Origin of the sequence: Anoxybacillus sp. B2M1 (genome assembly GCF_001634265.1) — a bacterium.
Taxonomy (GTDB): Bacteria; Bacillota; Bacilli; order Bacillales; family Anoxybacillaceae; genus Anoxybacteroides; species Anoxybacteroides rupiense.
Genome location: NZ_CP015435.1, coordinates 3,713,872 through 3,771,416 on the forward strand (window position 1 = coordinate 3,713,872; position 57,545 = coordinate 3,771,416).

General features: G+C 43.1%; 55 protein-coding genes, 3 pseudogenes and 1 riboswitch (2 of these 59 only partly in view). Of the genes and pseudogenes, 44 read left to right on the plus strand and 14 right to left on the minus strand.

Annotation, left to right across the window (positions count from 1 at the left end; all coding sequences use genetic code 11):
- Nucleotides 1-2,134 carry the 3' portion of an RNA polymerase recycling motor HelD gene (helD, locus tag GFC28_RS18035; RefSeq protein ID WP_044744537.1) on the plus strand. It extends 233 nt beyond the left edge of the window, so only the last 2,134 of its 2,367 coding nucleotides appear in the window; its start codon lies off the left edge, out of view; it ends in the stop codon at nt 2,132-2,134.
- Between the two features lie 203 nt (nt 2,135-2,337).
- Here the strand turns inward: helD and GFC28_RS18040 are convergent, their stop codons facing one another.
- Both GFC28_RS18040 and GFC28_RS18045 read right to left on the minus strand, forming a co-directional pair.
- A complete protein-coding gene (locus GFC28_RS18040; protein ID WP_044744536.1) occupies nt 2,338-3,114 on the minus strand; it encodes a DUF1189 domain-containing protein in 777 nt (258 codons plus the stop codon).
- 262 nt (nt 3,115-3,376) lie between these two features.
- Nucleotides 3,377-5,155 (minus strand): methyl-accepting chemotaxis protein, encoded by a 1,779-nt coding sequence (locus tag GFC28_RS18045; RefSeq protein ID WP_156487555.1) that lies wholly within the window; start codon nt 5,153-5,155, stop codon nt 3,377-3,379.
- Nucleotides 5,156-5,366: 211 nt separating this feature from the next.
- On the opposite strand from GFC28_RS18045, the gene GFC28_RS18050 reads away from it, so the two are divergent.
- The 5 genes from GFC28_RS18050 to phoU all read left to right on the plus strand — a co-directional run bounded on the left by GFC28_RS18050 (nt 5,367) and on the right by phoU (nt 11,642).
- The gene (locus GFC28_RS18050) at nt 5,367-5,975 is read left to right on the plus strand and encodes a superoxide dismutase (protein ID WP_044744535.1); all 609 of its coding nucleotides are present in this window, start codon (nt 5,367-5,369) and stop codon (nt 5,973-5,975) included.
- Nucleotides 5,976-6,221: 246 nt separating this feature from the next.
- Nucleotides 6,222-7,505 (plus strand): MFS transporter, encoded by a 1,284-nt coding sequence (locus GFC28_RS18055; RefSeq protein ID WP_044744534.1) that lies wholly within the window; start codon nt 6,222-6,224, stop codon nt 7,503-7,505.
- 91 nt (nt 7,506-7,596) lie between these two features.
- Nucleotides 7,597-9,726 (plus strand): peptidoglycan D,D-transpeptidase FtsI family protein, encoded by a 2,130-nt coding sequence (locus tag GFC28_RS18060; protein ID WP_044744533.1) that lies wholly within the window; start codon nt 7,597-7,599, stop codon nt 9,724-9,726.
- Between the two features lie 428 nt (nt 9,727-10,154).
- Nucleotides 10,155-10,964 (plus strand): phosphate ABC transporter ATP-binding protein PstB, encoded by an 810-nt coding sequence (pstB, locus tag GFC28_RS18065; RefSeq protein ID WP_231734583.1) that lies wholly within the window; start codon nt 10,155-10,157, stop codon nt 10,962-10,964.
- Between the two features lie 18 nt (nt 10,965-10,982).
- Nucleotides 10,983-11,642, plus strand: coding sequence for a phosphate signaling complex protein PhoU (phoU, locus tag GFC28_RS18070; protein WP_044744532.1), 660 nt, complete (start codon nt 10,983-10,985; stop codon nt 11,640-11,642).
- Between the two features lie 26 nt (nt 11,643-11,668).
- Here the strand turns inward: phoU and GFC28_RS18075 are convergent, their stop codons facing one another.
- A complete protein-coding gene (locus GFC28_RS18075; RefSeq protein WP_044744531.1) occupies nt 11,669-12,115 on the minus strand; it encodes an endolytic transglycosylase MltG in 447 nt (148 codons plus the stop codon).
- Nucleotides 12,112-12,468, minus strand: a complete 357-nt coding sequence (locus GFC28_RS18080) for a hypothetical protein (RefSeq protein WP_369818754.1) — start codon at nt 12,466-12,468, stop codon at nt 12,112-12,114. The genes GFC28_RS18075 and GFC28_RS18080 overlap by 4 nt, the downstream gene beginning before the upstream one ends.
- Before the next feature lie 145 nt (nt 12,469-12,613).
- On the opposite strand from GFC28_RS18080, the gene GFC28_RS18085 reads away from it, so the two are divergent.
- From GFC28_RS18085 to GFC28_RS18110, 7 genes are all read left to right on the plus strand, one after another.
- Nucleotides 12,614-15,007 carry a sugar phosphate nucleotidyltransferase gene (locus GFC28_RS18085; RefSeq protein ID WP_044744529.1) on the plus strand — a complete coding sequence of 798 codons (2,394 nt, stop codon included), beginning with the start codon at nt 12,614-12,616 and terminating at the stop codon, nt 15,005-15,007.
- 82 nt (nt 15,008-15,089) lie between these two features.
- Nucleotides 15,090-15,239, plus strand: coding sequence for a 50S ribosomal protein L33 (rpmG, locus tag GFC28_RS18090; protein ID WP_044744528.1), 150 nt, complete (start codon nt 15,090-15,092; stop codon nt 15,237-15,239).
- A gap of 162 nt (nt 15,240-15,401) precedes the next feature.
- Nucleotides 15,402-15,971: a 5-formyltetrahydrofolate cyclo-ligase gene (locus GFC28_RS18095; protein WP_044744527.1), complete on the plus strand. Its 570-nt coding sequence runs from the start codon at nt 15,402-15,404 to the stop codon at nt 15,969-15,971.
- Nucleotides 15,964-16,740 (plus strand): DUF92 domain-containing protein, encoded by a 777-nt coding sequence (locus tag GFC28_RS18100; protein WP_044744526.1) that lies wholly within the window; start codon nt 15,964-15,966, stop codon nt 16,738-16,740. Before GFC28_RS18095 ends, GFC28_RS18100 begins: the two co-directional genes overlap by 8 nt.
- A gap of 85 nt (nt 16,741-16,825) precedes the next feature.
- A complete protein-coding gene (locus GFC28_RS18105) occupies nt 16,826-17,791 on the plus strand; it encodes an L-lactate dehydrogenase (protein ID WP_044744525.1) in 966 nt (321 codons plus the stop codon).
- A gap of 372 nt (nt 17,792-18,163) precedes the next feature.
- A complete protein-coding gene (locus tag GFC28_RS19570; RefSeq protein ID WP_172798667.1) occupies nt 18,164-18,340 on the plus strand; it encodes a hypothetical protein in 177 nt (58 codons plus the stop codon).
- 76 nt (nt 18,341-18,416) lie between these two features.
- Nucleotides 18,417-19,565 (plus strand): rhomboid family intramembrane serine protease, encoded by a 1,149-nt coding sequence (locus tag GFC28_RS18110; protein WP_044744524.1) that lies wholly within the window; start codon nt 18,417-18,419, stop codon nt 19,563-19,565.
- A gap of 3 nt (nt 19,566-19,568) precedes the next feature.
- On the opposite strand, the gene GFC28_RS18115 is transcribed toward GFC28_RS18110, so the two are convergent.
- Entirely contained in the window at nt 19,569-20,444 is an 876-nt protein-coding gene (locus GFC28_RS18115) for a hypothetical protein (RefSeq protein ID WP_044744523.1), read from the minus strand.
- Between the two features lie 128 nt (nt 20,445-20,572).
- Here GFC28_RS18115 and GFC28_RS18120 point away from each other — a divergent pair, with 128 nt between their 5' ends.
- The 7 genes from GFC28_RS18120 to GFC28_RS18150 all read left to right on the plus strand — a co-directional run bounded on the left by GFC28_RS18120 (nt 20,573) and on the right by GFC28_RS18150 (nt 30,009).
- Complete coding sequence (locus GFC28_RS18120) at nt 20,573-22,030, plus strand: spore germination protein (protein ID WP_044744692.1); 1,458 nt, start codon at nt 20,573-20,575, stop codon at nt 22,028-22,030.
- 338 nt (nt 22,031-22,368) lie between these two features.
- Nucleotides 22,369-22,581: a YqgQ family protein gene (locus GFC28_RS18125; protein ID WP_044744522.1), complete on the plus strand. Its 213-nt coding sequence runs from the start codon at nt 22,369-22,371 to the stop codon at nt 22,579-22,581.
- Between the two features lie 7 nt (nt 22,582-22,588).
- Complete coding sequence (locus tag GFC28_RS18130; RefSeq protein ID WP_044744521.1) at nt 22,589-23,545, plus strand: ROK family glucokinase; 957 nt, start codon at nt 22,589-22,591, stop codon at nt 23,543-23,545.
- A 233-nt stretch (nt 23,546-23,778) separates the two neighbouring features.
- Nucleotides 23,779-25,230: a 4-hydroxyphenylacetate 3-monooxygenase, oxygenase component gene (hpaB, locus tag GFC28_RS18135; RefSeq protein ID WP_044744520.1), complete on the plus strand. Its 1,452-nt coding sequence runs from the start codon at nt 23,779-23,781 to the stop codon at nt 25,228-25,230.
- Between the two features lie 1,004 nt (nt 25,231-26,234).
- The gene (locus tag GFC28_RS18140) at nt 26,235-28,097 is read left to right on the plus strand and encodes an LTA synthase family protein (RefSeq protein WP_044744519.1); all 1,863 of its coding nucleotides are present in this window, start codon (nt 26,235-26,237) and stop codon (nt 28,095-28,097) included.
- A 322-nt stretch (nt 28,098-28,419) separates the two neighbouring features.
- Complete coding sequence (locus GFC28_RS18145; RefSeq protein WP_044744518.1) at nt 28,420-29,586, plus strand: M14 family metallopeptidase; 1,167 nt, start codon at nt 28,420-28,422, stop codon at nt 29,584-29,586.
- 66 nt (nt 29,587-29,652) lie between these two features.
- Complete coding sequence (locus GFC28_RS18150; protein WP_044744517.1) at nt 29,653-30,009, plus strand: MTH1187 family thiamine-binding protein; 357 nt, start codon at nt 29,653-29,655, stop codon at nt 30,007-30,009.
- Nucleotides 30,010-30,072: 63 nt separating this feature from the next.
- Here the strand turns inward: GFC28_RS18150 and GFC28_RS19070 are convergent, their stop codons facing one another.
- Both GFC28_RS19070 and GFC28_RS18155 read right to left on the minus strand, forming a co-directional pair.
- The gene (locus GFC28_RS19070) at nt 30,073-30,249 is read right to left on the minus strand and encodes a DUF2759 domain-containing protein (protein WP_044744516.1); all 177 of its coding nucleotides are present in this window, start codon (nt 30,247-30,249) and stop codon (nt 30,073-30,075) included.
- A 62-nt stretch (nt 30,250-30,311) separates the two neighbouring features.
- A complete protein-coding gene (locus tag GFC28_RS18155; RefSeq protein WP_044744515.1) occupies nt 30,312-30,734 on the minus strand; it encodes a hypothetical protein in 423 nt (140 codons plus the stop codon).
- A gap of 86 nt (nt 30,735-30,820) precedes the next feature.
- Between GFC28_RS18155 and GFC28_RS18160 the strand changes: the two genes are divergently transcribed.
- A complete protein-coding gene (locus tag GFC28_RS18160; protein ID WP_044744691.1) occupies nt 30,821-31,453 on the plus strand; it encodes an MBL fold metallo-hydrolase in 633 nt (210 codons plus the stop codon).
- 159 nt (nt 31,454-31,612) lie between these two features.
- The gene (locus tag GFC28_RS18165; protein WP_044744514.1) at nt 31,613-32,740 is read left to right on the plus strand and encodes a class I SAM-dependent methyltransferase; all 1,128 of its coding nucleotides are present in this window, start codon (nt 31,613-31,615) and stop codon (nt 32,738-32,740) included.
- A gap of 233 nt (nt 32,741-32,973) precedes the next feature.
- Here GFC28_RS18165 and GFC28_RS18170 read toward each other — a convergent pair whose 3' ends face one another.
- Nucleotides 32,974-33,216 (minus strand): DUF2626 domain-containing protein, encoded by a 243-nt coding sequence (locus GFC28_RS18170; protein ID WP_044744513.1) that lies wholly within the window; start codon nt 33,214-33,216, stop codon nt 32,974-32,976.
- A 144-nt stretch (nt 33,217-33,360) separates the two neighbouring features.
- Nucleotides 33,361-34,065 (minus strand): helix-turn-helix transcriptional regulator, encoded by a 705-nt coding sequence (locus GFC28_RS18175; protein ID WP_044744512.1) that lies wholly within the window; start codon nt 34,063-34,065, stop codon nt 33,361-33,363.
- 241 nt (nt 34,066-34,306) lie between these two features.
- Here GFC28_RS18175 and comGA point away from each other — a divergent pair, with 241 nt between their 5' ends.
- From comGA to GFC28_RS18220, 9 genes are all read left to right on the plus strand, one after another.
- Nucleotides 34,307-35,371, plus strand: coding sequence for a competence type IV pilus ATPase ComGA (comGA, locus tag GFC28_RS18180; protein WP_044744511.1), 1,065 nt, complete (start codon nt 34,307-34,309; stop codon nt 35,369-35,371).
- Nucleotides 35,364-36,392: a competence type IV pilus assembly protein ComGB gene (gene comGB / locus GFC28_RS18185; protein WP_044744510.1), complete on the plus strand. Its 1,029-nt coding sequence runs from the start codon at nt 35,364-35,366 to the stop codon at nt 36,390-36,392. The genes comGA and comGB overlap by 8 nt, the downstream gene beginning before the upstream one ends.
- 17 nt (nt 36,393-36,409) lie before the next feature.
- A complete protein-coding gene (comGC, locus tag GFC28_RS18190) occupies nt 36,410-36,706 on the plus strand; it encodes a competence type IV pilus major pilin ComGC (protein ID WP_080862312.1) in 297 nt (98 codons plus the stop codon).
- Nucleotides 36,690-37,136, plus strand: coding sequence for a competence type IV pilus minor pilin ComGD (comGD, locus tag GFC28_RS18195; protein WP_044744508.1), 447 nt, complete (start codon nt 36,690-36,692; stop codon nt 37,134-37,136). The genes comGC and comGD overlap by 17 nt, the downstream gene beginning before the upstream one ends.
- A complete protein-coding gene (gene comGE, locus GFC28_RS18200; RefSeq protein ID WP_044744507.1) occupies nt 37,120-37,473 on the plus strand; it encodes a competence type IV pilus minor pilin ComGE in 354 nt (117 codons plus the stop codon). The genes comGD and comGE overlap by 17 nt, the downstream gene beginning before the upstream one ends.
- Nucleotides 37,424-37,882 (plus strand): competence type IV pilus minor pilin ComGF, encoded by a 459-nt coding sequence (comGF, locus tag GFC28_RS18205; RefSeq protein WP_052660993.1) that lies wholly within the window; start codon nt 37,424-37,426, stop codon nt 37,880-37,882. Before comGE ends, comGF begins: the two co-directional genes overlap by 50 nt.
- Nucleotides 37,879-38,265 (plus strand): competence type IV pilus minor pilin ComGG, encoded by a 387-nt coding sequence (gene comGG / locus GFC28_RS18210; protein ID WP_044744505.1) that lies wholly within the window; start codon nt 37,879-37,881, stop codon nt 38,263-38,265. The genes comGF and comGG overlap by 4 nt, the downstream gene beginning before the upstream one ends.
- A 352-nt stretch (nt 38,266-38,617) precedes the next feature.
- The gene (locus GFC28_RS18215) at nt 38,618-39,133 is read left to right on the plus strand and encodes a shikimate kinase (protein WP_044744504.1); all 516 of its coding nucleotides are present in this window, start codon (nt 38,618-38,620) and stop codon (nt 39,131-39,133) included.
- A gap of 24 nt (nt 39,134-39,157) precedes the next feature.
- Nucleotides 39,158-39,337, plus strand: a complete 180-nt coding sequence (locus GFC28_RS18220; protein ID WP_044744503.1) for a YqzE family protein — start codon at nt 39,158-39,160, stop codon at nt 39,335-39,337.
- 293 nt (nt 39,338-39,630) lie between these two features.
- Here GFC28_RS18220 and GFC28_RS18225 read toward each other — a convergent pair whose 3' ends face one another.
- Together GFC28_RS18225 and GFC28_RS18230 are read right to left on the minus strand one after the other, a co-directional pair.
- Nucleotides 39,631-40,425, minus strand: a complete 795-nt coding sequence (locus GFC28_RS18225; protein ID WP_044744502.1) for a YqhG family protein — start codon at nt 40,423-40,425, stop codon at nt 39,631-39,633.
- Nucleotides 40,412-42,073, minus strand: a complete 1,662-nt coding sequence (locus tag GFC28_RS18230) for a DEAD/DEAH box helicase (protein WP_369818753.1) — start codon at nt 42,071-42,073, stop codon at nt 40,412-40,414. The genes GFC28_RS18225 and GFC28_RS18230 overlap by 14 nt, the downstream gene beginning before the upstream one ends.
- A 243-nt stretch (nt 42,074-42,316) precedes the next feature.
- Nucleotides 42,317-42,405: riboswitch (glycine riboswitch) on the plus strand.
- Between the two features lie 155 nt (nt 42,406-42,560).
- On the opposite strand from GFC28_RS18230, the gene gcvT reads away from it, so the two are divergent.
- Genes gcvT through gcvPB form a run of 3 tightly spaced genes read left to right on the plus strand, consistent with a single transcriptional unit; the run spans nt 42,561 to nt 46,472 of the window.
- Nucleotides 42,561-43,655, plus strand: coding sequence for a glycine cleavage system aminomethyltransferase GcvT (gcvT, locus tag GFC28_RS18235; RefSeq protein WP_044744500.1), 1,095 nt, complete (start codon nt 42,561-42,563; stop codon nt 43,653-43,655).
- A gap of 23 nt (nt 43,656-43,678) precedes the next feature.
- Nucleotides 43,679-45,025 (plus strand): aminomethyl-transferring glycine dehydrogenase subunit GcvPA, encoded by a 1,347-nt coding sequence (gene gcvPA / locus GFC28_RS18240; RefSeq protein ID WP_044744499.1) that lies wholly within the window; start codon nt 43,679-43,681, stop codon nt 45,023-45,025.
- Nucleotides 45,018-46,472, plus strand: a complete 1,455-nt coding sequence (gcvPB, locus tag GFC28_RS18245) for an aminomethyl-transferring glycine dehydrogenase subunit GcvPB (protein WP_044744498.1) — start codon at nt 45,018-45,020, stop codon at nt 46,470-46,472. The genes gcvPA and gcvPB overlap by 8 nt, the downstream gene beginning before the upstream one ends.
- A gap of 610 nt (nt 46,473-47,082) precedes the next feature.
- On the opposite strand, the gene GFC28_RS18250 is transcribed toward gcvPB, so the two are convergent.
- Entirely contained in the window at nt 47,083-47,406 is a 324-nt protein-coding gene (locus tag GFC28_RS18250) for a rhodanese-like domain-containing protein (protein WP_275900426.1), read from the minus strand.
- Nucleotides 47,407-47,601: 195 nt separating this feature from the next.
- Here GFC28_RS18250 and GFC28_RS18255 point away from each other — a divergent pair, with 195 nt between their 5' ends.
- The 10 genes and pseudogenes from GFC28_RS18255 (at nt 47,602) to GFC28_RS18295 (ending at nt 56,935) form a co-directional block, all read left to right on the plus strand.
- Nucleotides 47,602-48,438 (plus strand): lipoate--protein ligase family protein, encoded by an 837-nt coding sequence (locus GFC28_RS18255; protein ID WP_044744496.1) that lies wholly within the window; start codon nt 47,602-47,604, stop codon nt 48,436-48,438.
- Between the two features lie 294 nt (nt 48,439-48,732).
- Nucleotides 48,733-49,518, plus strand: a pseudogene (locus GFC28_RS18260) (ribonucleotide reductase N-terminal alpha domain-containing protein); the annotation flags it as partial.
- A gap of 357 nt (nt 49,519-49,875) precedes the next feature.
- A pseudogene (locus GFC28_RS18265) lies at nt 49,876-51,042 on the plus strand (vitamin B12-dependent ribonucleotide reductase); the annotation flags it as partial.
- A gap of 263 nt (nt 51,043-51,305) precedes the next feature.
- A complete protein-coding gene (locus GFC28_RS20345; protein WP_442854560.1) occupies nt 51,306-51,443 on the plus strand; it encodes a hypothetical protein in 138 nt (45 codons plus the stop codon).
- Nucleotides 51,444-51,675: 232 nt separating this feature from the next.
- Nucleotides 51,676-51,966, plus strand: coding sequence for an HNH endonuclease (locus tag GFC28_RS19905; protein ID WP_044744495.1), 291 nt, complete (start codon nt 51,676-51,678; stop codon nt 51,964-51,966).
- 85 nt (nt 51,967-52,051) lie between these two features.
- Nucleotides 52,052-52,666: pseudogene (locus tag GFC28_RS18275) on the plus strand (hypothetical protein); the annotation flags it as partial.
- Between the two features lie 110 nt (nt 52,667-52,776).
- Nucleotides 52,777-54,186 (plus strand): glycoside hydrolase family 18 protein, encoded by a 1,410-nt coding sequence (locus GFC28_RS18280; RefSeq protein WP_044744493.1) that lies wholly within the window; start codon nt 52,777-52,779, stop codon nt 54,184-54,186.
- 219 nt (nt 54,187-54,405) lie between these two features.
- Nucleotides 54,406-55,431 (plus strand): spore photoproduct lyase, encoded by a 1,026-nt coding sequence (splB, locus tag GFC28_RS18285; RefSeq protein WP_044744492.1) that lies wholly within the window; start codon nt 54,406-54,408, stop codon nt 55,429-55,431.
- Nucleotides 55,432-55,525: 94 nt separating this feature from the next.
- Complete coding sequence (gene mntR / locus GFC28_RS18290) at nt 55,526-55,954, plus strand: transcriptional regulator MntR (RefSeq protein WP_044744491.1); 429 nt, start codon at nt 55,526-55,528, stop codon at nt 55,952-55,954.
- A gap of 96 nt (nt 55,955-56,050) precedes the next feature.
- Complete coding sequence (locus tag GFC28_RS18295; protein WP_044744490.1) at nt 56,051-56,935, plus strand: patatin-like phospholipase family protein; 885 nt, start codon at nt 56,051-56,053, stop codon at nt 56,933-56,935.
- Nucleotides 56,936-56,951: 16 nt separating this feature from the next.
- Here GFC28_RS18295 and GFC28_RS18300 read toward each other — a convergent pair whose 3' ends face one another.
- On the minus strand, nt 56,952-57,326 hold the full coding sequence (locus GFC28_RS18300) for an SA1362 family protein (protein WP_044744489.1): 375 nt from the start codon (nt 57,324-57,326) through the stop codon (nt 56,952-56,954).
- A 22-nt stretch (nt 57,327-57,348) separates the two neighbouring features.
- Nucleotides 57,349-57,545: the end of a DUF1385 domain-containing protein gene (locus GFC28_RS18305; RefSeq protein ID WP_063504924.1), read on the minus strand. It continues 745 nt past the right edge of the window; the window shows 197 of its 942 coding nt (coding positions 746-942); its start codon lies beyond the right edge, outside the window; its stop codon occupies nt 57,349-57,351.

Sequence of the window (57,545 nt, forward strand, 5' to 3'; positions counted from 1 at the left end):
TCACAGACAGGCGTTCAAGAGATTGATCGCGCTGCGCCGCATGCAGGAGGTGCCTTATTTCGGTCGAATCGATTTCGCTGAAGAAGGAACTTCTGCTGCTGAACGAATTTATATTGGCATCTCTACGCTCATAGATACAAGTGGAGAGAATATTCTCATCTACGACTGGAGGGCGCCGATCTCGAGTATCTACTACGATTATCCGCCCGGTCCAGCTGAATACACGACACCTGAAGGTAAAGTCCGTGGCATGCTGGAGAAAAAGTGGCAATATCTCATTCGTGGCGGTGTGATCCAATCGATGTTTGATACGAGCCTCACGATTGGGGATGAGATTTTACAGCAGGTGCTTGGCAAAGTGACAGATAAACATATGCATAACATCGTGGCCACTATTCAAAAGGAACAAAACCGAATCATTCGGCATGACCGCGGGAGATTGCTCATTGTGCAAGGTCCCGCTGGCAGCGGCAAGACATCAGCTGCCCTTCAGCGAATCGCTTACTTGCTCTACAAATATCGGGATAAGTTAAAAGCCGACCAAATCATTTTATTTTCCCCTAATTTAATGTTTAGTAGCTATGTAGCCAATGTGTTGCCTGAACTTGGCGAAGAGAATATGCATCAGGTTACATTTCAGGAATACTTAGATCATCGGCTGAGTCATGAATTTCAAGTCGAGGACCCATACGGACAGTTGGAGTATGTGTTAACGGCAACGGATGATCCTTCATACCGGACTAGGGCTGCAAGCATCCGCTTCAAGGCCTCGGCCCGTTTTTTTGAAACGATCAAGGCCTACCGGCAGTCGCTTGAATTATCCGGCATGCTCTTTAAAGATATTCGGTTTAGAGGAAAAGCCATTGTCACCGCCCAACAAATTGCCGAAAGATTTTATAGCAGCGACACTTCGCTCCGTTTTCACAATAGAATCGAAAAGTTGGTCGCTTGGCTAAACAAGCAAATCGATAAAGCTGAGAAGCTTGAACGGACTAAGCCATGGGTGCAGGAAGAAATCGAATTGCTTAGCAACGAGGATTACCATAAAGCTCATACTCTCTTACGAAAAAAGCACGGCTTTAAAGGAGAAGAGTTGGCCAATTATGAAATGGAAGTCAAAGCGCTAGGTCAATTGATCGTTCACAAGAAGCTTAAGCCGTTACGCAAGCGAATCCGGGCGCTTCGCTTTATCGACATAAAAGGGTTATATAAGCAACTTTTCATCGATCCAGCGAGAATCAAGCAGTGGATGGAGGGGGAAACGCCAGAGGAGTGGGAGAATATGTGCCGATTGACGGTGAGCATGCTTGACGAAGGCAAATTGTTTTACGAAGATGCGACGCCGTTTTTATTTTTGAAAGAGCTGATTCAAGGATTTCAAACGAATATCTCGATTAAACACCTACTTATTGACGAAGCGCAGGATTACTCTCCTTTTCAATTTGAGTTTTTGAAATGCTTGTTTCCAGCAGCCAGGATGACCGTGCTCGGCGACTTTAACCAGGCAATTTTCGCCCATGCCAGCGAAACTGTCGACTTTTCCACGCTTACCAGCTTATACGGGCCAGATGAAACAGATGGGATCACTTTGGCGCGCAGTTACAGAGCCACAAGACCGCTCGTCGAATTTACGCGCGGACTCGTGTCTGATGGCGGACGAATTGTTGCTTTTGAACGTGACGGAGATAAGCCGGTATTGACGCAATTGTCCAATCATGCCGAATTGCATCGCTCGATTGCTTCTAAAGTCGCGGACTTGCGGAAACGGGGATACAATACGATCGCGATCATATGCAAATCCGCCGCGGAAAGCAATGCCGCATATAACGCATTGAAAAGCGTGGAAGAAATAAAACTTGTAAAGCGCAGCTCGACTGAATATGAACAAGGTGTTGTGGTCATACCAGCGTATTTGGCCAAGGGAATCGAATTTGATGCCGTCATCATTTATAACGCATCGGCCGAAGTATATGGAGATGAGAGCCTGCGCCGATTGTTCTACACTGCCTGTACCCGGGCTATGCATGACTTGCAGCTTTATAGTGTGGGTGAACCGAGCCCTTTTTTGCGCCACATTAAGCAGGGGAGCTTGCTGCTAACCCCGAGTTCGCACGGGATAAATATACGGCTTTAACATCATCGACCGAGGAGTCTCCCGCCTCTTAACGGAGGGGAGATGGGGGAGGTTCATTCAGGTGTTTTATACTCAATCGAATCATCGAAATCGAAAATGAAACAGCTTGAGTCCTTATGAATACAGGGACTCAGGCTGCTTCATATGCGCTTTTTCCCTGCCTGCTTGATAGGGAGCGCTTCGTATATTGAGGTAAACCTAGTTTAGTCATGAGCTTTAGGAGAAGGAATTTCCCTAATGGCTAAAAATAATACGGTAATGGATACGAACCAATGGAGAAATGGTGCATATGGAACCGCTGTGTGCATCATTTCCATAATGGCAAAAAAGATGGTGGATAAAGTTATGGAATACGCAGACATCACCCATGTGTGACGATACGAGATCTTTTTATCAAGCGTGCCTTTTAAAATAAGTCCGATAAAGGCAAGAACACATACACCGATGAACTTGCTCGCACTTGTAAAAATATAAAGGAACAAAAACGCCAGCGGAATCAGTACAGGAAGCAATGATTGAACCGTTTGAATAAATGAGTGTACATCCTGATCTGTCAGCTTGGTATCTTGAGGAAACATGGAATAGTTATAAGATTGTAATTGACTATTTGTCACAAGCACGGCTTCATGCTTTAACAGTCCAATCGCTGTTCCTAGGCGCTCCACTTCTTCTTTTGTCATTTTTCCCGTGCTGTCAAACACAATGGTTAAACCTTGTTCATTCATGACGATCGGCTCGCTGGCTGACGAATGTAGGGAACCATTTTCGATGGTAAAAGACGGAATGTCGTTTTGTAGCAAACCGCCAGTGTAACGCGTGCCTTCAATAAAGCTTGTTGTAAAATAATAAGTAGTAGGTAGTGATGTAATCAATGACAAAAGGAAGATATATAAAATGGATCTTCCAATTTTTTGAAAACGAAATCGAGCGATATCTTTTGGCGAATACAAACTTTTCCATAGCTGCATGAATAGATTCATCCGTTACACATCCTTCCCTTGCTTCCATGCTCATTGTATATTGTTCAGCCAGAGAATTCAACTAGTGCTGTAAAATGAAAAGAATCCCTTATGTGCTAAAAAGGGATTCTTTTACTTGATGAGTCAATAAGTGCGATATAAAGACCATCTATTTCATCGGTTGTTTAGCGCAACTGGACATGTGGGTGGCCTAGCAAACATGTACACAATTTGCTTTTCACCACTATCATGTGACGACACACTTGCAAATGAAAAAAGCTTATTAATTTTTATCCCTAGCAGATACTTTAAACGTTTGAACGACTTGTTGCAGCTGTTTGACGAGATCATTTAACGAGCTAGACGCATGCGAAACCTCGTCAACGGAAGCGCTTTGCTCCTGAACAATCGCAGCTGCATGCTCCATATTGGCCGCAATTTGTTGCGAAATAGAAGATACCTCTTCCATAGTCATGGACATTTGTTTTGTTTGCGAGCAGACATGATGGATCATCGCCGCTACTTCCTTTGATTCTCTCGACACATTTTCTACAGCATGAGCGATGTCTTTAAATGATGTATCGGTTTGATAAACGATTTCGATTCCTTCCTTGATCACTTCCGATCCTCGCGCCATGGAGTGAACGGTTTGGTTGACGCCATGCTGAATTTCTTCAATAATTTCCCGTATCTGCCTTGCCGCTTCACCACTTTGGGCAGCAAGGTTTCGAATCTCATGAGCGACAACGGAAAATCCTTTTCCATGCTCTCCTGCTCGTGCTGCTTCAATGGCTGCGTTTAAAGAAAGGAGATTCGTTTGATTGGCAATTTGGCTAATTAGATGGACGATCTGATCAATTCGTTTCGACTTTTCACCCAGTATGTATACGGCATCAGCGGTTTCGCCAACGGTTTTTTGGATTAAACGCATTTGTTGAACAGCATGATCCACTAAGCGGTTTCCTGCATGGGCTTTATGTGTCGCTTCATTTGTCGACGCTTCAACGTCTTCCATGGAATGAAACGCTTGCTCCATTCCTTCGGCTATTTCATGAAAAAACTGTGTCGTTTCGATGGTGGAATGGGCTTGTTTTTCTGCGCCGCTAGCGATTTCTCCAAGCGCGCTTGAAATTTGTCCAAATGCGAGCCGCGATTCGTATGCAGCATGCTTTAATGTTTCAGACGAGTGAGAGACATGCTTAGAGCTTGTATCTAGATGCGCAATCAATGCGGTTAAGCTGTCGGCCATTTGATTAAAACCGGCTGCAAGTGCATGGATATCCTTACTCGCATGCCTTAATTGCAGACGTGTTTGCAGATTTCCTTTTCCCACTTGCTCCATAGCATGCTTTAATAAGGTGATCGGTTTAACCATCTTGCGTACGATCAGCCAGCCGATTAAGCTTGCAAGCAGGGCAATCAGCAATGAAATCACGATGCTTGTTTTTTGATAAGCAAAAACAGGCTGCAAATAATCCTGATCATTCAACGCTAATACATAGATATCACCGTTTAAGTCAACAGAAGAGGCGTAAGAGAGTGTCAGCCCTTGAATATGGAGAATTCCTTGTTTTTTTTCATATATGCTCCGAATCGATGACGGAGAAAGCGCGGGCAAGGAGCTATGAAACCCCGCCAATTTTTCTAACTTTCCCTCTTTTGTGATCACAAATTGCATGGGATTTGCTTGAAGAGATTGGAACTTATGTTTAGTTAATGTAAGTATGTATGATAGCTTTTTTTGAAAGTCTTCATTTGTGACAGTAGCTTTTAGCATCGAAATTTTTTCGATCGTCACTTCTGTTGCCAGCTGCATTTGTTGTTCGACGGCTTGAGTAGTGATTTGTTTGTTTTTTTGATAGCTTGTATAAGCGATCAACATGGACGCAAGGCAGCTGGTTAGAATAATCAGCATCGTTAACATCGTTTGCAAACTCCATTTGCGAGAAAAGGAAAGACGAAAAAAAGGGAGAGAACGCATAGACTTCCCTTTTTGCTTTGTTGCATCTAGCAAAGAAGATAAGCGTGATAAAATTGCCCGTGCTTGCTTTGATTTGCTCATCATTTGCACTCCTCATTTCTGATACCATTTATGCCAAAATCCTACTTTCAATGTATTGAATGAAGTTTAAGCTTTTATTAAGAAAATGTATAAAAATTGTTAAGCTTATCAAACAAGCAAATAAATTGAAACATTGTGGCAATTTTGGTAAGCTAATTTTGAATGGACGAGGCTCTCGTTCAGTACATATGACAACAAAGGAGGAATTAAAATGGCTTTTGAATTACCTCAATTACCTTATGCTTATGACGCGCTTGAACCGCATATTGACAAGGAGACAATGAACATTCACCACACTAAACACCATAACACATATGTTACAAACCTAAATGCAGCGTTAGAAGGTCATGCAGATCTGCAAGGAAAAACGCTTGAGGAATTGCTTAGCAATTTAGAAGCGCTTCCAGAGAGCATTCGTACAGCTGTTCGCAATAATGGTGGTGGACATGCCAACCATAGCCTTTTCTGGACGATTCTTTCGCCAAATGGCGGCGGTGAGCCAACTGGTGAATTAGCGGATGCGATCAACAAAAAATTCGGCAGCTTTGCTGCGTTTAAAGAAGAATTTACAAAAGCCGCAACAACTCGCTTCGGTTCTGGATGGGCTTGGCTCGTTGTGAATAATGGCGAGCTTGAAGTGACAAGCACGCCAAACCAAGACAATCCGATTATGGAAGGAAAAACGCCAATTCTTGGCTTGGATGTTTGGGAGCATGCATACTACTTAAAATATCAAAACCGTCGTCCAGAATACATTTCTGCATTTTGGAATGTCGTAAATTGGGACGAGGTTACTAAACGTTATCAAGCTGCAAAATAAGAAATGAATGGAAAGGGACGGCCCCAATCAATCGCCGTCTCAAACAGGAGCCAAAGTCAATTTTGACTTTGGCTCCATTATTTTTAGCCGCCATTTGTTTCGGTTTTTTCTGTCTCAGACCGCTTTTTTAATATGGATGGACAGTCTAGGATGGCTTTGGATTCAGGGGCGTCTTTTTTATGTGCGGTGCATAGAACAGGCAGGAGATTGCCAAACTATCCTTTAAGATGAAAAGGGGAGTTAACCATGACTATGCTAAAAAAAATATTCGGCCATGAGCATATCAATCGCGATCTCATCTTGTTGCTATGCATCGGTGGCTTTTATTCATTAAGCATTGCACTTTCCAACACCTTTGTGAATGTATATTTATGGAAACAATCGGGAGAATTTCGGGATTTGGCGCTGTATAATTTGGCGATTGTAGTATTGCAGCCTTTGACGTTTGTTTTTGCCGGAAGACTTGCGAAAAAAGTCGATCGCATTATTGTTTTGCGTTTAGGCGTGTCATTTTTAGCGGCTTTTTTTATGAGTGTATTGCTTGTTGGACAGCGCGCCGATGATTATTTATTATTGCTTGGTTCGTTGCTTGGGATCGGCTATGGTTTTTATTGGCTGGCGTTTAATGTATTGACATTTGAAATCACAGAACCGAATACACGGGATTTTTTTAATGGCTTTCTAGGCATTTTAACGTCGGCCGCCGGGATGATCGGCCCTATCGCTGCAGGATATATCATTTCCATGCTTGTTAAGAAAGGATATACGCTCATTTTTTCCATCTCATTAGGGATGTTTTTAATTGCTGTAGTCCTCAGCTTTTTCCTTAAGAGGAGGCAGGCAGAAGGAAAATACGCTTTGCTGCGCATTATCAAAGAGAGGCAGAATAATAAAGAGTGGCGGTTGATTACAAACGCTCATTTTTTTCAAGGATTAAGAGAAGGGATTTTTGTTTTTATTATTTCTGTCTTTGTGTATGTTGCCACCGATAGCGAATGGGCGCTTGGAAAATTTGGTTTTGTGAATTCGCTGACATCCTTTGTGGCGTACTATGTTGCCTCTAGACTGATTAAGCCATCTTATCGAAAACTGGCGATTTTATGCGGCGGTTTATTGCTGTACGCGGCGATTTTCTTAATTGTTTTCGATCCCTCCTATATGCGTTTGATGCTGTATGCTGTTGCGATTGCGATCGCTTATCCGATCCTGCTCGTGCCGTATTCATCGTTGACATTTGATGTGATTGGCAAGAGCTGGGGATCAGCGGATCGAAGAATTGAATATATCGTCGTTCGCGAGCTGTTTTTAAATGCTGGACGCATTGTCTCCATTCTCGCCTTTTTATTCACCATTACCTTTTTCAACGAAAAAAGCGGCATTTCTGTACTGATGATGGTGCTAGGAGCGGGGCACACGATGATTTATTGGTTTATCCGCCCGATCGAGGTTTCAAGAAAACAGCAGCGGGAAGGGGATGAAGCTGTTCTCCGCCGCACTTTTACGAACAAAGAAGGAGGCTCTCCTGCATAGGGCCTCTTTCTTTATGACGATTTTCTAGAAAAATGCCGCCGTTTCTTTTACAATAAGAAATGGAATCGTTAAAAAGCAGGAGGGTGTCATTTTGAAAAAAAAGAAAAGGGCGCAAGTACCATTTCGGTTAAATATATTATTTTTTCTCGTGTTTATGCTGTTTTCAGCCCTGATTTTACGGCTTGGGGTTGTACAAATCGTGTATGGCGAGCAATATCGAAAAGAAGTCGAACGGACGGAAAATGTGACAGTGAGCACACCGGTGCCGCGCGGCAAAATTTATGATCGCTATCATCGTGTGATTGTTGATAACATCCCGCTGAATGCAATTACGTATACTCGTACGAAAACGACGACTCCAGAAGATACACTAAAAATTGCCCAGCGATTGGCTCAATACATTGATAAGCCTGTAGATAAAGTAACCGAACGCGATATGAAGGATTATTGGATTTTAACAAGAGAAGAAAAGGCGGCTAAAAAGGTCAGCGAAGCAGAAAAAAAAGCGCTGCAAAAAAAGGGGCTATCTGATAAAGAGCTGGACAAGAAGGTGTACGAATTAACACTTGAACGAATTACAGCTGATGATCTAAAAGAAATCAAGCCTGAAGAAATGAAAGTGCTCGCTATTAAGCGATCGCTTGATAGCGGCTATGCGCTAACGCCGCAAATTGTGAAAAATAAAAATGTAACAAATGAAGAATACGCGGTGGTCAGCGAACATTTAGAAGAGCTGCCAGGAGTGAATACGACAACAGATTGGGAGCGCCATTATGTATATGGCAACACGTTCCGCTCTGTACTGGGCAGCGTCACAAGCGATGAGGACGGTGTTCCGCTGGAGAAGCTCGACTACTTTTTGGCGCGCGATTACAGCCGCAACGACCGCGTGGGTAAAAGCTATTTAGAGGCGCAATATGAAGATGTGCTTCACGGCAAAAAAGCGAAAATAAAAAATATAACCGATAAATCAGGAAATGTCATTGAGACGCAACAAGTGTATGAAGGAGAACGGGGCAAGGATCTCGTGCTCACCATTGATATGGAACTGCAGCAGCGCGTCGAGCAGATTATTCAAGAAGAGCTGCTTGCTACGAAACGGAAAGGGCATGCGCCGTTATTGGACAGGGCTTTTGTCGTGATGATGAACCCGAAAACAGGGGAAGTGCTGTCAATGGCGGGAAAAAGATTAGTCAAAACGGACAGCGGCAAAACGGAAATACAGGATTATGCCCTTGGAACGATTACGTCTGCTTATGCAATGGGGTCGGCTGTTAAGGGAGCCACTGTATTAACCGGCTTTCAAACAGGTGTGCTTCATAATAATACGTACTTGGTCGACGAACCGTTATACATTAAAGGAACAAAGCCGAAAAAATCGTGGAAGACGATGGGAAGCATCAATGAATTAACGGCGCTTAAACAATCGTCGAACGTGTATATGTTTAAAACCGCGATCGCAATCGGTCGCGGCACTTATCGTCCGCATGGTCCGCTCAGCATCGATCCGGATGCTTTTACGACGATCCGGCGTTATTTTAGCCAATTTGGCCTCGGCGTCAAAACCGGCATCGATCTGCCGAATGAAATTACCGGGTTTCAAGGATCAAGCAAAATGCCGGGGCTGCTTCTTGACTTAGCGATCGGCCAGTACGATATGTATACGCCGATGCAAATGGCGCAATATGTTTCAACGATTGCCAATGGCGGCTATCGTATGAAGCCGCAAATTGTCAAAGAAATCCGCGAGCCGAATAACGATGACAAAGAGCTAGGGCCGGTGATCCGCGATTTTCAGCCGACGGTGCTGAACCGGGTCGATATGAAGACAGCCTATATCGACCGGGTGAAGGAAGGCTTTCGCCGCGTTATGCAAGAGCCGGGGGGAACAGCATATGCGTATTTCGCCGACGCTCCATACAAGCCGGCCGGAAAGACAGGAACAGCGGAAGCATTTTATGACGGTCCGATTCAAAGCAAAAAAAATGATCCAACCTATAATTTAACATTAGTCGGTTATGCTCCTTACAATGCCCCTGAAGTGTCGTTTGCCGTTGTCGTGCCATGGGCGACACAAGGAGACAGTGACGGCATTAATAACCGAATCGGCCGCCGAATTTTAGATGCGTACTTTGAATTGAAAAAGGAACGGCCGCAGCAAGGGACACAGCAAACGCAACAAGACGAAACGCAGACAGATTCGCAAGCAACCAATCAATAAGAGTCACTGCGTTCATTGATGAGAAAATGATGTCATTCGACATGTTACATTTACGTAGGGATGAGGCTAAACAACGTTATTTCGCCGACCATTCAATGAATGTAAAATGACGGTGCTGGGCGTTTTCCGTCAAAAGCACAGATGTAAAGGCAAACACCAGCTGAAAAGCTAGAACCATTTTGAAGAGGCACTCATTATTGAGTGCCTTTTTGCTTTACAAAAGCTTAACAATCTCTTAAAACCAAGTTAAAAGTCTTATAGTACTCTTTAGGTGTTACAAAAAGCGAAATCACGTGTTTTGACGAAGAAAAATCGCTGTTCTATGCTTATGATCAATAGGATGATAATAAATGAAAGACAATATCGATGAATATCGTCGGCTTCTGATGCTTATATGGATGGAGGAAGAGAACCCAATGGAATTGACAATGATCAAGACAAAAGCGGAAAACGGGGCAATTTCGAAACCGGCAGAGAAAGATAAAGAGATTGTTTATCGTACAAGTGAATTAAATTTGTGGTATGGTGAGCATCATGCTTTAAAGAATATTCATCTGGATATTTATGAAAATGAAGTGACGGCGATCATTGGTCCTTCCGGATGCGGAAAATCGACCTATATTAAAACATTAAATCGAATGATCGAACTAGTTCCGAATGTGCGCACATCTGGAGAGATTGTTTATCGCAACCGCAATATTTTCGATCAATCATATCGGGTGGAAGAACTGCGTACACAAGTCGGAATGGTTTTCCAAAAGCCTAATCCATTTCCTAAATCCGTCTATGATAATGTCGCTTATGGTCCACGCATTCATGGGATTCGCGACAAACGAACACTTGATGAGATTGTGGAAAAAAGCTTGCGCGGTGCGGCCCTTTGGGACGAAGTGAAGGATCGCCTTTATGATAATGCCGGCGGATTATCGGGAGGACAGCAACAGCGTTTATGCATTGCCCGCTGTCTCGCCATTGAACCGGATGTGATTTTAATGGACGAACCGACATCCGCTTTAGATCCGATTTCTACATTAAGAATAGAAGAGCTGATTCAAAGGCTTAAAGAGAACTATAGCATTATTATCGTTACACATAATATGCAGCAGGCCGCGCGTATTTCTGATAAAACAGCCTTTTTCTTAAATGGTGAAGTGGTCGAATATGATGACACAGACCGTTTATTTTCCAATCCTTCGGACAAGCGTACCGAGGACTATATTACCGGAAGATTCGGCTAAACGAAAGGTGGAACCAATATGCCGGCCAGAGAAAAATTCGACTATGATTTAAAAACATTACAGCAAAAGCTGCTGGAACTTGGCAGCTTAACCGAAACAGCGTTAAATTATTCCATTCAGGCATTTCAACACAAAAATATTGAACTAGCATTGCAAATTATTGACAACGACAGTCAAATTGACACTTTGGAAGAAGAAATCAACGATTTTGCTATTTTGCTCATTGCGAAACAACAACCGGTAGCCATTGATTTGCGGAGAATTGTCATTGCGATTAAAATTGCAACAGATATTGAACGCATTGCTGATTTTGCTGTTGATATTGCGAAAGCGGCGATTCGAATGGGCGACCGTCCATTTGCGCTGGAAATGGAAAAAATCATGCAAATGCACCGTGTTGCGCTAGAAATGGTGTCCATTGGTTTAAAAGCATATTACGAAGAAGATGTGGTATTGGCTCGGAAAATTGCAGAAATGGACGATGAAGTAGATGAGTTATATGGACAAATCATGAGGGAACTGCTGCGATTGAACGCCACCAATCAAGAAAATGCTTTGCAAATTAACCAATTTTCCTTGATTGCCCGCTATATTGAACGTATCGCCGATCATGCGACTAATTTAGGAGAGCATGTCGTCTATCTCGTAAAAGGAAAGCATTACGATTTAAATGGATAAATGTAAAAAGGTGGCCCTTTAAGGGGTCACCTTTTTGAATGGGTAATCATGCGAGCGATTTCCTCATATTTCATATCACTGCGTATTTCATATGTGCCGGGACGAATTTGTCCAGTGAGCTGATGGGCGTTTAAATAGTTGGTCAAAGCCTGATCGTCAGAGATAATTTTCGCTTCTTCTAGTTCTTTAGCAAATTTTGTGGGAACATCTCCTTTGTTAATAACAAGCCGATAAATACGAATGGTTGCTGGCGGTGCCGTTGTCTTTGGAGAAGCAGCCTGCGCCTTCGTTTCCGCTGCTTTTTTTAGCGCTTGATATTCTGTTTTTGCCAAAACGACCAACTCGTTTTTTTGCAAATAGGCATCAAGCTGCGCTTTCGTTGATTTAACTGGCTGCTGATAATAAATGATGCCAATGATGGAGGTTGACAATAACATTCCGAGCGCAAATCCGCGAATCGCTTCTCTGTTCATCGAGCAATCCCCCGCAAAATCATGCGCACCTCTTCAGCCGTTAGCGATGTTTCCCGGGCAATTTGCTCCGCTGAAAGACCTTTTTTATAAAGAGCCCATACACGGGCATATGATGATGCGAGAGGTGAATCGTCTTTTATTTTTTCTGTTAATGAAAAAGGCTTTTCTTCATTGATTAATAATTCTTCCTCCAATATCTTCAGCCGTTTTTTGAGTTGATACGTTTCTTGAGCCAATGAAAGCGTTAAATGATCTATTTGCTCTTCTAAGCTTTTCATTTGATCTTTTCCGAAAAAAGACGCAGCCAAAAGAAGAAGGGAAATGATTACAAATCCAATTAACGTATATTCCATCATTTTCTATCACCCCACTTCACTATACCATAAATAAATGCATAAAATCGATAAGATTATTGTAAGTAAGGAGAGAAGGAGTTAAAATAAAAATAAAAAATATTGAAAGAATATTCCGTAAAAAAGGTAGGGAGGTGAAAAAATCATGAAAGGTGTGATTATGGCTGGGGGAAAAGGGACGCGTTTGCGACCGCTGACGTGCAACATTCCAAAGCCAATGGTCCCACTTGTTGGAAAACCAGTGCTTGAATACACCATTGAGTGGCTCAAGCGGTTTGAGATTACTGATATTGCGATGACCATTCAATATTTAGGGGGAGTGATTAAACAGCATTTTCAAGACGGCGGCCGATTTGGAGTGAATATTGACTATTTTGAAGAACATGAGCCGCTTGGCACAGCAGGAAGCATAAAAAACGCCGCTTCTTTTATTGATGACACGTTTATTGTTGTCAGTGGAGATGCGCTAACCGATATCGACTTGTTTGAAGCGGTGGAATTTCATCGCCAGCGAGGCGCTTTAGCCACGATCGTTATGTCGCAGGAGCGGCAGCCGCTTAATTACGGAGGAATTATCGTCTCACGTGAAGGGCGGGTCAAGCAGCTGATTGAAAAGCCAAAATGGAACCAAGTATATACCGATTTTGTCAACACGGGTATTTATATTTTTGAACCGGAAATTTTAGAGTATATTATTGAAAATGAAAAGTGCGATTTCAGCAATGATGTTTTCCCTTTTTTATTAAAAAAGGATGTGCCTTTATATGCTTTTTTGGCTAAAGGCTATTGGCTCGATATCGGCACCATTCAGCAATATCAAAAAGCGCACATAGACATTTTAAATAAACATGTGCAAGTGTCGATCAATGGCAAGGAGCTGTTTCCCCATGTTTGGGTCGGATCCGATGTGAAAATCGAGGATGGTGCGGTTATTGTCGGTCCATCATTTATAGGCAATGGAGCGTTTATTCGCCAAAACGTCAAAATCGATGCCCATTCTGTCATTGGACCCAATGTGCAAATCGGCGAGCATGCTTCCGTGAAACGAAGTATCATTTGGGAGAGAAGCTATATCGGAAAGCATTGCGAATTGCGTGGCAGTATTTTAGCAGATGGCACCTATTTAGGCAACAACGTGGAACTGCTTGAACAATCCGTAATCGGTAGCCGCTGCACTCTTCAACCGCGGGTGCAGGTAAAGCCCAATATGAAAATTTGGCCGGAAAAAACGATTGCGGAAGGAACAGTGATTCATTCTTCCGTGTTTTGGGGAAAGCAACAACAAAAATCCTTGTTTGGAACACGCGGGATTGCCGGTATTGCTAATGTAGAAATGACGCCCGAATATGCTTCGAGGCTAGCTGCTGCTTATGGAAGTACGCTTCAGGTTCATCATCATGTAATGGTTGCAGGGGATGGACACCCATTTACGAACCTCATTAAACAAGCGTTTATTCATGGACTGCACGCATCAGGAGTGGTTACAGCGGAATGTCTAGAAAGTGTTACTGCGCCGATTGTGCGTCACCAGCTTCGTCGATCTTCTTATGATGGCGGCGTCTATATTTTCCTTGATGAAAAAGATCGAAGCATCTACATTGATTTGTATGACAAGCACGGCTATCCGATTAATTATTTACAAGAAAAAGAAATTGAACGTACGTTCGTTCAAGAGCAAATCCGCCGTGTGTCGATGGAACAAATAGGTTTTTCTAATACTCATCTACAGCCAAGCGCCTCTTACATTCAAGAAATGCAGCAACAAATCCATTTGCCTCTTCGTGGCTGCAAAGCAATTCTTGCCTCAGAATCACATGTCCATCATCTTGCAAACAAACTGCTTCATGGCCAGCCATGCGAAATTGAAATGCTGAAAAGCGCTGATTTTCGCGATATTGCCGATTATATAAAAACAGGAGACGCGTTATTTGCTTTAATCACAGGAAGGGATGGCGAGCAATTTTGGATTATGGACGAAAGCGGAACGATAGTGACTGAAGAACAACTGCTATCGTTATATACGATCACCTCGTTATGGTTTCAGCCAGAATGTCCTGTTTTGGTTCCAAGCTATGCGCCATCTGCGCTAGAGACCGTGGCTAGACAAATGAATGGGCAAATCAAAAAAATCAAAGGGGCACGAAAAGAGATGCTCAAAGAATGGCAGCAACCGTTTCATTTTTGTTATGATGCCATTTATGCGTTTGTCCAGCTCCTTCAGCTGCTAGCTGCCGAGGGACGTCCATTATCTGAAATTACCGCTTCCACCCCACGCATGCATTGGCTTAGAGAATATGTGTTCTGTCCTTGGAACGCCCGGGCGATTGTATTGCGTCGACTGATGGAGGATGAGAACGAAACGATTGTCGATGTCAATGACGGAATTAAATTATATCATCCTGATGGCGGCTGGACGTTTATTTTACCGGAGCTGGATCAGCCGATGTTTACCATTTATTCTGAAGCCCTGGATGTTCAAAGAGCACGTGAAACGATGATTTATTATATAAAAAAAATTCGCCAGTATCAAAATGCATAAATTAAATATGGAAATTGCCGCAAAAAAGTGCTATCATAGAAAAGTCTGATTATAAGTTTATAAAGTTTGGAGGGAAATGATCATGCGCGTAAATATTACATTGGCTTGCACAGAATGCGGCGAACGTAACTATATTTCAACAAAAAATAAACGCAACAATCCAGATCGTGTAGAGTTAAAAAAATATTGTCCAAGAGACAAAAAAGCGACCCTTCATCGCGAAACAAAGTAAGCAGTAGGAAACGTTTTCCTGCTGCTTTTTTATCATCTCAAATGAGAAATCTCCTGCTTCCATAAGTGGGGAATGAATCGGTCTTTACCGAAGAGAAGGACAGGAATGCTCCACTTCAACTTAGGTAAGTGAGGAGGAGGGCAAAGCAGAGGAGGGAATGAATTGCAGGAAAAAAGCGCGCTTCGCAAGCAAATGAAAGAAAAAATAAGAAGCTTATCAGCAAAGCAAAAGAACGAGTATGACGCGCAAATTGCGGAGAATCTGTACGCTTTGCCGGTTTGGCAGCAGGCGGAAACCATTGGGATCACCATTTCCAGAGAGAACGAAATTAACACAAAACCCATTATTGAAAAGGCTTGGCAGGAAGGAAAAACGGTATGCGTCCCAAAATGTGATCCACAAGAAAAAACGATGACATTTCGCGCCATCCGTTCATTTGATCAATTAGAGTCTGTTTATTTCGGTTTACAGGAGCCGATTGTAGCCATGACGGAAGAAGTCGCTTCTCGGCAAATCGATGTGATGATCGTTCCGGGAGTATGCTTTTCCAAAGCAGGATATCGAATCGGCTATGGGGGCGGATACTATGACCGTTACCTGCAGCATTTTTGGCGGCCGACGATTTCGCTTGCTTATTCCTTTCAAGTGGTAAACCATGTTCCATTTGAAGCGCATGACATTCCGGTTGACATGATTGTTACTAATGAAAAGGTTATGATGTGTGATGAATGAATGGCTATATATAGCTGCTATTTGGATCGTGGCTATTGGCGGCTTCGTTGTCCGCTCTTTATCGATATCGGGAGCATTAGCGACCGTTTTGGTTGGAACAGCAGTTGCTGCTGGATTTGCTTGGAAGGGATTATGCCTATTAGGCGTATTTTTTGTTACATCAAGCTTTTGGAGCCATTTTTGTCATCGGAAAAAGGAAAGAGTAGCGGAAAAAGTCGCAAAAGGATCGCAACGGGATTATATTCAAGTTTTCGCGAATGGAAGCATTCCGGCGACCATTAGCCTACTCTCCCTTTTTTTTCCTTCCTTTGTTTGGCAAGGATTGTTTATCGTTTCCATTGCTGCGGCGAATGCGGATACATGGGCTTCAGAGATTGGCAGTCTCAGCCGCCAGTCTCCTCGCCTTGTGACAACATGGGAAAAAACGGAGCCGGGGACATCAGGGGCGGTTACCTGGCTTGGCCTTGCTGCTTCTTGTTTAGGAGCTGGACTAATCGCTGTGGTCGGTTCGCTGCTATGGGATGGTGTTCCCGTTGTTGCTGTGAGCATCGCCGGTTTTTTAGGCTGCATGATTGATACATATTTAGGAGCGGTGTGGCAAGCGATGTACCGCTGCGAGGTTTGCGGCATTGAAACAGAAAAAACGGAGCACTGTCAGCAAAAAACTGTACATATTAAAGGAATTCGTTTACTTAATAACGATTTAGTAAATTGGTTAGCCATTGCTTGTTCACTGATTGTTTATTTGTTTGTCACGAATTTGCAATAGAAAGAAGGGGAGGAACCCGATAGATAATGGTAAAGTATAGAAGAAAGCTCTCTTGTTATGAATGGTGAAAGGTGGAGAAGCGAAGATGGCACATTTAGGAAAAAGGGTTGTTCTAATTGGAACAGGTTTTGTTGGCTCAAGTTACGCATTTGCTTTGCTCAATCAAGGCGTTACGGAAGAGCTTGTGTTAATTGATGTTAATCAAGAAAAAGCGGAAGGGGATGCAATGGACTTAAACCACGGTCTTCCGTTTTCTCCTTCACCAACGAAAATATGGTTTGGTGATTATCGTGATTGCGAAAACGCCGACCTTGTTGTCATCACGGCTGGAGCCAACCAAAAGCCGGGAGAAACTCGTTTAGATTTAGTTCATAAAAATATGAAAATTTTTGAATCCATCGTTTCAGAAGTCATGAAAAGTGGATTTAACGGAATATTTCTTGTTGCCACAAATCCTGTCGACGTTCTTACCTATGCGACATGGAAGTTTTCAGGGCTTCCGCATGAACGGGTGATTGGCTCAGGAACGATTTTAGATACAGCCCGTTTCCGTTATTTGCTCGGACAGTATTTTCAAGTGGATGCCAGAAATGTTCATGCTTATATTATTGGTGAGCATGGCGATACCGAACTTCCGGTGTGGAGTCATGCAGATATCGGCGGAAAAGCTGTAACAGAGTTTATTCGTGAGCGCAAGCAGTATAAGCAAGAGGACTTAGAAACAATCTTTGCGAACGTTCGTGATGCCGCCTACCATATTATCGAGCGCAAAGGGGCAACCTATTATGGAATTGCCATGGGTCTTGCCCGTTTAACAAAGGCGATTTTACAAAATGAAAATTCTGTGCTGACGGTATCTGCTTATTTAAACGGTGAGTATGGCCATGCGGATATTTATATCGGCGTTCCAGCCATCGTCAATCGCGGCGGCATCCGTGAAATTGTAGAGTTAAAGCTGTCAGAAACGGAAAAAGCGAAATTCTCCCATTCAGCCACGGTATTAAAAAATGTTCTTAACCCTTTTTTCGGAAATAAAGCGCATCCTTCATAAAAAAGCTGTGTTAGTTGTAGACAATGTCCATTTGGACTTTGTCTACAACTATTTTAACATCGTCCACCGAGAAGTCTCCTATCTCTTAACGGAGAGTAGGTGAGGGAGGTTTATGCAACATCCGTTCATGGTGACATTTCTACTTGCAGACTGGCTGGACAACGCTTGGCAGAAAATGAGCGTAGTCGAATGAAGACGCAAATCGAACAAAAGACGCTTATGAGTGTGAGTGGACGAACGGGGCCAGTGTCACAGAATGAAAGCGTTTATCCATAGTCTGACGCATCCTTCATAAAGCATAAAGGATGCGTTTTATAATTTATCGGTTTTGGGGAAAAAGAATAGAGAAATCATGAATGGGAGGCGAAAAAAGTGAATAAAACGATATATGCCATTACGGCTGTAATCGCTGCGATTTTCCTGTATCGCTATCGTTATCGGTTGCTGAATGGAGTATTGAGCATTCGTCCCTTGCAGACACTGCTTGTGCGTGCAGGAATGAGCATTCCATTTGTTCGCAAAGCAGTTGTTTCGCAAGTTTTTCATTAATTATGGTACAATGGCTAAAAAATAAGCTTTTCGTCATAGCACGTGGTTTTTAACGATATGAAAGGGAGAGGGAAACGTGGATCTGTTTTATTGGCAGCTCGTATACTTTTTGGTGAAAAACCGCTATCGAATTATCAAATTATCGAATGCGCCTCATGAAATATGGTTAGAGTCTTTCGAGCATAAAGGCGCTCCGCTTATTCGGCTTGTGCGGTATGATATCGATTGGAGCAGCTGGCTCCAACGTGATCTTGAATATACGCGCCAGATAGCTGAACAGCTGCAAAAACGGCATTTACGCCGTTCGCTTCCAATCTTGAATATCTATATTTCCGCTTATCCGCCGGTTGATGATTGGGAATGGATCGTGAAGGAACCCACTGAGCATTCGAGCTTACATACGATATTGGTTCATTCAGCCAACCAGATGCAAGCGTTGCAGGACATAAGCCAAATCATCCATGTTCCCGTTTCGCTGCCCGCGATCGAACACGATATGGATCCCCAGTTTGCGATCCAGTCTATCCAAAGGCATGTCTTCCGCCTAGAAAAAGAAAGGCAAGAAAAAGAGAAGCGCCTGATGGAGCACGGCAAGCCACGGATTGTCTATGCATTAATCGCGATCCAAGTATTGATGTTTCTTTTTCTTGAATGGAAAGGAGGCAGCACGAATTCTGCTGTGCTGATTCAATATGGAGCAAAGTTTAACCCGCTGATTCAATCGGGGGAATGGTGGCGGCTGATTACACCGGTTTTTTTACATATTGGTTTTCTTCATTTATTAATGAATACAATGGCGCTATATTATTTAGGAATCGTGGTCGAACGTTTATATGGCTCTTGGCGCTTTTTGTTTATTTACTTGTTGGCAGGCTTCTTCGGAACAGTCGGCAGTTTTTTATTCACCTCTTCCATCTCCGCAGGAGCGTCTGGAGCGATTTTCGGCTTATTTGGCGCCCTTCTTTATTTTGGTACGGTATACCGCCATCTTTTCTTTCAAACAATGGGGGCTAATATTATAGGATTAATCGTGCTTAATCTAGGGTTGGGACTGTTGATTCCCGGGATTGATAACGCCGGACATATCGGTGGTTTGATTGGTGGTTTTCTGGCAGCCAATATCGTTCACTTGCCGCGCCATCGTTCATGGAGCAAGCAATTGCTTTCGTTTCTCGTGACATTGTCATTGCTTTCTTTTAGCTTATATATGGGATTTAAAGGATAAAGATTATGGGGAAATATGCTGGCGCAATTGCACAGTTTCCCCATTTTTCGTTTTCGTCAAAACAATTAAATGGGAGTAGTCTTTACTTATTAAAAGAAGCGGAACGGTGCTTCCAATTGGCGAAATAATCGATCCATCCTTTTGTTTGATTCCTAAAAAATAGTTTTTGTACAATCCTTCCCATAGATTGCCGATAATGGCTTGGGTTTTTGCTTGCGAAAGATCAGGAAACGGCTGCTCGTTATAGGAAAGCAGCTCTGGCAAATACAAGTGATAGTAGCGTCGTTCATTAACCCCTATTTCTTCAATCATTGCTTTAGCTGTATATTCAAGAAGCTGTGAGGAGGCTTTGTTTAATACTCGTTGCCATTCTTTTTCATTTGCTGTTTTGGCGTGACGGAAAGAAGTAAATGGAGAGTATGGAGAAGCAATGACATATAATTGATCGCCACTCATTTTTTGACTGCTCGTAATGGTGTCTCCGCGATGAATCTCTCCATAGTGAAAAGAAATCGCTTGGAAAAAATGACTATCGGTCGACTGAAAGGACCGTTCTTGCCGCAGTGATTGGTCAGCCTCTCTCCATTTAGACAAAGTCCCCATTAAACGTCCATCTGCAAACAGTAAAGAAATATCTTGCCGCAAATACACTTTTTCGTTTAAAGAAGAAGAGACCGTCCAAGAAAGGGAATATGAATGGTGCGATTTTGGCGACCGAGCATGTAAAACGGTTGCGGTTTGCTGAAAGCTAGCCTCTTGGTCAATAGGAAAAAAAGTGATGGCCTCTTGTGATGGCTTCTCAAAAGAAAACGGAAAAAGATAAAGGCTTATCAATAGTGTGACAAATAGAGGGATCATCCAAAAAAGTGCTCGCTTCATATTTTTCCTCCAATAATATGGACAAGTTTTCACCAATGTATATGCAGAGAATTTGGAAAATATGTATGAATTCTCGCGCGGCTGTCAATGCTGGAGGATAAATGAGAGATCGTGCAGGTGAAAAAACGATGGAACGAACAAAGCGGGCTATTTCCACATCATTGTCTGAAAATGTTGCTTATTTGCGTGAGCGTCTAGGTGTTGGCAAAAGTTTTGATGTTATTCATTTAGATGTAGAATATGCAGGACGCAGCATGGCTTTTTTTATGATTGATGGATTTGTCAAAGATGATATCTTGCACTATATCATGAAGTTTTTAGCAACCCTTGATCAACAAGCGCTTCAGGAAAGTCCGATCGAGAAATTGTTAAAAACGTATTTGCCTTATGTGGAATTAGAAAAGACGGATGATTTAAATCGAATTGTCGATGGAGTGCTTTCAGGTCCTACGGCATTAATGATCGATGGGATCGCTTATGCTATTTTGATTGATGCTCGCACGTATCCGGTTCGCGGACCGCAAGAGCCGGATATGGAACGGGTGGTCCGCGGCGCACGTGACGGCTTTGTCGAAACCATTGTTTTTAATACGGCGTTGACGAGAAGGAGAGTGCGCGACCGAACACTGCGTATGGAATATATGCAAGTAGGGAGGCGATCCAAAACCGACATTTGTGTCTGTTATATTGAGGATATCGCAAATCCGGAAATTGTTCGCAGTGTGAAGGAATCGATTTCCAAAATTGATACAGATGGGCTGCCAATGGGAGAAAAAACACTTGAAGAATTTATTTCTGGACGACATTGGAATCCTTATCCGGTTGTCCGGTACACGGAACGGCCAGATACGGCGGCCGTTCATTTATATGAAGGTCATGTCTTGGTCATGGTTGACGGCTCACCCAGTGTCTTGATTATGCCAGCGACATTTTGGCACCATTTACAGCATGCGGAGGAGTATCGCAATAAACCCATTGTTGGCGCCTATTTGCGCTTGGTCCGCTTTTTAGCTGTTTGGGCCTCGCTTTTTCTGCTGCCGCTATGGTATTGGGCGATGACTAATTCTGATCAGCTGCCTAGTGCCCTTTCCTTTATTGGGAAAGCAAGTACAGGAGCTCTTCCGTTATTTGCCCAGCTCATTGTGATTGAACTCGGTATTGATATGCTAAGAATGGCGGCGATTCATACGCCTTCCTCCTTAGCGACGGCACTGGGACTTGTGGCGGCTCTGATGATTGGGGGAATTGCTGTAGAGGTCGGCATTTTTTCCAATGAAGTCGTTCTTTATTTTTCTATTGCAGCGATTGGTACATTTGCGACACCAAGCTATGAGCTGGGATTGGCGAACCGCCTTGTGCGCATTGGCTTACTCATTGCTACCTCTTTATTTGGCGTTTACGGTTATATCGTTGGAATTACGTTGTGGGTTATGATGCTAGCGCGCATGAAATCCTTTACGATTCCTTATTTATGGCCCTTTATTCCGTTTTCCTACCGGGCGATGCGCGACGTGTTGATCCGCTCTCCTATTCCGTTAAAAAATCGAAGACCGACCGTGCTGCATCCGCGTGATCCCGATCGATAAAAAGGCTTATCTTTTCGTAAGATAAGCCTTTAACTGTTGATAAACGCTTTCATTCTGCATTACTGGTCTCGCTCGTCTCCCATATTTTGTTCGATTTGCATCTTCCTTCGTCTATGTTTCTTGTTAACCAAGCATTTTCAAGCGAGTCTGATATGGAAAAATCATAATTAATTTAAATAATGACCGGCAAAGCCAAAAGTGACTTTTTCTACAATCTGAAGCCTTCTTTTATGTTTTTTATAGCAGGGATCGTTTCCTTTCTTGACGGCTTGCTCCGTTTGTTTATAAATTTATAATATGTACAAAAACGATATATAACATATAGCGCGGGTGAAAAGATGAAAACGGTTTATGATGTTCAGCAGCTTTTAAAAAAGTTTGGAACGATTATTTATGTCGGCGATCGGGTAGCTGATTTAGAGTTAATGGAGGAGGAGCTAAAGGAGCTATATCAATCGCAGCTGATTGATGTGCAGGAATACCAAATGGCGCTGTTGATCGTGAGGCATGAGGCACAAATGGAACGAGAAAAACGAATGAAAAAGGGATGAATAGAACATGAAAAAATGGTTAGCAGGTGTTGATTTAGGTGGCACAACAATTAAAATGGCGTTTATCAATATATATGGGGAAATGATTGATAAATGGGAAATCGATACAAATCATACTGATCACGGAAAACATATTGTTACTGATATTGCTAAAGCAATTGATCAAAGGCTGGAAAAGCACGGTCAAGGAAGAGAGAAGATACTAGGGATCGGCATGGGGGCGCCTGGTCCTATCAAAGGAGACACAGGAGTCGTTTATGAGACAGTCAATATTGGCTGGAAAAACTACCCTTTGAAAAACCTGCTTGAGGCGGAAACATCGCTTCCTGTTGTTGTGGATAACGATGCTAATATGGCAGCCATTGGCGAGATGTGGAAAGGAGCAGGGAATGGCGCAAAAAATTTAGTTTGTGTCACGCTTGGGACAGGAGTTGGCGGCGGTGTGATTGCCAATGGTCAAATCGTGCGCGGAACGAATGGTGCAGGTGGTGAAATTGGCCATATTACCTCCATCCCGGACGGAGGAGCTGCTTGTAATTGCGGAAAAACGGGCTGCTTAGAAACGATCGCTTCGGCAACAGGAATTGTGCGTATCGCAAAAGAAAAGCTGACCAATAGCGAAGCTGATAGTATATTGCGGCAAGCAGAGCATGTAACGGCCAAAGATGTATTTGATGCAGCTAAAGCCAATGACAGATTGGCGCTTGAAATCGTTGACTTTGTCACCTTTCATCTGGGACTGGCTCTCGCTCATGTTGCCAATGCCCTGAATCCGGAAAAAATTGTCATTGGCGGCGGTGTATCCAAAGCTGGTGACATATTAGTTCAGCATACCGGCCATTATTTTAGACGCTTTGCTTTTCCTCGTGTAGCAGAGGGAGCTTCTATTGTTACGGCAACGCTCGGCAATGATGCTGGAGTGATTGGCGGTGCTTGGTTGGCCAAACAAGTGTTTTTATCATAGCAGCATAAAAGGCTGATGGTTTCGTGCAATCAGCCTTTTTCTTATATGAACCGCATGGCCAAGTTTATTCGTCATTTTAAAGAGACGAAGGGAAAGAACGGCTGACATGTAGTAAAATGAGCGATCTCTCCATAAAAATAGAATGATGGTTCATGGTGAAATCACTCGTACATCCTTCTGAGCATACAATACTCGTAAATATTTTGGGGCAGTGGCCAGAAGGAGGAAGAACCATGGGGATTATTAGAGGAAGCGAGTATATTGAAAGGATTGACAATCAGCAGGCGGATGTTTGGATCGATGGTACCCCCGTCACGGGGAAACGATCTGAGCATCCAGCTTTCTCGGGAATTATGCGCAGCCAAGCGAATTTGTATGATGCTCAGCATCATCCAGATAAGCAACACATTCTTACGTTCCGGGCTCCAAACGGCGAATTAGTAGGTGCTTCTTTTTTGCGTCCGACGACAAAAGAGGATTTGGAAAAAAGACGCCTCATGTTTCAGGAGTGGGCGAAAATCAGTGCCGGCATGATGGGAAGATCACCTGACTACATGAATACAGCTGTCATGGCCTTAGCTGCTGCTGCCGATATGTTTGCGGAGCAACGACCTGAGTATGGCGAGCATGTACGTCATTTATATGAGCAAGCAATGAAACATGATTGGTCTTTTACACATACGTTTATTAATCCTCAGAAAAACCGTTCTCTTGGTTATATAGAAGATAATGAGGAGATTGTGGCGGCTAAGGTCGTCGATGAAACAGCCGATGGCATTGTCTTAAAAGGAGCGCGTCTTTTGGCTACTCAGGGAGGAATCACCGATGAGCTCCTCGTTTTGCCTGCTGGCGGCAATTATATTGGTGATGAGTATATTTACGCATTTTCTCTTCCGACAAACACGCCAGGATTAAAGTTTATTTGTCGCCCATCGTTTGCAGGCGGCTCGTCGGCGTTTAATTATCCGCTAAGTTCGCGATTTGATGAAGTGGATGCGCTTGTTGTTTTCGATCATGTGCTTGTACCGTGGGACCGTGTATTTTTATATAAAAATGCATGGCTGGCTAAAGAACTGTATACAGAGAGCCATTTATCGGCGATGCTTTTGCATCAGGTACTTTCCAGGAGAGTAGTCAAGACGGAATATTTTCTTGGGGTCGTGCATTTGCTGATTGAATCAATTCAAATTGGGGAATATCAGCATGTCAAAGAAAAAGCAAGTGAAATTGCTGCTGCATTAGAAGCGTTAAAGGCATTGCTGCTGGCATCAGAAAGGGAGGCGAAACCAGATCGCCGCGGTACGATGATTCCTGCCCTAGAACCGTTATCTGCGTCAGCCTTTTTATATCCGCGAATGTATCCGCGTTTTGCAGAAATTGTTCAATTGCTTGGCGCCAGCGGCCTCGTTTGTTTGCCGACAGAAAAGGATTTTGCTTCTCCTATTCGTTCAGATTTAGATCGCTATTTACAGGCAGCGACGCTGGAGGCTGAAGATCGGGTACAATTGTTTCGCTTGGCATGGGATATGACCATGAGCGCGTTTGGAACAAGACAAACGCTTTATGAGCGCTTTTTTTTCGGTGATCCTGCGAAGTTTTCCGTCAGTTTTTACAACGGGTATGATAAAACGAAATGTGTTCAAATGGTGCAGCAGTTTTTAGAAAGTACGAATGCTAACGGATAAAGCGAATGGAACTCTCCAACCTGCCATCTTACAAAACGAAACATAAGGTTAGACCTTATTGATAAAACGGACGATTGGTTCATAAAGGCAGAGGGAGCTTCTATTGTTCCTAATCCCCACTTAGGAAAGAAGTCTCCCTTTTTAAGCGTGTAAAAATGGTAAGGAGAGATAAATTTCGGTGGGCGATCACCCCGATTTTTGCTATATTCGATCGCTCATGTTCTTTGTTCGCCGGATATATGGGGTGTCTGGAGAAAAAGCGTGCGAAAACCAAGCGTATTTTTTCATGCACAAAATATCCTAAGTACGAAAGCACTCGAATTGTCGGATACCAAGCGATCAAATCACCCGAAGGAACGTTGAGGACCATTTTCGTTGTGGAGCAGAGAAGCTTCTATGTTCAAGCGTTAGGGTAATCCCCAGAAGAAGAATCCCTATTTTCTCGACGATCGGCTCCCTGTTAAAATCAGATCATCCCCTGCTCACTTTGGAACAAAGATGGACGCATCTCCCTATTATGATGATTGAACAAATCCAAGTGAAACTTTTTCTTGGTGACAAACGTATATCCATGATGCATGCAGTACCTTCAGAAAGGCCCTTTTTACATAGAAATGTGGCTTGCGAGTCAAATGGCTAATAGACTGCTAGCATGAAAAGTTTTGTCGCGACTCTGGAAGGGTTGAATGACTAGCTCTCTATATCAAACCGAAAAAAATATGTCCGGAAGGTTCTGAGCCCTATCGCTTTCAGGCCCATGGATGGTTCTGTGAAGCAGCATTGCTTGATCGTTCGACTGTCAACAAACAGTTTTTACCCCCTATTTATACAAAAGTGAACGTGTCGAGTTACATCTATAGGAAGTTGTTGCGAAAAGTTTATGTATCGGCCATATAACAAAAATAAGTTGCCTTTTTGTCAAAAGAATATTAAGATATATGGTGGAAAATAGGAATAATATCCATTTTATGGTTTGTTTCTGGTAGAAGAAAGGATGGAACAAAATGATCAGAAAGCATCGCTTTTTGCTGATCGCCATAGTTTGGTTATGGCTGAAGACATATATTGTCTATAAAACTAGCTTTGATATTGAAATTGAGTCATCGCTTCAAGAGTTTATCTTATTTATTAATCCATTAAGCTTTTTATTGCTTGTTTTCGGATTTGCTTTATTTATGAAAGAAAAATGGCGCAACCGCTACATTGTTGCCATTAGCTTTTTAGTCACCGTTTTGTTGTATATTAATGTAATGTTCTATCGATTTTTTAACGATTTTATTACGCTTCCCGTACTGTTTCAAACGAGTAATTTAGGGGATTTAGGGAATAGCGTGTTTGAGTTGTTCCACTTTGCTGATTTATTGATGTTTGTCGATGTTGCTCTATTTGCATGGTTGGTTTGGAAAAAATCGTCGTTTGTGGCATTTGAGCGCGTGACAAAAACAGAACGCTCTGCTTACTTTTTAATATTGACCGCGCTTGTTTTAGTGAATCTCGATCTTGCAGAAGGACAAAGACCGGAGCTGTTAACGAGAACGTTTGACAGAAAAATGCTGGTGAAAAATATCGGCATGTACAACTATTTAATTTATGATGCCGTTTTGCAATCGAAGACAAAAGCGCAAAGAGTGTTAGCGAATGGCAACGAGCTCGCTGAAATTGAAAACTATATTCGCGCGAATGAAAAGGAACCAGATCAGCAATTGTTTGGCATCGCTAAAGGCCGCAACGTGATTATTGTGTCAATGGAATCGTTGCAGAGCTTTGTGATCAATAACCAGATCAATGGACAAGAGATTACTCCGTTTTTAAATGATTTTATCAAGGAAAGCTACTATTTTGATCATTTCTATCATCAAACAGGACAAGGGAAGACATCTGATGCGGAGTTTTTAATTGAAAACTCCTTGTATCCGCTTGGACGCGGCGCGGTTTTCTTTACTCATGCGACCAATGAATACCATGCCACTCCAGAAATTCTAAAAAACAAGGGCTATTATACCGCCGTATTTCATGCTAATAATAAAAGTTTTTGGAATCGCGATGTCATGTACCATTCGCTTGGTTATGACCGATATTTTTCCTTGGATGATTTTCATGTGACAGAAGAAAATTCGGTAGGTTGGGGATTAAAGGATCAGCATTTCTTTGAGCAATCCGTCGCGCATTTAAAAACATTGCCGCAGCCGTTTTACGTTAAGCTGATTACGCTGACTAACCATTTTCCATTTGAATTAGAGGAAGAGGATCGAATGGTGCCGGAGTATACGTCGAATGATCGGACTGTCAATCGCTATTTCCCGACGGTTCGTTATATGGATGAGTCGCTGAAAATGTTTGTTGAATGGCTGAAGAAGGAAGGGCTCTACGAAAACTCTGTCATTATTTTATACGGCGATCACTATGGCATTTCGGAAAATCATAATGAAGCGATGGCGCAGTATTTAGGAAAAGAGGAGATTACTCCTGTCGACCATGTTCAATTACAGCGGGTTCCTTTAATCATCCATATTCCAGGGGTGACGGATCAGCATCCAAAAGTCATTTCGAAAGTAGCGGGACAAATCGATGTGAAGCCAACTTTGCTTCATTTATTAGGAATTGACACGAAAAATGATATTCATTTTGGTCAGGATTTGTTCGCTCAAGACAAGCTAGATTTGGCGATATTGCGAGATGGAAGCTTTGTTACAAAAGATTATGTTTATAAAGATAATACTTGTTATGATAAAAAGACAGGGTTGAAAACAGATAACTCACATTGCGAGCCGTATGCGGAAAAAGTGAAGCAGGAACTTGATTATTCCGATAAAATTATATATGGAGATTTACTCCGTTTTTATAATGAAAAAGCGGAAAACGAGTAGTCGCTTGCCGACTACGGCAGAAAAGTCAGGAATCTAGCGTATCAATCGGGTTTGATTGGATGATCCACATCACTGGTTATGTTATATCTAAATGTAGTTTGTCGGTTGAGAAAATTCGTGGCTCCCAATCTAATTGCTTCACTTATTGTCCTCGGGTGGTAATCAATGGTGAAGGAACGGTAACTGTCAAAACTCATTAGACAGAAAGCGCTACAGGCCCCATTCATGATGGAATGGGGCCTGCGCTTGTTTATCGGTCATTTTCTTTTCACTCCATCATATGTTGAAAAGAAGGAAAAAAATGAAGGAGGCGATACAACGGATGATTCGTGCCCGACAAGGCGATACGTTGCATATGTATAGCCAATGGCTGGCTATTCCGCACGAGTTAATAGCGGAAGCAAATCCGCATGTAAGTAATGAATTGCATGATGGTGAAATCATTCAAATTCCAGGATATGATGTCGTCACGTATCATAGTCAAACATCAGAAACACTGGAGCAAATCGCCTGCTCGGCTTCGCTGCCTACAGAAGTGTTGCAGCGAATGAACGATGACCGTCTTCCATTACGAATTCCCCGGCGGATTGAGGCGACATTGGTTAATGGACAAAAACCGTATGATTTTGCTAGTATGAAACAAGATATTGACGACCTATGCACACATTACCCCTTTATTAAACAAAAAGTAATTGGAACAAGTGTATTAGGGCAGCCGATCATAGAGTTGACGATTGGATGCGGCCCGAAAAAAATTCATTTGAATGGCTCCTTTCATGCGAATGAATGGATCACGACGGCGGCCATTATGTCATTTATTAATGAGTATGTACTGGCATTGACAAATGGAAATGTCTTGTTTGGACATACGCTAATGGACTATTACAAAAAAGTAACATTGTCAATTGTGCCGATGGTCAATCCAGATGGAGTAGATTTAGTGTTGAACGGACCGCCAAATCAAGAACCATATCGAAGCGAAGTATTGCGGATCAATCAAGGAGAACGAGATTTTTCGCAATGGAAAGCGAATATTCGCGGAGTCGATTTAAATAATCAGTTTCCAGCTAAATGGGAAATAGAACAAGCCAGAAAAATCCCGAAATCACCTGCCCCTCGCGACTTTCCGGGATTTTCCCCTCTGACAGAGCCTGAGGCGAAAGCCATGGCAGATTTAGCCTACAATCGTGATTTTGAAATAATAGTGGCGTTTCATACCCAAGGAAAAGAAATTTATTGGGGATATGAAGGCTGGGAACCGGAAGACGCGGAACCGATTGTAAACGCATTAGCAAAAGCGAGCGGGTATCAAGCAATCCGTTATATTGATAGCCATGCCGGTTATCGTGATTGGTTTATTCAAGAATGGAAACGTCCAGGCTATACGGTTGAGTTGGGTGAAGGAGTCAATCCGTTGCCGCTCGAACAGTTTGGACAAATTAAAGAGCATGCTTTAAAAATGCTGCTTTCCTTATTGGCCATCAGTTGAAGAAACGAAGCTCCTCCGATTATAATTGAGGTAGAAAAAGAAACTGAGATAAAGGGAGCTAGACAAATGGCCATTGTTGATGTAACAGTAATTCCAATCGGAACGCAAGGACCAAGCGTAAGTGAGTATGTAGCTGAAATTCAAAAAGTGTTGGAAGTGTATAAACGAGAGGGAAAGATTGATTTTATGCTGACGCCAATGAATACGATCATTGAAGGGGAGCTTTCCGTATTGTTTGAAGTCATTCAAGCGATCCATGAGGTTCCATTTTCCAATGGAATTCAGCGGGTAGCGACCAATATACGAATTGATGACCGACGCGATAAAAAACGAAGCATGGCTGAAAAAGTGACAAGTGTCCGCGAAAAATTAAACGAAAATAAAAACTCAAGCCCGTCTCGTGTGGACATATCACCTGAATAGAGACCGCGTAAAAATGGTTGTAGACAAAGCCGATTTTGACTTTGTCTACAACCTGTTCTTGTTTTAATGTGTGCCCGTTGGAAATCCGTGATGAATGACGGTCATAATGGTAAACCAGCCGAATACAGCCGCTGTTCCTAAACCAAATAATAAAGCAAGTATATTCTTTTGACGCAATGAACGTACAATTCCGTAAAGCGCTAACAATGTCACAAGTGCAAAAATGATGACCAATCCCATTATACTTACCCCCTTTTCGCAAGTAAAACTGTATGTAAAGAAATGAAGAATCACTTTACATTTTAATCGTTTTTTCCCATTTTGTCGAGGTCGAAAATGTGAATAACAACATGGTAGACCGCTGCGTTTTTCACCAGCAATTCCTCATATTGCCTATCGATCCAATAGATGATGGTGCCTGTTGACTCCTGGGCAATCATGTATTCTTCAAGCTGAAGCAGAAACATGTCGATTTCCAAAGGATCGCCATCTACAATGGAAAAGGCAGTGACCAAAGATGCAAACAGGTAGAAGCGCCCATTTGCTGAGAGAAAGCCATAATCGCTAAACAACGATGTGGTGGTAGTCGGCTGTTCCAGCTCAAAAAGCGTTTCATAGCTGGAGATCAAGTTAGGGAGCTGTGAAACAATGACCCATTCCTCATCTTGATCAAGGATCGTGCTGTTTATTTGTTCGAACGGCGAAAGCGCATATCGCTTTATCATATGATTCCCTCTTCTTTTTCTTTTTATTGTAACAAATAAAGAGGTAGAGTAAAATGATGGATATAAAGAATGAAGGGAGTATGTTTATGAAATGGAACCGCATTCCGCTTGGACCACTGGAAACTAATGCCTATATTTTATCTCACTCTGATGGAACGTGCCTCATTTTTGATCCCGGAAGCGAAGGGGAGAAGCTGATCCGTTCGATTGAACAGCAAGGATGGGAGCCGTTGGCGATTTTGCTGACACATGCTCATTTTGACCATATTGGAGCGATCAATGACTTGCTAATCAGATGGGAGCTTCCGATTTATTTGCATGAGAAAGAAAAAACTTGGCTCTCTAACCCATCATTAAATGGATCTGCCTATTTTATCGGTGAGAAGGTGCAGGTTGCACATGAGCCACATTGTTTGCAAAACGAAACAACGTTGACGATCGGCTCATTTGTCTTGGAGGTTTTGGAAACGCCAGGGCATTCACCAGGCAGTGTTTCCTACTATTGTCCTGAGATAGAAGCGGTGTTTTCGGGAGATACATTATTTGCTGGAAGCATCGGGCGCACGGATTTACTAGGAGGAAACTATGAAGAGCTTATGCGGAGCATTCATGAGCGCTTGCTTGTTTTACCGGAAGAAACAGCGGTATTACCGGGACACGGACCGGAAACAACCATTGGAACGGAAATGGACACCAATCCATTTTTGCATGGTTTTTAAAAGGGCTTCATAAAAAAAAGCCCTTCTCAATAATTGAGAAGGGACTTTGGGGGATGTTCTATCCATATAATGGGAGGGGATATAGTTAAGCTACTATCATAACAATATAATAATATTTTCACTATGTCAATAGTGAAAAACTCCAAAGGAGAAAATAAAATGTGTAATTTTTTGTTGGAGAAGCTTAAGGCATCGCCAAATCAACGAATGTCATATGCCGATTACATGAATGCAGCTTTATATGACGAACAGCATGGCTATTATATGAACGAGCGTATAAAAATTGGCCGTCATGGTGATTTTTATACGAGCAGCCATGTATCGAGTGTGTTTGGCACATTATTTGCGTCTTTATTCATTAAACTAGTGGAAACGGGGCGCATTCCTCCATGCATTTGCGAACTCGGCGGGGGAGATGGGGTTTTTGCTCGTGCTGTTTTGCAGGAATGGAAAAATCAATCACCGCATACTTACCAATCATTAACCTATATCCTCATTGAAATTAGTCCATACCAGCGAACAAGGCAAGCAGAAATACTAGGAGAATTCGCTGAAAAAGTGATACAGTACCGGCATTTTGACGATTTTTGTAAAAAGCATGCGCCGTTTTCAGGAATTATGTTTAGCAATGAATTTTTTGATGCGCTTCCTGTGCATGTGATAAAGAAAGAAAAGGGACAGATATATGAGCTGTTTGTCGCTTTGCGTGAGAATGAACTGGTAGAAGAGCCGCATATGTTGCAAAATGAACAGATTATCGTTTATTTGCAGGAACGAAATATTGTTCTAAAAGAAGGGCAACGATTGGAAGTTCCGCTTGCTATGAAATCTTTTCTATTAGAAAATGCTCATGTATTTGCGGAATGTGTGATGATTACTGTCGATTATGGCTACACCGATGAAGAATGGGCAAACCCCGCCCGTCATCAAGGAAGCTTGAGGGGATATTATCAACATCGGCTTATCCAAGATCCTCTCGCTTATCCCGGACAAATGGATCTAACCGCCCATATCCAATGGGATGCCCTGCGAATGTATGGAAATATCGCTGGATGGGAATGGGTGCAAACCATTAGGCAGGATCGTTTTTTATTGGCGGCAGGAATATTAACACAATTAAAGGAGCATGATGGCAGCGACCCGTTTTCAGAACAAAGCAAGCGCAACCGAGCGATTCGTTCGCTGATGATGGATGAAGGGATGAGCGCATTTTTCCAAGTGATGATTCAGCAGAAAAATCTCCAAATGGATTGGGAGAAAATTTGGGTGGAGCCCAGCTTTTTATAAGTGCCGACACGCAAAAAAGCGATGGAATTCCATCGCTTCAGACTATTGACAAACGCTTGCATCCTTTGTCAAGGGCCTCGTTCGTTTTGGTTTGATTCGTGTCTTCATTCGGCAGCGTTTTTTGTCTACCAAGCATGTTCAAACCAGTCTGATGTGAAACCATCACTGTCCATGAAGAGGGTGAAAATGATGATAGACAAAGCCAATGCTGGCTTTGTCTATCATTTTGTAGGTTATTCCCCTACTCCGGGCACAAGCATAAATGTGGTCCAATACGTAAAGGCCGCGAAGAAAATCGTTAAGTATGCGCCAAAAATATAGATGTACATCCGCTCTGTCAGCTTTAAGTAGCCTAACAATAAGAAGAACAGCGTTTGGCCGAAGAAAATCAAGGAAGTGGTATGCATATGGCCAAGGTAAAACATTACTGCAAAAATACCAGTCCAGAACGATAAAACACGGAACATGCGGTCCATCTTATGTATCCCTCCTTTTTGCCCTAATAGCTGCCTCTACATATTATAATGTACAGATTATAGCTGTGTAAACAGCGCTTTCAATTTTCGGAAAGAAGGCCGACTGCAGCGGATGAAACGAGATGGCCTTCCAAGCGCATTTATTCACAAGCGGATGCGAATAAATGCGCGATAAGAGCAGGAATCGCATCCGTTTGCCATATTATCAAGTTCGATTAGCTCCACGTTATCAAAAAGCGCTTCAAACATGCCGCGCAAAAAAGCATGATGCATGCCACAGACCGTTTGTGGATGATGCAAAGCGATCTCTTTAAATGGACAGTTAAAAATTTGAAAATAAATTTTCTGCGTTGTTTCGTTATAATCAAACGAAGGATAAAATCCAGCGGCTTCAGCCGCTTCTTTTAAAAGCTGAACTTTTTCGGCAAATGATAAATGGGCGATTGGCCGATCATGAGGAAAGCGTTGCTGAACCATCTCTTTTCCAAAGTTTTTTCCTGTTTCATATAGCGCCTGTTTTCCCTGTTCCCCTAATGACATCATTGTCTGAATCGCGATTTTGGCAAGCAGCTGATAATCGCGAAACGGGAAATGCAGATGAATCACATCCTCCGACAAACGGTATAGCCGGCTTGGACGTCCTCCTTTTCCAGTCTTTTGCGTCTCCGAAACAAGCATGTTCACATCTTCCAGCTTTGTTAAATGAAGCCGTGCCACATTTGGATGGATGCTGAACACCTCTGCAATTTCCTGAACGGACACTTCTTTGTGTTTTTTCGTAATGTATTCATAGATATGATACCGGGTTGGATCAGCTAATACATTTGTAATTTTTAAAACTTGATCCATGGTTATTCACTCCTACACAATCGGATGCTATTTCTATTATATTACATTTAATTTTCCATTGGAATGATATTTATAGTAATTAATGGTCTTATTGATGCAAAATTCATAAATTATTCACGATTTTGCTTCCGCATCAATCAAAGGATGCAAAAATTTTTTAGGTGAAGATGCAGGAATTTGTAGAAAAATGGAGAATTTATGATTTGGTGCTGATTCTATCTAAGAGAAAAGGGGTGAATGGATGAACGAAATTGAACAATTAGCGGATCGTCTCGTAAAAGAGGCGAGCGAAATCGGTGCCTCAGATATTCATATCGTTCCAAGACGAGATGATGCCCTCATCCAGTTCCGCATGGATGGAGCGCTCGTTGTGAAGGGCATGCTGGAAAAGGGGTTATACGAGCGGCTGCTTGTTTATTTTAAGTTTTTGGCGGATATGGATATTGGAGAGCGGCGTCGCCCGCAAAGCGGAGCCATGGAAATCACTCAAAACGGAGTTCATGTCAGCTTGCGCTTATCTACGCTTCCGACGCTTTATGATGAAAGCCTCGTGATTCGTCTCCTTCCTCACAACTCACTTCTTCCTCTTTCACATCTTGCTTTATTTCCAAGCACAACGCGAATATTGCTGTCGCTTTTGCATCATTCCCACGGTTTGCTTATTTTTACGGGACCGACCGGTTCAGGAAAGACGACCACTTTATATACGCTGTTAGCAGCATGTCAGAAAAAGTGGCCACGCAATGTCATTACCTTGGAAGATCCTGTGGAAAAACGGATCGAAAATATGTTGCAAGTTCAGGTCAATGAAAAGGCGGGGATCACGTATGCAACAGGGCTAAAGGCGATTTTGCGCCATGATCCCGATGTCGTGATCGTCGGCGAAATCCGCGATGAAGAAACGGCGAAAATCGCGGTACGCGCCGCTTTGACAGGACATTTAATCTTATCGACGATGCATACAAAAAATGCTATCGGTGCGATTTATCGCTTATTGGAGTTTGGCGTTTCTTGGCGGGAAATCGAACAAACGATGCTGGCTGTGACAGCCCAACGCCTTGTTGAACTGATGTGCCCATTTTGCAAAGAAGCGTGTTCGGCTTTTTGCCGCCGGCAAAGGAAGATCAGACGAGCGGCCGTTTACGAATGTTTGCATGGAGAGGCGCTGGCAAGAGCGATTCAAGCGGCAAGAGGAGAAGAGGTGGAGTATCGGTATCGCACGCTGCAGCACATGATGAAAAAAGGAGTGGCGCTCGGCTTTTTATCACCTTCCGTTTTCAAAAGAGAGATGATAGAAGATGCGTAAAAAAACATGGCCGCTTCAAGAGCAGGGACAATTTTTATGGCGGTTAGGTCAGCTTCTTGAAAAAGGCTATTCCTTATCTCAGGCGATAGAATTTTTAGAAATCCAGCAGCCCGTTTTGCGCCGTCGCGATTTGCAGCACGCTCTTTCCCTTCTTCGCTCCGGTTTCGCTTTTTATAAAGTGCTAGAAGCTCTTTCTTTTCATTCGGAAGCGGTAGGATCGATCTTTTTCGCTGAACAACACGGAGATTTAGCTCAAGGACTGGCGGAAGCAGGGAAATTACTGCTCAGCAGGGCGCGCTATTGGCAACGAATTCGCAAAGCAGCTCGCTATCCTCTTTTTCTTCTTTGTGCGGTTGCGATCATGCTTGCCTTTATTCAGCAATTGCTTCTTCCGCAATTTGTGCAGTTGTCATCCTCTTTGGATTCCCATCGCTTTTCGTTTTCCCAAATCATTCTTCAGCTTTTTTCGATTTTCCCCTCTGTTTTCACTGCTCTTTCATTTCTTATTGGCGCAGTGATAGCCGGTTACTATTTTTGGCTGAAAAAGCTGCCTCCGATCGAACAAATCAAAATATATCTTCGCATCCCTTTTGTTCGTCATCTTTCCATGTTATATCACACCCATCTATTTGCTTTGCAGTTCAGTCATTTATTAAACAGCGGCTTATCTGTCTATGAAGCGCTTCAAGTATTTGAAAAGCAAGAAAATGTTCCATTTTTGAGAGCCGAAGGCGCAGCGTTGAAAGAACAGCTAGTTAAAGGACAACGATTAGAGGAGATGATTGGCAGCCGATCTTATTACGAGAAGGAATTAGGGCTTGTCATTCGTCACGGTCAATCCAATGGCGAGCTGGCGATGGAGCTGTTCCATTATAGCCGGCTAGTGCTCGAAAAGCTGGAAGAGAAACTTGAAAAATGGACACGTACGATTCAGCCGATCCTCTTTTCGTTTATTGGGCTACTCATCGTTTTGATGTATTTATCGATTTTGCTGCCGATGTTTGAAGCGATGAATAAGTGAAAAAGGAGGAACCGATGATGCAAGAAAAAGGATTCACATTGATCGAGATGCTTATCGTTTTGATGGTGATTTCAGTTTTATTGCTTATTGCCATTCCCAATATCGTCAAGCATAACCAAATGATTAACGATAAAGGATGCGAAGCATTTGTTAAAACCGTGCAAGCACAGGTTAAGGCCTATCAGATGGAGCATGATACCCTTCCAACTATCCGACAGCTTGTTGATGGAAATTATATTAAATCGAATAAATGCCCTAACGGCCGCACCATTTATATCGATAGCAGCGGGGAAGTGCATGAGGGTGAGAAATAAACGCGGGTTTACCCTAATCGAGCTGCTCGTTGTTTTAACGGTTATCGGCGTTCTTACAGCGGTCTGTATCCCGCATATGGATCAATTTTTGCAGGCTAGTGAGGAGAAGTACGTGATTGAGCAGCTGACAGATGATTTGTTGTATGCACAGCAATATGCACTTACTCATAAAACAGCTGTAATGCTCATCTTTTATAATGGTCAAAGGAAATATCGGATTACAGAAAGCTATACACTCGGAAGGACGTTGATTGAACGCCAACTTCCTTCGTCATGGATGATTGAGCTGGCAACCTTGCAAAGCCCCCTTTCTTTTTTGCCGAACGGAAATGTAAACAAATCAGGCACCGTCTTTTTTAAAAAGGGGTCATCCGTTTATAAAGTTGTATTTTTACTTGGAAAAGGGAGATTTTATGCACAAAAGCTGTAAAGGATTTACCTTAGTAGAAACCGTTATAGCGCTGTCTCTTTTATTGTTTGTTACGACTATCTTGCTACCAGCTATTACTCAAGTGATGATGGAGCGGCAAAATCAAGCATTAAAGAGCCATGCCCAGCAGCTGCTGAACAAAGAAATGGGAAATCAGGAGCCAGTAATAGAAAAAGCCGTTGTGGTTGAAGGAGTAGAATACAAGGTTTTGCGAAGTCACAACGAAAATGGAGTGATGAAAATCTGCATTCAATGGCATGATTATATGGGAAGGAAGGCGGAAAGATGTGGATATTACAAAAACAGTGAGACAAAGCCGCGGCTTTACGATTATTGAGATGCTCATTGTGCTATCTGCTGTTTTGTTGATTGTTAGCTTTTTTCCAATATTGTTGGATATTCGTTGGCTGCGGACAGAGAAGCAGCCACAGTTTAATCGTTTGGAATGGCAAGTACTTCTTCAGCAATTAAAGCAAGAGGTGCGCGAGTCTCGACAGATTGCGAGCGATGGAGAAAAGCTGTATCTGTATAAGCGGGGAGGAGAAGAGGTTTGTTTGGAACAATATGGCTTGTTTATCCGTCGGCGAGTAAATGGTCAAGGGAATGAAATTGTCCTCCAATCTATTTCTAGCATTCAGTACAAATTGGAGGAAAATGGTGTAGAAGTAGTGGTAATAGCGAACGACGGAAAACGTTATTCAGCGTTTATTTCTACATTTTTCCCAATAAAGGTGAAGCGGCTGTGAGAAATGAAAAAGGAATGATTTTTCCGATGACCGTCATGTTTTCATGTGTCTTTCTCTTTTGTCTGCTTCATGTGCTGCGTTTATATGAAATGGAGCTGGAATTTGCTAAAGCTGAGCAACAATCGTATGAGGCGGATTCATTAATGCAAATGGCTGTTGTCGACATCAAAGCGAGCATTGCATCCCATGTGCCGACTCAACAGACAAACAACGGAATGTTTGTTTACCCTAATGGCAGAGCGGAATATAGCTGGCAGCAATTAAGCAACGATCAAGTCAAAGCAAAAGTTTCTGTTTTTTCCAATGAAGGGGTTCGCTATACGGCTGAATTTACAGTCTCCTTCCCCAATTTGGAGCTTCTTGAGTGGAAAGAAAGCTTATGATCGATCTTTTAGAGTATCAAGCTACCATCATTAAAAAATAGGATGTCCCAACAAATGGCCGCGATGAACAGCATTTAGCTTTTTATCGTTGGAGCGTCATATCGAGTGACCATTGGTTTTGCAGAGGCAGGCAATCCAACTGTGAACCGCTTCAAAGACTGATTCGTCGATCGAAAGCGAGCGCAGTTTGGATCTTGGCCATATGAATCCGTCATTGTCGTCTATTGATTTTTCAAAGACCATTCGTTCTAGTTCAAGCGGCATTTAGCGTAGCAAACGAATAAGAGGGGAGTTCACCATTCAGCGATGATGTGGTATGTTTGAGAAAAAGCGAAAGAAAAGGAGACGAACGATGCAACGAATTTATTTGACCGGTTTTATGGGAGCTGGAAAAACCACGATCGGCCAATGCTTAGCTAAGCGATTAGGCCTTTCGATGATCGATACAGACGAATACATTGAAGAGCAGATCGGAAAAACGATTAAGCGCATTTTTGCGGAAGAAGGGGAGGCGGCATTTCGGCAATATGAAAGGGAGTTTTTGCGCGCCTTGCCTCTTGATAAGATCATTGTGACAACAGGGGGCGGCATTGTCATTCAAAAGGAAAATCGCGATTGGATGAAGCGGACAGGAACGGTAATTTATTTGCATTGTGAGTTTGCCGAGCTCTTGAAAAGGTTGGAGCATGATGATACGCGCCCGCTTCTTTCCCAGCACCACCGTCAAGGTTTAGAAGAGCTGTGGCAGCAGCGTTTGCCGTATTATCAAGAAGCGGATTGGATCATTGATACGACGGGACAAAGCATTGAACAAATTGTGGATGAAATCACGAAAATGATTAAAAACGATCCGCCATGGAAATACTAATAGCCAAAAAAAGGCGGTGTGAGAATGTCTGCCAATGACTATGTTCGATTTGTTACTCAACAACTGGTGCGCTACATGGATCAGCCAAAGGAAGAACGGAAAAAAAGACGGGAAGAGCGAAAGCAAGGAAAGGAGCCGATTTTATATCGCTTATTTGGAATGATTCCTCTTTCCCTTAAACTTCTTTGGCGAAGAAAATCATAGCGAGAAAAATGCTCGATTGCGAAGTGACTCATATGGTAGACGAAAGAAGTATCATATAGATGTAACTTACCATCTTAATATTTGCCATGATATGAAACCGTTTGTTCACAGCCTAAGAGCTCAGATATCAAATCTGAGCTCTATTTTCTTAAAAAAGCCATCTTTTTTGGAGGTATATTCCGCATTCGCACGACAAAGAAAAAAGCGGTGATTTTTTCAAATGCTGAAACGGTTTCCTCCTTTTTTTTCTGATTCTGCTTGCTCTATCTTTAAGTTGAATGAAGAGCGTCAAGTTAAGCCGTGCGCGGTTGTAAATAAAACAGCCCTCCGTTAATAATAGAAACGGTAATTTTTGGCTTATATTGCTCCTCAAGCGCTTCTTCCTCAATATAGTAGCACTCCGGTTTTTCCGCTATATCTTCATAAAAATGGTCCAAAAGCGCCTTATCCTCTTGCCAACGTGCGATCGCTTCTTCTGCCCATGTATGATCGTCTTGGTCAATGATGCGTTTGACGTATTGCTCTAATCTTCCAATGCCGCTGCTTGGTTTAATAATGGGCGAAATGGTGAAGCAATAGTCAGGAATTTTAGGAGTCAGCGCAAGACGCTGCAGCTTCTCGTGAAATTGTTCGACAATCGCCCCGCTGATTAAATGTAAGCCAAGAGATAAAAATTGGTCTTTTTTTCGATCGCATTGATAGGAGATCCTCATATTTAAACCAAGCCAAGGATGGAGCGGAATAGAAGATGGCCCGATTGCTTGTGCCTGTTCATAAAGACGAATATAGCTGCCGCGGCGCTGCGCCGACTGAAAAATTTGATGAAGTCTAGGTGATCCGAAATGAAGCCGCTCTCCTGTGAGCGAGCGGGTTTGCTCATTTTGCTTCGTAATAAGCGTTAGCTTCATCGGTGCTGGCGTGCCGCCTGTCCGCTCAATATAATGCCAATAAAAGGGGCGGTTCATCAGTTCTTTATCTAATTCGACGGATAGTTGGACTGTGAGATGGCCGTCCGTTTCTTCCACAATGCTGCAATCGTTGGTTTGAAAATAGCGTTTCAGAAACTGTTGAATGTCATTTTGCTGCATAGTGCTCCCCCTTTGTTAGTTGATCAGCCAAATCAATCATAGAAGTTAGATTTTCCATTTTGATTTGCATTTCCCGTTCATTGTGTGAATGAAAGAATATATCATGCAAATAATTTTCTAGGTTATTCATATTCATTCTAGTTAAAATATCGTCTAATTCACCAACCACTCGTTCAAATAAGCGGATTTTGTCATAAAGAAGCTTTAAAATATGCTCTTCTACTGTATTTCTAACAGCGAAATTGTAAATGTGAACATCCTTTGTTTGCCCTAGACGATGCACACGTCCAATTCGCTGCTCGAGGCGCATTGGATTCCAAGGCAAATCGTAGTTAATGACATGATGACAAAACTGCAAATTGATTCCTTCGCCTCCAGCTTCAGTTGCAATAAGAACTTGGACACGATTTTTAAACAGTTCTTTCATCCAGTCTTTTTTGCCGCGTTTAAATCCTCCGCGAAAGGGAACAGAAGAAATGCCGTTTTGCTGTAAAAACCATTGTAAGTACAATTGGGTCGCTCGATATTCGGTGAAAATAATGACTTTGTCATCAATGCGGCGAATGAGTTCCAAAGCTTTTTCGGCCTTGGAATTGGCAGTGACAGCATTGATTTTTTCCATTAGTGCTTGAAAATATGAAGGGATATTTCCTTCGTATTTGTTGATCATGTTTTTAAGGGTGAAAAACAGGGCTTCGCGGCTGCTACAAGCTTCACGAAGCATCGTGATGAGCGAAAACTGACTGTTAAGCATAGCGCCATTAGATTTCAGCATTTGTACAGCTTCGTATAGTTCGCGCTCTTCTTTTGAAAAGTCAATCATGACGGTTTCGACATGGCGCTTCGACCATTCAATGCCGGTATTGGCACGCCGGTTTCGGATCATTACTTTATTTACAAGCGCTTTTAAATGCTCATCTGTCTGTAATGACCGCTCTTTTCCATATGTTTCAGCAAAGTAAGTGGCATTTCCTAAATGTCCAGGCTTCAACAATGAAACAAGATGGAAAATTTCCTCTATCCGATTTTGGATAGGAGTAGCCGTTAATAATAAACAAAACTTCTTTTTTAAATTTTGGACAAACTCGTAATTTTTTGTTTTATTATTTTTTAGCTTGTGCGCTTCATCGATAATGACCATATCATATTGCTGCTCGTAAATGATGTCGCGGTGAGGACTTCTTTTGGCTGTATCGATCGATGACACAACGACATCACATTGTTCCCAAACGTAACTCTTTTTTTGCGGGACGGCAGGGATGAAGAACTTTTCGTTTAATTCCATCGCCCATTGGGAAACGAGGGATGCCGGAACGAGGATGAGCACTTTTTTTACTAATCCGCGAATCATATACTCTTTTAAAATCAAACCCGCTTCGATCGTTTTTCCAAGTCCTACTTCATCCGCCAAAATTGCTTTGCCGTTCATTTGTTCAACCACCTGCTTTGCAACCTCCAACTGATGCGGCAAAGGAGTGAGATGAGGCAGATGTTTAGGAGCTTGCAAGCCATCAAACTCTGGAATGAGCAGATGCTCAGCAGCTTCTAATGCCAGCTGGTACATCTCCCAGCTAGCCCAAGGCCCATCCTTTTCGATTCGTTCCACAAATGATTCTTGCCAAGATGAATCAAATTCGATTTCGATCATCATTATCTTCTCCTTTAATAACGAACATTTTTATTTATGAAACATTGAATATGCGGTTAATTGTTAATTATTTACTTGGTTACGAAATAAAAAGTTCGGTTATTTTTCTTGTTTTTCAGCGAATTTTTATTGCTCTTATGCGCATGTTAATGGTAGTATAATAATAAATTAGAAAGTTAAAAAAATTATTTTCCTGCTTTTCCTATAGTTTGACCATTTTTATCGAATTTTATATACCGGCGAATGAGAGCAAGGGGAGAGACTACAAATTGTAGCGCCGAAGGAGCAAGTGGCAACACGAATCTCTCAGGCAAAAGAACTCTTGCTTGACGCAGCTCTGGAGAGTGTTCACTCATGTGAACCACCCAAGGGGAAACCTGTGTTTAAACGCGGGGAAACTTTCAGGTGAAAGGACAGAGACTTCTTTGCATTTTTTATGTGGGAGTCGTCTGTCCTTTTTTATGTATTTTAAGACAGGAGGTTCTATATGCTAAGACGCACACCTTTATTTTTTGTGTATGCCGAATACGGGGCAAAAACGATTGATTTTGGCGGTTGGGAGCTGCCTGTTCAATTCTCAAGCATTAAAGAAGAACATGAAGCCGTTCGTATGCGTGCGGGATTATTTGATGTATCGCACATGGGCGAGTTTGAGGTGAAGGGAAAAGATAGCCTTGCCTTTTTACAAAAAATGATGACAAACGACGTTTCGAAATTAGCAGACGGCCGGGCACAATATACGCTTATGTGCTATGAAAATGGCGGCGCGGTCGATGATTTGCTTATTTATAAGAAAGCGGACGACCATTATCTTCTCGTGGTTAATGCTGCAAACATCGAAAAGGATTTTCATTGGCTCCATGAACACCTTTTCGGCGATGTAGAACTTGTGAATATTTCCGATGAAATCGCACAGCTTGCTTTGCAAGGACCGCTTGCTGAGCGTGTACTGCAAAAATTAACGCCTATTGATTTATCTGCGCTGAGATTTTTCGGCTTCCAAGATGATGTTGATTTACAGGGGGTAAAGGCCCTTGTGTCCCGTACAGGGTATACAGGTGAAGATGGTTTTGAAATTTATTGTCGCGCAGAAGATGCGGTGACGCTTTGGTATGGGATTTTAGAAGCTGGAAAAGAGGAAGGGGTGCTTCCGTGCGGTCTCGGTGCGCGCGATACGCTTCGATTTGAAGCATGCCTGCCGCTTTACGGCCAAGAGCTGTCTAAAGACATCACGCCTATTGAAGCAGGACTCGGTTTCGCTGTGAAAACGAATAAGGAAGTCGACTTTTTTGGAAAAAGTACATTGCAGCAACAAAAAGAAGCAGGAACGAGCCGAAAGCTTATCGGCATTGAAATGATTGATAAAGGCATTCCGCGCCATGGGTATGACGTGTTTTCCGAAGGAGAATGGATCGGGATTGTAACAACAGGAACACAATCGCCGACATTGAAGAAAAATATTGGCTTGGCGCTGATTCGAACAGAATGGGCTGATGTAGATACGGTGGTAGAGGTCGATATTCGCGGGAAACGCTTAAAAGCGAAGGTCGTCGCTACACCATTTTATAAACGAGCAAAATAGATCAAAAGAGGAGAGAGGATTTTATGCTTCATCGTTATTTGCCAATGACCGAAGACGACAAACAACAAATGCTAAAAGCCATTGGTGTCGAGTCGATTGATGAACTGTTCTCCGATATCCCAGAGAGCGTCCGCTTTAAGGGAGAGTATCGGATTAAGCAAGCAAAGTCAGAGCCGGAACTAATGAAAGAGCTGGCAGCGCTTGCAGCCAAAAATGCTGATCTTAAAAGCTATACTTCATTTCTTGGTGCCGGTGTATACGATCATTACATTCCAGTTGTTGTTGATCATGTGATCTCCCGCTCGGAATTTTATACGGCATATACGCCGTATCAGCCGGAAATTTCCCAAGGGGAGCTGCAAGCCATTTTTGAATTCCAAACGATGATTTGTGAGTTAACGGGAATGGATGTGGCCAACTCGTCGATGTATGACGGTGGCACCGCGTTAGCTGAAGCAGCCTTATTAAGCGCAGCTCACACCAAAAAGAAGAAAGTCCTGCTGTCAAAAGCTGTTCATCCGGAATACCGAGATGTCGTTAACACATACGCAAAAGGTCCAGGGCTTGAAGTTGTTGAAATTCCGCAGCAAAATGGTGTGACGGATTTAGAAATGCTAAAAAAGGAAATGAACGATGATGTCGCTTGCGTCATTGTACAATATCCGAACTTTTTTGGCCAAATTGAGCCATTAAAGGAAATCGAGCCGATTGCTCATTCAGGAAAAGGAATGCTGGTTGTAGCAAGCAATCCGCTTGCGTTAGGGGTATTGACACCTCCAGGAGCGTTTGGTGCTGATATTGTTGTTGGAGATGCGCAGCCTTTTGGAATCCCAGCTCAATTCGGGGGCCCACATTGCGGCTATTTCGCGGTCAAATCAGCGTTGATGCGAAAAATACCTGGGCGCCTTGTCGGACAAACGACAGATGAAGAAGGTCGCCGCGGCTTCGTGTTGACGTTGCAAGCGCGCGAACAGCATATTCGCCGCGATAAAGCGACTTCTAACATTTGTTCGAATCAAGCGTTGAATGCGCTAGCAGCCTCTGTAGCGATGACAGCCCTTGGCAAACAGGGAGTCAAAGAAATGGCGTTGATGAATATTCAAAAAGCGCATTATGCCAAAAATGCCTTTGTTGAGCGCGGTTTTACAGTGCCATTTACGGGCCCATTCTTTAACGAGTTTGTAATCAAGGTAAATAAACCAGTGAAGGAAGTTAATCAATGGCTGTTTGAAAAAGGCATCATCGGCGGCTACGACCTTGGACGCGATTATCCAGAATTAGAAAATCACATGCTTGTAGCGGTCACAGAATTGCGGACAAAAGAAGAAATCGACATGCTTGTGAAGGAATTGGGGGATTGTCATGCATAAAGATCAACCGCTTATTTTTGAATTAAGCAAACCGGGACGAATTGGTTACAGCTTACCGGAGTTGGATGTTCCTGCAGTAGATGTTGCTGAAGTGCTTCCAAGCGATTATATTCGCATGGAAGCAGCGGAGCTTCCTGAGGTGTCGGAGCTTGATATTATGCGTCATTACACTGCCTTATCGAAACGCAACCATGGCGTGGATTCCGGCTTTTATCCGCTTGGATCTTGCACGATGAAATATAACCCGAAAATTAACGAAAACGTGGCGCGGCTTGCCGGCTTTGCCCATCTTCACCCGCTTCAGCCGGAGGAGACGGTGCAAGGGGCACTTGAACTTATGTATGATTTGCAAGAGCATCTAAAAGAAATCACTGGAATGGACGCGGTGACGCTGCAGCCAGCAGCGGGAGCGCATGGAGAATGGACAGGGCTGATGATGATTCGCGCGTATCATGAAGCAAACGGCGATTTCAACCGCACGAAAGTGATTGTTCCGGACACCGCGCACGGAACGAACCCGGCGTCGGCGACGGTTGCTGGATTTGAAACGGTCACCGTTAAATCGACGGAGGAAGGGCTTGTCGATTTAGAAGATTTGAAACGGGTAGTGGGCCCGGATACAGCGGCATTGATGCTGACAAATCCGAACACGTTAGGTCTTTTTGAAGAGAATATTTTAGAGATGGCGGAAATTGTGCACAGCGCTGGCGGTAAATTATATTACGACGGCGCCAATTTGAATGCGGTATTAAGTAAAGCAAGACCTGGGGATATGGGCTTTGATGTTGTGCATTTAAATCTTCACAAAACATTTACCGGCCCTCACGGCGGCGGTGGACCTGGTTCAGGACCAGTAGGCGTCAAAGCAGATTTCATTCCATTTTTGCCAAAGCCGACCGTTGAAAAGGGAGAAAACGGCTACTACTTTGATTACGATAGACCGCAGGCGATCGGCCGCGTCAAGCCGTTTTACGGAAACTTTGGCATCAACGTCCGCGCTTATACGTATATTCGTTCGATGGGGCCAGACGGCTTAAAAGCGGTGACCGAATACGCTGTATTAAATGCGAATTACATGATGCGCCGCTTGGCAGAATATTATGATTTGCCATATGATCGCCATTGCAAGCACGAGTTTGTTTTATCAGGCAAACGCCAGAAGAAGCTCGGTGTCCGCACGCTTGATATCGCAAAACGTCTGCTGGATTTTGGCTATCATCCGCCGACCATTTACTTCCCATTGATCGTTGAGGAATGTATGATGATTGAACCGACAGAAACCGAATCTAAAGAAACGCTTGATGCGTTTATTGATGCGATGATTCAAATTGCGAAAGAAGCGGCAGAAAAGCCAGAAATTGTGCAAGAAGCGCCTCATACAACCGTTGTGAAGCGTCTTGATGAAACCACAGCAGCACGAAAGCCGATTTTACGCTATCAGAAATAAAAGAGAGAAGGTTATTTTGCTTTATACAGACCGAATTGGAAACGATTGGCAGTGAAGAAACGCAGCCGAGCGAAGCCAGTGACACAAGGTACCCCCGTTGGTTAACAATCTAAAAGAGCAGGCGCATGCCTGCTCTTTTAGGTGTATATGTTTGCTTTTTTCTAAAAGCCATTAGGGCTGCAAACCGATTCTTATACTTTTCAATCAATGAATAGAGTCGATCAAGTGATCTACTTAGTCTCTGCTATATATAAGCGATGAATGATTTCGATTCACTTGTGGATGATATTTACCCAACGAGAAGATCGAGCATATGGTCGATTCAAAAGCAGGATCGACGGTCAAAGACAATCAGTGGATTGGCTAAGTCACACTAAAGCGTGACCTGAAGGCGCTGTTGTTTCATCGCCCAGTCGCCTGCTTATTTGAGGGGGATATTGTGCCACAGGCAATGAAATTTGTATCGTGAACGGTCAGTGGCACTAAATGGCGCTGTTAAAATGGAAAGAGTATGGATGGCCTAATCCAAAAGGGGGGGAAGAAGGGCGCAACGGGAGCTGTTATTTGCATGCGAAAGTAAAAAGGGTGACAAAAACAGTCTGTCACCCGATCAAGCTTTTTTCTTCACTTTTCCCGTCCAGGTTTTAAAGCCACCTTTTAAGTGGTAAAGATCGCGGTAGCCTTTGCGGTAAAGCATTTGTGCTGCTCTTCCACTACGCAGCCCGCTTTGGCAATATAAATAAATAGGCTGATCCTTTCGCAATTCCTTCATTCGCATTCGCATTTGCGTTAGCGGGATATTGCGCGCCCCTAAAATGTGCCCAGACGCATATTCATCTGCTTCACGTACATCGATCAGCTGCGCTTTGCGGTAGCCTGCGCGAAACTCTTCTTCTGTTAGCGCTTTTACCATTCTGCGCTGCATAAAGTACATGGTTACTGAATAGACGATGATGGCGCCAAGCAAAATCCATATCCACTGCACGAGCAGAAAGCCCCCTTTTCCTCAACTTTCGACAACTTCTATTATATAGATGTCGAGCTTATGACGCAAAGTATTTTCACTTTTCTTTGTTTCTTTTGTTTGTTAAACTTATAAGCGCAAATAAGGAAAAAAGAAGGGTTGAAAATGGGAAAAGAAAGATGGCGATTTATCGATTCTGGAGATTGTTCTCCAGCGTTTAATATGGCTTTAGACGAAGCGCTGCTTGAGTGGCACAGCGAAGGCAAAATTCCGCCGACCGTTCGTTTTTATGGCTGGAATCCGCCGACGCTGTCGGTTGGTTATTTCCAAAAAGTTGAAAAAGAAATCGATATGGATGCAGTACGAAAAAGCGGCCTAGGCTTTATCAGAAGGCCGACAGGTGGACGAGGAGTGCTTCACGACAAAGAGCTCACCTATAGCGTCATTGTGTCTGAAGCGCATCCAGCTATGCCGGAAACGGTGACAGAGGCATATCGCGTCATTTCACAAGGAATTTTAGAAGGATTCCGTTTGCTAGGGCTTGACGCTTACTTTGCTGTCCCAAAAACGGAGGAAGAAAAGGCTAGTTTAAAAAATCCGCGCTCCGCTGTCTGTTTTGATGCTCCATCTTGGTACGAGCTTGTGGTGGAAGGAAGAAAAGTGGCTGGAAGCGCACAAACAAGACAAAAAGGAGTTATTTTGCAGCATGGCTCGATTTTGCTTGATTTAGATGAAGATTTGCTATTTAGCTTATTCAAGTATCCGAACGAGCGAGTCAAAGCTCGCCTGCAGCAAAATTTTAAAAATAAAGCGGTAGCTATTAATGAGCTCACCGATCGAAAAGTGACGATTTCGGAAGCAAAGAAAGCGTTTTATCAAGGATTTGAAAAAGGCCTTGATATCATTTTGGAGCCATACACGCTATCAGAAGCGGAAGTTGAGTATGTCAACGAACTCGCTAGAAAAAAATATGAGAGCGACGAATGGAATTTTAAGCGATAAACGCGGGCGACCACCGCGTTTTTCCGTTTTTTATAAAGGCAACTGGCAAAATGCTTCGTTTATCAGCAAAATGGCTTGAATTTTAACGATTTTCTTCTTTTTTCTCTAGTTTCTATTGTTTTTTTTATTTGACAAAATGAAAGAGAGTTGACCAATCATACAATATATAGTAGGTGTTGTTAAAAAAATAATACTATATATTGTTTTTTTGCTGGCGGTATGGTAATTTAATCTAGACAGAATTTGCAGGCAGAAAGATCATGTAGAATTAGAAAGAAGAGGAGAGATTGGAGAATGACGGTTGCGTCTTCGAAAAAAATGGGCATTAATATTGAAAAGCTGAATGAGGATATTCGCCTTTTTCCGCAAGTGCACCCAATTACAGAAGATATGAACATTACGCATAAAGGCGTGTCCCGTTTAGTGATGCTGGACCGCTACTCATTTAAGGACACGGAAAAGCTAACGATGAGCGTGGGCGATTTTGTTGTATTGACGGTCAAAGAGGATCCGAAGTTTCCAGCGCGTGGACTTGGCTTTATTGTCGATATGGATTGGGAAACGAAAAAAGCGAAGGTGCTGGTTGAAGAAGACTATCGCGGCGTGCTAGATGGTGAGGAAGCAGAAACGGGAATTGTCGTTCGCTCGTTAGATACGATTGACAAGCCGCTTGAAATTTTTTATGAGCAAATTGCCAAGCGAAATGCAACAGGGCTTGCAGCTGTGGAAGCAACAGAAGAAAAGCGGAAGGAATGGTTTAACAAGTTTTATCAAGAATTGTCCAGCCTCAATTTTATTCCGGCAGGACGCGTATTATACGGTGCTGGGTCGGGAACAGAAGTAACCTACTTTAACTGCTATGTCATGCCGTTTGTTAAAGATTCGCGCGAGGGGATTTCCGAGCATCGCAAGCAGGTAATGGAAATTATGAGCCGCGGTGGCGGTGTCGGTACAAACGGTTCGACACTTCGTCCAAGAAATGCGCTGGCCCGCGGCGTAAACGGAAAATCATCCGGATCGGTCTCATGGCTTGATGATATTGCCAAGCTTACCCACCTTGTTGAGCAAGGAGGCTCCCGTTAACCAAGCGCCACCGGCGGGAGTAAAATCTCGTGAATTGCTGGGACGCCCTAAAGCCAACTTGACCACAACGTAGCTGGCAACGGCAAGCGTGACGGTTGAAAAACAAGTTGGATGAAACAATGGGCTATCAGCAGCCAAGCTTCTCTGGAAACGGAGATGAAGGTTCAGAGACGATCGAAACCTCCTAAGACACTTAGCGTTAAGGAGGGAGTAGACTAAGCGGGCGGCAACGCTCGTTTAGAGCGCGAGACAAGGAGATACGTTCTCTTTGATGATAGAGTCCGACCTCTAGTGAAAGCTAGAGAGCTAGGCAGAAATGGCCTAGCCCGCTCCGATCGAGCGAGTAACAAAGAGCGAGGCGCACAAATGATTATGCTGGCAGACTGGCATCCGGATGTGATTGAGTTTATCATTTCGAAGATGCAAAATCCGCGCATTCTGCGTTATTTACTAGAAAATACAGAAGATGAGGGCATTCAAAAAGCGGCGAAAGAAAAACTGAAATTCACTCCGCTTACCGAGCAAGAGCGTGCGATGTACCAAGGAATTGTGAACTACAAAAATATGCCGGGATATGGCGGATTTTCCGAAAAGATTATTAAAGAAGCGGAAGAAAAGCTGCGGACGGGCGGCACTTACACCGTGCATAATCCAGATTTTCTAACAGGAGCAAACATTTCTATTTGCTTAACAAAAGAGTTTATGCAAGCGGTTGAGAACGATCAAGAATATGAATTGCGCTTTCCAGATGTTGAGACATATTCAGAAGAAGAAATGCGCATTTACAACGAAAAGTGGCATGAAGTTGGCGATGTACGTGAATGGGAAAAGATGGGGTATCGCATCCGTGTCTATCGCAAAATCCGTGCCCGCGAGTTGTGGAAGCTGATTAACATTTGCGCTACATACTCTGCGGAACCAGGTATTTTCTTTATCGACAATGCCAATGACATGACAAACGCAAGAGCGTACGGCCAAAAAGTCGTAGCGACGAATCCATGTGGTGAGCAGCCACTTGCACCATATTCTGTCTGCAACTTGGCAGCTATCAACTTGGCGAATATGGTCGATAAAGAAACAAAAACGGTTAACTATGACAAACTGAAACAAACGGTAGAAATTGGCGTAAGAATGCAAGATAATGTCATTGATGCAACACCATATTTCCTTGAAGAAAATAAAAAGCAAGCCCTTGGTGAACGCCGCGTCGGCCTTGGCGTAATGGGATTGGCCGATTTGCTCATTTACTGCGAAAAGGAATACGGCTCCGAAGAAGGTAACCAACTTGTTGATGAGGTATTCAAAACGATCGCGACGACGGCATATCGCGCTTCGATTGAACTGGCGAAAGAAAAAGGCAGCTTCCCGTTCTTGGTTGGCGAGACGGAAGAAGAAACGATGAAGCTGCGCGAAGCGTTTATTAATACCGGCTATATGAAAAAAATGCCGGATGATATTCGCGAAGACATTTTAAAATATGGCATTCGCAATTCGCATTTGCTAACGGTGGCTCCGACGGGTAAATAGTTGCCCCCTGTATTTGTAAAAATACAGTGAAAACTCGGCTGTATGCGGGGAACTCTGGCGTATCTCTTGCTACCTGTGCCTTGCCAGCACACAAAGAGGTAAAAATGCAAGAGTGTTGGATGAATCCTACCAGACAATCCGCAGGGAAGTCGTGGCTGACCCCTCAACGACTATACGCCGAGCAACCAAAATTCTTAACAGGAACACAAGTTCGTTGTATAATAATCTTATGGGAATATTAAAAAAGAGGTGTTCCTGTGAAAAAGAAATGTCTAAATTGCGATGGACAAATTTATGTAAAACCAAGCCAAGGTGAGAGAAAAAAGTTCTGTTCTCGGTCTTGTAAAGCTGAATATTTTAAAAAACCCCCCATCGTTTTGGAAAGAAATGAGTAAGAAAAGACTCGTTAATTGCTCATTCTGCGGGAAAGGAATCATCCGCAAACCTTCTGAAATTAGAGAAAACAACTTTTGTGATAGACATTGTAGAAGGAAGTATCTAAATTCAAAAAGAGTTATTGTCGTATGTAATAACTGCGGAACAAAATTTGAAAAAAAGCCTTCTGTTGTTAGGAACTTAAATTTTTGTTCTATAAAATGTATGGGGGATTATTATGGAAAGAGTGGAATGTTTTCCGGAGAAAATAGCGGCACTTGGGCAGGTGGAGATATAGAATATTACGGGCCCAATTGGAGAATTCAGCGTAGAAAGGCTAGAGAACGAGATAATTTTACTTGTCAAGATTGCGGAATAACAGAAGCAGAATACGGACAAGAACTCTCAGTTCATCACATTATACCTTTCAGAGCCTTCAACGGCGACTGGAAAAGAGCAAATGACTTGTCAAATTTAATAACTCTATGTGAACACCCTTGTCATCGCAAGAGACATTCAAAAGAATTTTGGTTGAAGATATAGTCTGACCCATATGGCGACATATGGAGCAGGTAGCAATCTTACCTGCCTTCTGTCCAATGTTGTATAGATAGAAGTAACACAAGTGAGTACCGGAACCATGGTCGGCGTTTCAACAGGATTAGAGCCTTACTTTTCCTTCTCTTATTACCGAAGCGGCCGTCTCGGCAAGTTTATTGAAGTGAAGGCCGATATTGTACAAGAATATTTGGACAGCCATCCAGAGGCAGATCCAAACAACCTGCCTCACTGGTTTGTAACGGCAATGGATTTATCGCCAGAGGCGCACGCGGATGTGCAATGCATCATCCAGCGCTGGGTTGACTCCAGCCTTTCGAAAACGGTCAATGCGCCGCGAGGCTATACAGTTGAACAGGTACAAAAAGTGTACGAGCGTTTATGGCGCGGCGGCGCGAAGGGCGGTACCGTCTATGTTGACGGCAGCCGAGATGCGCAAGTATTGACGTTGAAAGCAGAAGAAAACACATTTGAAGAACAGCTTGAATTAATTCCAGAAGAAGAAAAAGAAACAAAACGGGCGATTGTATTAATTGATACGATCCAAGATTTGCGCACGACCGATGTGACGATCGGTTCGGAAGTCGGCAACATTTGTCCGGTATGCCGTGAAGGAACGGTTGAAGAAATCGGCGGCTGCAACACATGCACAAGCTGCGGCGCACAACTGAAATGTGGTCTGTAAGCAATAAAAAACTGGCTCCAATCAATCGTGGAGCCAGTTTTTTATTCATAAAACGATGAAAGAGCAAATATAGTAGTATGAGGCATAATGAATAACTAAGGGGGAGAACGATGCTGATCCATGTTGTACAGAGGGGGGAAGCGCTCTGGACGATTTCTCAGCGTTACGGAGTATCGGTCGAGGCGATTATTACAGCTAATCAGCTGAAAGATGCTAACCGTCTTGCGATCGGACAGGAGCTCGTCGTTCCATCTTTATACCGCTATCATACGGTTCGTACAGGAGAAACATTATGGGCTATTGCTAGACAATACGGCGTTTCGCTTGAGTCTATTATTCAAGCTAATCGCATCAGCAATCCGTCTGTTCTTTATTCGGGAACAGTCCTTCTGATTCCGCCAAGAACTCACATCGTACAGCGAGGAGAGACGCTATCACAGATCGCTGCTCGTTATGGAACGACTGTGCCAGACATCGCGCGAGCTAATCAGATTGCTGATCCGAATAGGATTGTCGCTGGCATGGCATTGATGATTCCTCATCCTAAACCAACTATTGAAGTGAACGCTTTTACGATTGATGGAGGAGAAAAAGGAGCGCAACAAGTCCGAGAGGTAGGGCGTTATTTAACATACGCCTCTCCATTTGCTTATACGATGAGAGCCGATGGCGGGCTTAATCCGCCTAATGATGCTGCCATTATTGAAGCGGCAAGGTCGGAAAACGTTGTTCCGATGATGGCGATCACGAATTTTACGTATACAGACCCAGGCTCACGATTGGCGCAGACGATCCTTTCCAATCCGCAATTACAAAACCGGCTGCTTGATCATATAGTTCGTACGATGCACGAAAAAGGCTACCGTGGAGTGAATATCGATTTTGAAAATGTCTATCCATCTGATCGTGAACGGTATAACCAATTTTTGCAAAACGCTGTCGAGAGACTTCATCGTGAGGGCTACTTTGTTTCTACTTCCCTTGCTCCTAAAGTAAGTGGAGAACAACAAGGAATCTTATATGAGGCACATGATTACCCAGCGCATGGAAGAATTGTCGACTTTGTCGTGTTAATGACGTATGAATGGGGATACAGGCTTGGGCCGCCGCAGGCTATTTCCCCGGTTCATCAAATTAGAAGGGTGCTTGATTATGCCGTTAGTGTCATTCCGCGGAATAAAATTTTTATGGGGTTTCAAATTTATGCGCGGGATTGGGTTCTTCCTCATGTACAAGGACAAGAAGCGGAGACATTCAGTCCGCAAGAAGCAGTGGAACGCGCGATTCGTTATGGTGCGGTGATTCAGTATGATTATACAGCCCAGTCACCGTTTTATCGCTATGTCGACAGTCAAGGAAGAACACGTGAAGTTTGGTTTGAGAATGCTCGCAGCGCTCAAGCGAAGTTTGAACTAGTGAAAGAGTATCAGCTAAGAGGAATCAGCTATTGGGTTCTTGGTTATCCTTTTCCAGAAAACTGGGCGCTATTAGAAGACAATTTTCACATTCGTAAGCGATAATAAAAATGGTGCGTGTAAAGAAGGAAGATTCCGACGGCACGCACCTTTTCGTTTTGTTATTGACGGCAGGAAATATGCGCCTGCTGTCGCTGAAACCGATGGCATGGCCGCTGGTTTCGCTGGGAGCTTGATTAAACAAAAAAATCCCAAGCAACATCGCTGTTTTGTTGGTTCATACTAACCATAAGTATGAACAAAACAAGGAGGCGTACCTCAGCTATGGAACCATTTATTCCGCGGCTCGTTTATTTTGAACCAGAGGCGCTGCAATATTCTTTAGGCAAAGAGTTATATGAAAAATTCAAAAGTATGGATATTGAAATACGCGAGACAACGTCGCATAACCAAGTGCGCGGCATTCCGGGGGAAACGGAGTTGCAGCGGTACCGAAACGCGAAATCAACGCTCGTTGTCGGCATTAGGCGCACATTAAAGTTTGATACGTCCAAGCCGTCGGCAGAATACGCCATTCCTCTTGCGACAGGGTGTATGGGGCATTGCCATTATTGTTATTTGCAAACGACGCTCGGAAGCAAGCCTTATATCCGTGTATACGTCAATCTCGATGAAATTTTTTCCCAAGCGAAAAAGTACATCGATGAGCGCGCACCGGAAATTACCCGTTTTGAGGCCGCTTGTACGTCCGATATTGTCGGCATTGATCACTTAACTCATTCATTAAAAAAAGCGATCGAATTTATTGGAGCGACGGAATACGGACGGCTTCGCTTTGTCACGAAATATGAGCACGTCGATCATCTGCTTGATGCGAAGCATAATGGGAAAACCACCTTTCGTTTTAGTGTGAATTCGCGCTATGTCATTCGTCATTTCGAACCGGGAACATCATCATTTGAAGCAAGGATGAAAGCGGCGCGAAAAGTGGCTCGCGCCGGTTATCCGCTCGGTTTTATTGTTGCTCCGATTTATCGACATGATGGATGGAGGGAAGGCTATTTAGAATTGTTCCAACGTTTGTCTGAACAGCTTGCAGGAGTCGAGACACCTCATCTTTCGTTTGAATTAATCCAGCATCGCTTTACGAAACCGGCAAAGGCTCTGATTCAAAAGCGTTATCCAAAAACAAAGCTGGATTTGGATGAAAGCAAGCGAAAATACAAATGGGGGCGCTACGGCATTGGCAAATATGTATATCCAGATTCAGAGGCCAAGCAGCTGAAAGAAACATTCGAGTATTATATTGCACAATTTTTCCCTGAGGCAGAAATTCAATATTTTACGTGATTCGCTCTTTTCCTTGTCATTTCACTATAGCATGGTATAATAATACTGATTGTGATTTTTGGATGAGTATGGGTACGTATGGGAGGGAATTATGATGCCGACACCAAGCATGGAGGACTATATCGAGCAAATTTATAATTTAATTGAAGAAAAAGGATACGCGAGAGTATCGGATATTGCCGAGGCATTGTCCGTTCATCCCTCCTCTGTTACAAAAATGGTGCAAAAACTTGATAAAGATGAATATTTAGTATATGAAAAATACCGTGGCCTTGTTTTAACCGCTAAAGGGAAAAAAATCGGCCAACGGCTTGTATATCGTCATGAACTGCTTGAACAATTTATGCGCATCATTGGCGTAGATGAAGGGAACATTTATCAGGATGTAGAGGGAATTGAACATCATTTGAGCTGGAACGCTATTGATCGTATTGGGGATCTCGTTCAATACTTCCAAGAAGATCCAGTGCGTCTTCAAGCGCTCCGCAATATTCAAAAACAAAATGAACAACAGGCAGAGTAAGGATTTTCTTACTCTTTTTTATTTTTGATACTAAATCTCTTCCTCCGCTCTTATACATATATAAGATACGAATCGTCGCAGAGAGGGGCTGGCAGCATGGAGATTGACATCGTGCTTTCGGGGGGAGGAGTAAAGGGATTCGCGCTGGTGGGCGCCTATGAAGCGATCGAGGCAAAAGGGCTCCAATTAAAGCGAATCGCCGGCACGAGCGCAGGTTCAATGATTGCAGCGCTCATTGCAGCAGGCTATACAAGCCAGCAAATGATTGAGTTGATTGATCATTTGGATTTAAAGCAGCTGCTGGATAAGCGCAAGGAAGTTCTTCCATTTTCATTAATGAAGTGGGTGTTTTTATATTGGAAAATGGGATTATATAAGGGACAGGTGCTGGAGGAATGGATGGAGGAGGTACTGGCAGCCAAGGGAATTCGAACGTTCGGCGATTTGCCAAAAGACCGTTTGTATATTGTGGCATCCGATGTAACGAGCGGACGTATTTTGGTGCTGCCGACTGATTTGCCGCAATATGGAATTGATCCTGATACGTTTTCAGTAGCAAAAGCGGTGCGCATGAGTGTCAGCATTCCTTATTTTTTTGAGCCTGTTAAGCTCCAGACGGATGCCGGGAAATTCGTGGTTGTCGATGGGGGAGTGCTTAGCAATTTTCCTTTGTTTATTTTTGATGAAGAAAAGAAGGTGAAAAAGCGGCCTGTTCTTGGCGTTCAGCTTAGCGCTCGGCTTGATAAGCGGCCAAAAAAGCAAGTTCGCAATGCGATTGAACTGTATGAAGCGCTATTCAGTGCCATGAAGGAGGCGCATGATGCTCGCTACATCTCGCGGCGTCACGAAAAAAACATTATTTTTATTCCTGTTCGTAATGTATTATCTACAGAATTTTCAATGACTGGTGAGGAAAGAGACCATTTAATCGGTTATGGCAGACGCAAAACAGAGCTTTTTTTAAAAAAATGGACATACTAAAAAAAGAAGAATCGAGCTAAAACAAAGCTCGATTCTTCTTCTTTCCCTTTTTTCCTTCGATGACTGTTAAGTGGGATGATGTTCGTTTTTTCGGTAAGCGGTGGTGTGTTCCTTTCTTTGAATAGGACAATGCTTTTGCTGAAGGTCTTCGGTCCCGGTTCACATGAAGCTTTTTCGATTGGTTGACCGCTCTTAAATAGGCGGCATTTTCTTTATTGAAACGCCGCTGGGAAATCCAACGAAAAAGCACATATATAATGGCGATCGTAAGACCGATAAAGATGATGCGGCGGAGCAGTATCACTGGCTCGGAAAATAGTGTAAATGCCAAGCCGAAGGCTCCTAATAATAGAACAATCCCAATCAATGGATGAAATGTGCGACGGAACATTCCGCATCCACCTCCCTGATAATTACCGAACGGCTTTGGTTGCCTCCTGTCCTTCTTCTAGCCGAAGGAGCTCCTGAAATGAAGCAATCGCCACTTCCACTTGCTCGTCGCTCGGTTCTTTTGTTGTCAGCAGCTGCAGCCATAAGCCCGGATAGCCGAGCCAGCGCAGTACGGGAATGCTTCTTAACCGGTTAGTAAACTGCAGGACTTCGAAAGAGA

Excerpts from the sequence above, each read along its gene's own strand:
- comGC (WP_080862312.1), top strand. The coding sequence starts at position 36,410 with ATGCAAGAAAAAGGATTCACATTGATCGAGATGCTTATCGTTTTGATG.
- phoU (WP_044744532.1), top strand. The coding sequence starts at position 10,983 with ATGCCGGCCAGAGAAAAATTCGACTATGATTTAAAAACATTACAGCAA.
- GFC28_RS18160 (WP_044744691.1), top strand. The coding sequence starts at position 30,821 with ATGAAATGGAACCGCATTCCGCTTGGACCACTGGAAACTAATGCCTAT.
- GFC28_RS18220 (WP_044744503.1), top strand. The coding sequence starts at position 39,158 with ATGTCTGCCAATGACTATGTTCGATTTGTTACTCAACAACTGGTGCGC.
- GFC28_RS18155 (WP_044744515.1), bottom strand. The coding sequence starts at position 30,734 with ATGATAAAGCGATATGCGCTTTCGCCGTTCGAACAAATAAACAGCACG.
- GFC28_RS18140 (WP_044744519.1), top strand. The coding sequence starts at position 26,235 with ATGATCAGAAAGCATCGCTTTTTGCTGATCGCCATAGTTTGGTTATGG.
- GFC28_RS18120 (WP_044744692.1), top strand. The coding sequence starts at position 20,573 with ATGGAACGAACAAAGCGGGCTATTTCCACATCATTGTCTGAAAATGTT.
- GFC28_RS18300 (WP_044744489.1), bottom strand. The coding sequence starts at position 57,326 with ATGTTCCGTCGCACATTTCATCCATTGATTGGGATTGTTCTATTATTA.
- GFC28_RS18100 (WP_044744526.1), top strand. The coding sequence starts at position 15,964 with ATGAATGAATGGCTATATATAGCTGCTATTTGGATCGTGGCTATTGGC.
- mntR (WP_044744491.1), top strand. The coding sequence starts at position 55,526 with ATGCCGACACCAAGCATGGAGGACTATATCGAGCAAATTTATAATTTA.
- GFC28_RS18170 (WP_044744513.1), bottom strand. The coding sequence starts at position 33,216 with ATGGACCGCATGTTCCGTGTTTTATCGTTCTGGACTGGTATTTTTGCA.
- GFC28_RS18125 (WP_044744522.1), top strand. The coding sequence starts at position 22,369 with ATGAAAACGGTTTATGATGTTCAGCAGCTTTTAAAAAAGTTTGGAACG.
- comGD (WP_044744508.1), top strand. The coding sequence starts at position 36,690 with ATGAGGGTGAGAAATAAACGCGGGTTTACCCTAATCGAGCTGCTCGTT.
- GFC28_RS18055 (WP_044744534.1), top strand. The coding sequence starts at position 6,222 with ATGACTATGCTAAAAAAAATATTCGGCCATGAGCATATCAATCGCGAT.
- comGA (WP_044744511.1), top strand. The coding sequence starts at position 34,307 with ATGAACGAAATTGAACAATTAGCGGATCGTCTCGTAAAAGAGGCGAGC.
- GFC28_RS18165 (WP_044744514.1), top strand. The coding sequence starts at position 31,613 with ATGTGTAATTTTTTGTTGGAGAAGCTTAAGGCATCGCCAAATCAACGA.
- comGE (WP_044744507.1), top strand. The coding sequence starts at position 37,120 with ATGCACAAAAGCTGTAAAGGATTTACCTTAGTAGAAACCGTTATAGCG.
- GFC28_RS19070 (WP_044744516.1), bottom strand. The coding sequence starts at position 30,249 with ATGGGATTGGTCATCATTTTTGCACTTGTGACATTGTTAGCGCTTTAC.
- pstB (WP_231734583.1), top strand. The coding sequence starts at position 10,155 with ATGATCAAGACAAAAGCGGAAAACGGGGCAATTTCGAAACCGGCAGAG.
- GFC28_RS18050 (WP_044744535.1), top strand. The coding sequence starts at position 5,367 with ATGGCTTTTGAATTACCTCAATTACCTTATGCTTATGACGCGCTTGAA.
- hpaB (WP_044744520.1), top strand. The coding sequence starts at position 23,779 with ATGGGGATTATTAGAGGAAGCGAGTATATTGAAAGGATTGACAATCAG.
- GFC28_RS18115 (WP_044744523.1), bottom strand. The coding sequence starts at position 20,444 with ATGAAGCGAGCACTTTTTTGGATGATCCCTCTATTTGTCACACTATTG.
- GFC28_RS18040 (WP_044744536.1), bottom strand. The coding sequence starts at position 3,114 with ATGAATCTATTCATGCAGCTATGGAAAAGTTTGTATTCGCCAAAAGAT.
- rpmG (WP_044744528.1), top strand. The coding sequence starts at position 15,090 with ATGCGCGTAAATATTACATTGGCTTGCACAGAATGCGGCGAACGTAAC.
- gcvPA (WP_044744499.1), top strand. The coding sequence starts at position 43,679 with ATGCTTCATCGTTATTTGCCAATGACCGAAGACGACAAACAACAAATG.
- GFC28_RS18295 (WP_044744490.1), top strand. The coding sequence starts at position 56,051 with ATGGAGATTGACATCGTGCTTTCGGGGGGAGGAGTAAAGGGATTCGCG.
- GFC28_RS18080 (WP_369818754.1), bottom strand. The coding sequence starts at position 12,468 with ATGGAATATACGTTAATTGGATTTGTAATCATTTCCCTTCTTCTTTTG.
- GFC28_RS18250 (WP_275900426.1), bottom strand. The coding sequence starts at position 47,406 with ATGTACTTTATGCAGCGCAGAATGGTAAAAGCGCTAACAGAAGAAGAG.
- GFC28_RS18225 (WP_044744502.1), bottom strand. The coding sequence starts at position 40,425 with ATGCAGCAAAATGACATTCAACAGTTTCTGAAACGCTATTTTCAAACC.
- GFC28_RS18230 (WP_369818753.1), bottom strand. The coding sequence starts at position 42,073 with ATGATCGAAATCGAATTTGATTCATCTTGGCAAGAATCATTTGTGGAA.
- GFC28_RS18215 (WP_044744504.1), top strand. The coding sequence starts at position 38,618 with ATGCAACGAATTTATTTGACCGGTTTTATGGGAGCTGGAAAAACCACG.
- GFC28_RS18045 (WP_156487555.1), bottom strand. The coding sequence starts at position 5,155 with ATGAGCAAATCAAAGCAAGCACGGGCAATTTTATCACGCTTATCTTCT.
- gcvPB (WP_044744498.1), top strand. The coding sequence starts at position 45,018 with ATGCATAAAGATCAACCGCTTATTTTTGAATTAAGCAAACCGGGACGA.
- comGB (WP_044744510.1), top strand. The coding sequence starts at position 35,364 with ATGCGTAAAAAAACATGGCCGCTTCAAGAGCAGGGACAATTTTTATGG.
- gcvT (WP_044744500.1), top strand. The coding sequence starts at position 42,561 with ATGCTAAGACGCACACCTTTATTTTTTGTGTATGCCGAATACGGGGCA.
- GFC28_RS18150 (WP_044744517.1), top strand. The coding sequence starts at position 29,653 with ATGGCCATTGTTGATGTAACAGTAATTCCAATCGGAACGCAAGGACCA.
- GFC28_RS18280 (WP_044744493.1), top strand. The coding sequence starts at position 52,777 with ATGCTGATCCATGTTGTACAGAGGGGGGAAGCGCTCTGGACGATTTCT.
- GFC28_RS18085 (WP_044744529.1), top strand. The coding sequence starts at position 12,614 with ATGAAAGGTGTGATTATGGCTGGGGGAAAAGGGACGCGTTTGCGACCG.
- splB (WP_044744492.1), top strand. The coding sequence starts at position 54,406 with ATGGAACCATTTATTCCGCGGCTCGTTTATTTTGAACCAGAGGCGCTG.
- GFC28_RS18255 (WP_044744496.1), top strand. The coding sequence starts at position 47,602 with ATGGGAAAAGAAAGATGGCGATTTATCGATTCTGGAGATTGTTCTCCA.
- GFC28_RS19905 (WP_044744495.1), top strand. The coding sequence starts at position 51,676 with ATGTTTTCCGGAGAAAATAGCGGCACTTGGGCAGGTGGAGATATAGAA.
- GFC28_RS18105 (WP_044744525.1), top strand. The coding sequence starts at position 16,826 with ATGGCACATTTAGGAAAAAGGGTTGTTCTAATTGGAACAGGTTTTGTT.
- GFC28_RS18130 (WP_044744521.1), top strand. The coding sequence starts at position 22,589 with ATGAAAAAATGGTTAGCAGGTGTTGATTTAGGTGGCACAACAATTAAA.
- GFC28_RS18075 (WP_044744531.1), bottom strand. The coding sequence starts at position 12,115 with ATGAACAGAGAAGCGATTCGCGGATTTGCGCTCGGAATGTTATTGTCA.
- GFC28_RS18175 (WP_044744512.1), bottom strand. The coding sequence starts at position 34,065 with ATGGATCAAGTTTTAAAAATTACAAATGTATTAGCTGATCCAACCCGG.
- GFC28_RS18145 (WP_044744518.1), top strand. The coding sequence starts at position 28,420 with ATGATTCGTGCCCGACAAGGCGATACGTTGCATATGTATAGCCAATGG.